Source organism: Actinoplanes sp. TBRC 11911 (assembly GCF_012933445.1).
Taxonomy (GTDB): Bacteria; Actinomycetota; Actinomycetes; order Mycobacteriales; family Micromonosporaceae; genus Actinoplanes.
Genome location: NZ_JABBNC010000036.1, coordinates 1 through 57,671 on the forward strand (window position 1 = coordinate 1; position 57,671 = coordinate 57,671).

Consider the following 57,671-nt stretch of genomic DNA (forward strand, 5'->3'; position numbering starts at 1 on the left):
GGTGCGGCGGTGTGGGCGGTGCGGCGGTGTGGGCGGTGCGGCGGTGTGGGCGGTGCGGCGGTGTGGGCAGTGCGGCGGTGTGGGCAGTGCGGCGGTGTGGGCAGTGCGGGTAGTGCAGGCGGTGCGGCGGTGTGGGTGGTGCGGGTGGTGCGGGCGGTCAAGCGGGTGCGGGCGGGTGCGGGGGCGGAGGAGTGTGGTTCTGTGCGGGATTGGGCAAGGGCCGGGAGCCGGGTATGGCCTGGTGTGGCGGTCAGAGTGGCCGTAAGACCTAGGGGACTCTTCGCTCGCCGTATCGGGGGAAGGGGTTAAGGGAGGTCGAAGAGCAGGCAGGTCGATGTTGCGTGGGCCGTCAGTTTGCCCTGGGCGTCGGTCAGGCGGGCCTCGGCCAGGGCGGTGCGCCGGCCCCGCTGCAAGACCGTGCCGGTGCAGGTCAGGTGGCCTGAGGAGAGGGTGACCGGGCGGAGGAACTTGACGTTCAGGTCGAGGCTTGTGTAGCCGGTGCCGGGTGGCAGGGTGCTGTGGACCGAGCAGGCGGCGGCGGTGTCCAGGAGGGTGGCGATCACGCCGCCGTGGACCGTGCCCAAGGGGTTGTAGTGGAACTCCTGGGGGTCCAGTTCGATGGTGACCGAGCCCTCCGACGCGGTCAGGGCGCCGGCGCCGAGCATGTTGATCACGGGAGGCGGGGGTACGTCGCCGCGGCTCATGGCCTGCAGGAGGTCCAGGCCGCTGAGGGTGCCGATCGCCGCGGCCTGTTGCGCCGGGTCCGTCCAGCTGAACGTGCGGGTGCGCTGGAGCGTCTCGTCGGCCCGCTGGAGCGTCGCCTCGGTGCGCTGGGCGGTCTCCTCGGCTGGCCCCTTGGTGCGCTGGGGCGCCTCGTCGGCTGGCGCTTTGGTGCGCTCGTCGGGCTGGGTCTGGGTCATAGAGGCAGGGTCCGGGTGGGTTGCTGCGTCTGTCAAGGAGACTTAGCCTCCTGTCATGGATTCCACAGCTGCCGCGCTGGAGTGGTCGATCGAGAACTGCACGATCGGGCGGGCCATGGAGATCCTGGGGGAGAAGTGGACCGTGGTGGTGCTGCGTGAGGTGTTCAACGGGGTGCGGCGCTTCGATGACATGCGGGTGCGGACCGGGATTCCGCGGCAGGTGCTGACGAATCGGCTGCACTCGCTGGTGGGGCATGGTGTGCTGCGACGCGTGCCGTATCAGCAGCCGGGCGCGCGGGTCCGGCACGAGTATCGGCTGACCGAGAAGGGGTTCGACCTGTATCCGGTGATGATCGCTGTCGCCGACTGGGGTAACCGGTATCTGGCCGACCCGGAAGGGCCGCCGCTGCAGTTCGTGCATCGTGACTGCGGCGCGGAGGTGCACGCGGGCCTGCGCTGCACGCACGGGCACGACGTCGGCGAATTCCGGCAGGTGCTGCCGCGGCCCGGACCGGGTACGCGGCGTCGATGAGCCCGCTGCGTAACCGGATCTTCCGTTCGTTGTGGATCGCGGTGCTGGCCAGCAACGTCGGCACCTGGATGCAGACGGTCGGGGCGCAGTGGCTGGTGGTGCGCGAGCCGGACGCGGCCACCTGGGTGAGCCTGGTGCAGGTGGCCACGATGACGCCGGTGCTGCTGCTCGCGCTGCCGTCGGGGGCGCTGGCCGACGAACTGGATCGGCGGTTGCTGCTGCTCGGCGTGCAGGTCGGGCTGTTCGCGACGGGGGCGGCGCTGGCGGTGCTGACCTGGCTGGATCTGATGCCGCCGGGGTTGCTGTTGTTCTTCACGTTCCTGCTGGGCGTCGGTCAGGCGTTGACCCTGCCGACGTGGCAGGCGGTGATCCCGGAGGTGGTGGCGCGCGACGAGTTGCCGGCGGCGTCGGCGCTGGGTGCGGTGAACACGAATCTGGCGCGTTCGGCCGGTCCGGCGGTGGCCGGGTTGATCGTGGCGCAGGTCGGTTCGGCGGCGGTGTTCGGTCTCAATGCCCTCTCGTACGCGGTGTTCGCCGTGGCCCTGCTGCGGTGGCGGCGGCCGCGAAAAACCGGCCCGTCACACCCGGAACGCTTCGGCCCGGCGGTGCACGCCGGTGAGCACTACGTGCGGTATTCGCCGGTGGTCACCCGCCTGCTCGCCCGGGTCGTGCTTTTCGTGCTGCCGGGCAGTGTGGTCTGGGGCCTGCTGCCGCTGGTCGCGCATCAGGAGCTGGGTCTGGGGGCGAGCGGATACGGCATTCTGCTGGCCGCCCTCGGTGTCGGCGCGATCATCGGGGCGTTGCTGATGCCGCGTATCCGCCGGGGTCTCTCGCCGGGCAAGTTGATCGTCATCGCGGGCCTGATCTACGGTGCCGCGTTGATCGTGGTCGCGGTGGTGTCGTCGACGGCCGCCGTGATCGTCGCGTTGGTCGCCGCGGGTCTGGCCTGGATGACGCTGGTGTCGCGGATGAACGCGACGCTGCAGCTGTTTTTGCCGAACTGGGTACGCGCCCGCGGCTTCGGCATCTATCAGGTGGTCTTCGCCGGGTCGCAGGCCGTGGGCGCGCTGATCTGGGGCCAGGTCACCGAGGCGACCAGTCTGCGCACGACGTTCCTGACGGCGGCGGCGCTGATGCTCGCCGGCACCGCGACGGTCCGGCTGTTACCGGTCTACGAGCAGGACGGCGCCGACCGCAGCCCGGCGATCTTCTGGGCCGAGCCGCACATCATGCTGCAGCCGCACCTGGACGAAGGCCCGGTGCTGGTCACTGCCGTCTACCGGGTCGACGAGCCGAATGTGGACGCGTTCGTCGCGGCGATGGAGACCGTGCGCGGCACGCGGCTGCGGACCGGGGCGAGCCGGTGGGGGCTGTTCCGCGACGGGGAGCAACCCGATAAATTCACCGAAATCTATCAAATCCCGACGTGGGAGGAGCACCTGCGGCAGCACCAGGGCCGGCTGACCGGCAGCGACGAGCAGGCCGAGGAGAAGGCGGTGGCGCTGGCGCGCGGACCGGCGGAGGTTACCCATCTACTCCCCGCCGAACCAGGCGATTAGCCGGATGTTTCGGTTTTATTCCGATTAGTCTTCACGATGAGTCATCCCGCCGGCCCCGGCGTCGACGCGCTCAACGGAGAGCTGTCGCATGAAGATCGAGTCTGTGCGCCGCCTGCGCGGTCCGAACGTGTACCTTTCCCGTCCGGCCGTGGTCTGCCGCGTGCGCCTCGAGGAACTGACCGGCCGGGAGACGTCCGACGTCACCGGCTTCGCCGAGCGGCTGCTGCGCACGGTGCCCGGCCTGGCCGAGCATCATTGCGCCGCGGGGGCGCCCGGGGGCTTCGTCAGCCGGCTGCGCGGCGGCACCTACTTCGGGCACGTCACCGAGCACGTCTGCCTGGAACTCTCCCAGCTCGTCGGGCGCGACGTCAGCTTCGGCCGGACCGTCTCGACCGGGGAGCCGGGCTGCTACGACCTCATCCTGGAATGCCCGGTGGACGAGCCCGCCGACTCGGCCGTGCCCGCCGAGCTGCTGCGGATGGCGGTAGCGCTGGTCACCGAGATCGAGTCCGGTGCCGTCCCGGCGGACCTCGGCGATCGGCTCAAAAGCCTGACCACGCTCGCCGAACGGGAGGCGACCGGGCCGAGCACCCAGGCGATCATCGCGGCCGCCCGACGGCGCGGCATCCCGGTCGAGCGGCTCGGCGATCTCAGCCTGGTACGCCTCGGCTGGGGCACCCGCCGGCGCCTGGCCTGGGCCGCGATGACCGACCGCACCAGCGGCCTCGGCATCGACGTGTCCTGCGACAAGGAGGTCACCCGGCGGCTGCTCGCCGACGCCGGGGTGCCGATCGCGGACGGCGGCGTGGCCCGCACGGTGCAGGCCGCGGTCGCGCTGCTGGCGTCGCTCGGCGGCCCGGTGGTCGTCAAGCCGCGCCGGGGCCGGCAGGGCGAGCACGTGCGGATGGAACTGCGTACAGCGGACGAGGTGGAGCGCGCGTTCCACGCGGCCGGCGGCGACGTCGTGGTGGAACGCCAGCTCGGCGGACGCGACTATCGGGTGCTGGTGGTCGCCGGCGAGGTGGTGGCGGCCGCCGAGCGGATCGCCGCGCACGTGGTCGGCGACGGGGAGGCCACGGTCGCCGAGCTGATCGAGCGCACCAACGCCGATCCGCGGCGCGGCACCGGGCATTCGCGGGTGCTGACCCGGATCACGCCGGACGAGCCGTTGCTGGCCGCGCAGGGCCGCACGCTGGACTGCGTGCCGGCCGCCGGAGACGAGGTCTGGCTCGCCCAAACCGCAAACCTTTCCACCGGCGGTACGGCGTACGACGTCACCGACCGCCTGCATCCGGACGTGACCCGGTTGTGCTTGCGGGTCGCGGACCTGCTCGGGCTCGACATCGCGGGCATCGACCTGCGGCTGCCGGACATCGCCGCGCCGGTACCGCCGCCGTCCGTGCTGCCGTCGGACGAGGACGTGCCGGGCGGCGTGATCGAGGTGAACGCGGTGCCGGGGCTGCGCATGCACCTGGCGCCGGTGCGGGGGCGCTCGCGCGACGTGGGCGACGCGATCGTGCGGGCGATGTTCCCGGGCGGCTCCGACGGGCGGATCCCGACGGCCGCGGTGACCGGCACGAACGGCAAGACCACGGTGGCTCGGTTGACCGCTCATCTGCTGTCCGGCGGCGGGCGGCGGGTCGGTCTCACCACCACCGACGACGTACGCATCGACGGCCGCACCGTGTTCCGCGCGGACGCGACCGGGCCGCTGTCGGCGCAGATGGTGCTCGGCGACCCGGCGGTGGAGGCGGCCGTGCTCGAGACGGCCCGGGGCGGGCTGGTGCGGCGGGGGCTGGGCTACGACTGGACCGACGTCGGCGTGATCACCAACATCACCGCGGATCACCTGGGGCAGGACGGGCTGGCCACCATCGACGATCTCGCGCACGTGAAGGCGCTGGTGGCCGAGCGGGTACGGGACGGCGGGACGCTCGTGCTGAACGCCGACGACCCGTGGGTGCGCAGTCTCGTCGAACGGCCCCGGGTGCGGGCCGACCGCAAGCGGGTGGTCTGGTTCGGGCTCGATCCGCGGCAGCCGGTGGTGGAGCGGCACCTGGCCGGGGGCGGGACAGCGTACGTGCTGGAGGACGGGTGGCTCACGCAGGCCACCGGGGCGCGGCGGACGCCGTTGGTGCGGTTGGCGGAGGTGCCCGGGGCGTACGGGGGAGCGGCACCCCATGTCGTGGCCGATGTGCTCGCCGCCTGTGCCGCCGCGCGTGCTCTCGGAGCCGGGCAGGAGACGGTCGTCCGACGTCTGTCCGAGTTCGACCCCGCCGTGGACAATCCTGGGCGGGGCACTCTGCTGCGCTTAAACGATATTTCGGTATTTGTCGACTACGCGCACAACCCGGCGGCGCTGGCGGCGACCCTACGGACCCTGCACCGGCTCTGGGGAGCGGGCCGGTGCGTGGCGGCGGTGACCCTGCCCGGCGACCGCCGCGACGATCAGCTGGCCGCGTGTGCCCAGGTGGTGGCCGACGGCGTCACCCGGGTCGTGCTGTACGAGGACGAGGACCCGCGCGGCCGGTCCCGCGGCGAGGTGTCCACTCTGGTGGAACGCGAGATGCGGGCCCGCCGGTCGCAGCTGCGCGCGGTCCGCGCGGACGGCTACCGGGACGCGGTGACCACGGCCGTGCGTCTGGCCCGGCCCGGTGACGTGGTGCTGGTGCTCTTCGAGAAGCTGGCGCCGATGATGTCGCTGCTCGCCTCGATGGGTGCCACGGCCGGCGAGATGCCGGTCGGTGCGCTGGCCAAGGCGCCCGGCGCGATCGCCGCCCCGGCCCGGGATCTGCTCAGCGGTACACCGTCCGTGCTCACCTGACACGCGGGCGCGAAAATTTGGCACATCGAATGAGATGATCAGCTATCGGCGTCGTCCGATCAGGTGGTATTGCACTGGTCAACACTTCAACAATTGCCATACGGCCAGTAATACTTCGGACATTGAAGATCGCCATTGGCAAACCCGTTCCGTCACGTCTTGGCAACGTCGGGTGTATCGGTCTTTACAGGACGATGAAAAGATCTCGCGTTGCCCCGCCTGGCCTAGTGGGCATTTAGGACTAATTCCGGCATTTGGTCGTGACGCTCAGTCGTGGATCCGACTTTCCGGTGCCTTGCGCGCGAGCCGCGAAAGTGCGTCCCGATGCCAACTGACCGTGACGAGTCCCAGGTAGACGGCCATGTGAGCGCGCTTGATACCAGCCGATCATCCGCTAACATCCCTGCCGTCGATGGGGCAAGCTCGGTCCACGTGGCGGGCCGGTCTCGCCCCGGCGTCGGGTGGCATGGCGGTGCGACCCGATGATTCTTCGAAGCGCGCATGTGGGGGCACATGAGCACGTCGGACCTCCCCGGTTCGAGTCTGCTGGCCGGCCGTTATCGGCTGGTCGAGCGGCTCGGCGCCGGCGGTATGTCAGTGGTGTGGCGAGGGTTCGACGAGGTCCTCGGACGCCAGGTCGCGGTCAAGGTGTTGCCGCCGTCGACCAGTGCCGACCCGTCGTTCCGGCGGCGGCTGAGGGCCGAGGCGCAGGCCGCGGCACGACTCAGCCATCCAAACATTACAAATGTGTACGACTATGGCGAGGCGACCACCGTCGACGGTGAGCCGGTTCCCTATGTCGTGATGGAGCTGATCGACGGCGAGTCGCTCGCCGCCGTTCTGGCCCGCGTGCGCAAGCTGCCGTGGCAGCACGCCGCGCGGATAACGGCCGACGTGGCCGCGGCGCTCGCCGCCGCGCACGCGCGCGGCATCGTGCACCGGGACGTCACCCCGGCGAACGTCATGCTCACCCAGACCGGCGCCAAGGTGGTCGACTTCGGCATCTCGGCCCTGATCGGCGAGAACGACATCGACCCCGACGGCAGCCTGCTCGGCACCCCGGCCTATCTGGCTCCCGAGCGCCTCGAGGGCGGCCAGGTCAGCCCGGCCACCGACGTGTACGCGGTGGGTCTGCTGATCTACCGCACGCTGATCGGCCAGCTGCCGTGGGACGTCGGCACCACCACCGCGTTGCTGCGCGCCCACCAGTACGTCGAGCCCGACCCGTTGCCGCAGGTCGACGGCCTGCCGCCGGCGATCTCCGCGCTGGTCGGCCGCTGTCTGGAGAAGCGTCCGGCGGACCGGCCGTCCAGCGCCGAGCTCGCGCACGTGCTGGCCGGCATCTCGGCCGGTGCGCCGCCGGTCGCCCGGGGATATGTCCCGGACTGGTCGGGCAGCGCCGAGGACACGCACATCCTGCCGGGCCCACGGTCCTATCCGGACGTGTGGGCCGCGCCGGGTTCGCCGTCGGTCGCGCCGCCGTTCTCGGGGCCACCGGTCTCGCCCGCGGCGCCGCCGATCGCACCGGCGGCAGCGGCGGCAGCAGCCGCGGCTGCCGCATCCGGTAGCGGCGCTGGTTCGGGCGGCGCACCCGGCTCGGGTGGCGCAGCCGGTTCGGGTGGCGCAGCCGGTTCGGGCGGCGGATCCGGATCGGGTAGCGGGCCCGGCTCGGGCGGCGGGAATGGCTCGGATGGCTCGGGCGAGTCCGCGGCCGCGTCCGAGGGGGCCGCGGCACCGGTGCGGAACAGCGGTTTCGCGGCGCTCAAGTCCGGGCCGGTCATGCCGCCGCCGCCGAGCAGTGCGCTGCGGCCGGCGATCGGCGGCCAGGCCCCGGCCTCGGGGCCGCCGTCGCGCGACGACGGCCCGGGATCCTCCCGGCCCGGGGGCCGCGGCGTGCACGGCAAGACCCGGCGGATCCTGGTCGTGGCGGGTGCGGTGGTGGCGCTGGCGCTCGGCATGTACGGGTGGAGCCTCGCCAGCGACACGGGCAACAACACACCGGCCGCCGCGGCCGGTCCGCAGCCGAGCGTGGTGCCGCCCACCGGTCATTGCGTGGTCAGCTACGCGGTCTGGTCGGACGACGGCGGCAAGTTCAAGGCCGAGGTCACCCTCGCCAACCGGGCGGACACGCCGGTCAAGGACTGGACGCTCTGGTTCATCATGCCCGGCGACCAGGTCGTCTCCGGCAACGGCAAGGTCGCCCTGAAGCAGGACAGCACCCAGGTCACGGTCTCCTCGGCCACCCCGCTGAACCCGCAGAAGGCGGTGACGCTGCCGCTTACCGGGCGCTATACGGCGAGCAACGCGGCACCGCTGGCCTTCTCGCTGAACCGGCAGACCTGCGAGACGTTCGTGTCGTCCAAGCCGGGCGAGCCGTCCCGCCAGGTCGAGCATTTGTCGGACGGAACGACGCGGCTGGGCCAGCCCCCGTCGGCGAACAACCCGCTCCCGGGGATCTCGGTCGGCCCAGACGGCGTGGTCGACATCAAGCCGACACCGACCACGGCCGGACCAACCCCGACCCTAACCGGCGGCCCATCGACCACGCCAACGACAAAGATTCCTCCGCCTCCTCCCCCGGACCAAGACTCCTCCGAGCCGACAACCCAACCGACTACGACCGAGCCGACCACCCCGGTTGAAACCCCGTCGTCCCCGAACGGCGGCGGCACGAGGTGTGACGTGGACGCCGGGGAATGCTCCGAGGAACCCGTCGACGGCTCCGAGCCAGGCGGCGACGACACGAATCCGGGCGGGGGCGGCGCTCCGCCGAATCTCAGTTCATCGAACTAACGGCTCCTGATCGGCCGCCCGGCAAAAAGCGCAAGCCGGGCGGCCGATCGCGGCGTTAGGGTGGAAGCGGTCATTCGCCCGGCTAATGCCGAACCCGCTCGGCGTGGCTGCCGGGTGACGGCCCCCACGCAGGGAAGATGTGGTGATGGGTCCCTACGCGGGGAACATTGAAGAGCAGGCATCGCTTGGCGGATTCGCGGGTCTGAAACACCGCTAAGCGGGCATTAGCTCCGGGAGCGTGCCAAGCAGTCGTACATCGGGGGAGTTCGACCATGATCAGCATCGTCCGGGACCTGGCGGCGGAGGCCCTGTTCGTCTCCGACGTCCAGCCATCCGAGAGCCCGACCCGGCAGCGCGTCGAGCAGGCGATCACCGCCACCATCCTGCGGCACGGCAGCGACGGGTGCGCGGCCGGCGTGGCGACCGAGTTCGGGGATCACCCGGACGTCGCGGTCCGCCGGATGCATTGGGTGCACGCGGAGCTCACCGGTGTGTTACAACCGCGCCGCGCCGCCGCCTTCCACTAAACCTGAGGTTTTCTCGCAAAAAGCTCCGCAAAAGCAACCGAGTTCGGCCGTCGCTGCACCTTTCGACGGCAAAAGTTCTCCTCGTCAGCCGGTTTCACCGAACCGGTCGTACGAGCGAGGAGGACCACGTGACCACCACGACCGAACTCCCCGCCACCATCGGCATCATCCACGACGCGCCGTCCGCGCGTGATATCGAGGACCTGGTCCGCGAACACATGCCGATGGTTGGCCATCTGGTCCGGGAACTGCTCAACCGAGTGCCCGGCCATGTCCATTCAGATGACCTCTCCTCGGCCGGGTTCGCCGCGCTGCTCGGCGCCGCGCGATCCTTCGACGTCACCCGAGGCATCCCCTTTCACCGCTTCGCCGCCGTCCGCATCCGGGGCGCCCTGCTCGACGAGTTGCGCGGGCAGGACTGGGCCAGCCGGTCGGTACGCGCCCGGGCCCGCCGCACCGCCGCCGCCCGCCAGGAACTGACCGCGGCCCTCGGCCGGACCCCCAGCGACGCCGAGGTGGCCGAACTGCTCGGGATCGGCATCGCGGAGCTCGCCACCGTCGAGGACGACGTGCAGAAGGCGGCGCTGCTGAGCCTGCAGGGCTTCCCGACCGGGGCGGCCGAGGAGATGGTTCCGGAGACCTCCGAGGGCCCCGAGGACCTGCTGCTCAAGCGCGAGCGGCTCGGCTACCTGCATCAGGCCATCCAGGCGCTGCCCGAGCGGCTGCGCATGGTGGTGATCGAGTCGTTCCTGCAGGAGCAGCCGCTCAGCGACGTGGCCGCCCGGCTGGGCGTCACCGAGTCGCGGATCTCGCAGCTGCGGACCGAGGCACTGCAGCTGCTGCGCGAGGGCCTGAACAGCTCGCTCGCCCCGGAACTGCTGCCCCCGGCCGCGGCCGGCGCCCGCACCCGCAACGGCTGCCTCCAGCGGCGCCGCTCGGAGTACTTCGCCCGCGTCGCCCAGCAGGGCAACCTGCACACCCGGCTGGCTCTCACCGACCCGCACGGCGTCCCCATCGCGGTAGCCGCCTGACCGCGGCAGGCATCGCCACCACCCACCGCGTCCCTTGATCCCCACACCTCGACCCGCCACTCGCGGTGTGGGGATCACGCACGCTCCGGGCGCCCTGGCTCCCCACACCTGCGGGCTGCGGCCGGTGGTGTGGGGGTTTCGAGCGTTGGGGGCGTCGTGCCTCCCCACACCTGCGGGCTGCGGCCGGTGGTGTGGGGGTTTCGAGCGTTGGGGGCGTCGTGCCTCCCCACACCTGCGGGCTACGGCTGGTGGTGTGGGGATCCCGCACGCTGGGGGTGTCGTAGGTCGTCACACCTCGGCGTGGCGTGTGCGGTGTGGGGACTCCGGACGCTCGGGGCGGCGCGGGTCCCCACACCGGGGAAGGGGACCCGTCAGGCGCCGGTGTAGAGGACCGCGTCCACCTCGATGTCGATGCCCTCCAGCGCGACCGGGAGCGTGGTGCGCACCGGCAGGTCGGGGCCCTTGATGTACTCCTGGTAGATCTCGTTCAGCTCGGCGAAGTCGGCCCAGTCGCGCAGGTACACGCCGACGCGTACGGCCTGGTCGAGGCTGGAGCCGGCGGCCGCGGCACAGGTGGCCAGGTTGGTGAAGGCCGCGTGGGCCTGTTCGGCGAAGCTGCCGGTGACGCGGGTGCCGTCCGGCCGCGCCGGCACGCAACCGGCCAGGTAGATGGTGTCGCCGGCGACGACCGCGTGCGAATACGGGCCGCCGCGCGGAGCTTGGTCGGTGACGATGGCGCGCTTGGGCATCAGGAACTCCTCGGAAACTGTTCGGCCAGGCCGTCCACGCCCACCAGGGGTGCGGACAGCAGGGTACGGAACTCATGATCCCGCTGCCGGAGGGCCGCGCGCTGCCCGGCGGTGAGCGGAATCCACGGCGGCGGCGGCGCCGGTAACCGAGCCGGCAGAAGCCGCCCCGCCACGTAGGTCGCCTCGTTGACCAGGCGCCGGGGTGAACGGCGCACGGCGAGATGGGCGTCGACCACGTCCAGGGGCTCGTCGCGTACCGAAAAAATCGCCAGGTCGGCCGGCGCGCCCACCGACAGCGACCCGCCCGGCAGGCCCAGCGCCCGCGCCGGATGCGTGGTCACCGCGGCCAGCACCTCGTCCAGCGGCACGCCCACCGCCAGCAGCTTCGCCATCGTGGTGGGCAGGTCGAAGACCGGGCCGAACACCGAGCGGGCGTGCAGATCGGTGGAGATCGTGTACGGGCGCAGGCCGGCGTCGAGCTGACGTTCGAGCACCTCGAAGGAGAACCCGCCGGCGCCGTGCCCCAGGTCGAACAGCACGCCCCGGCCGGCCGCCGCCAGCGCCGCGGGCCCCAGCGGCCGGGCCAGCCCGCTGGCGCAGTGCGTCACGATGTCGCCGGGACGCAGCAGCTCCAGCACCTCGTCGACGGCGGGCGGCGCGGCGCCGATGTGGACCATGACGGGCACCTCGCAGGCCGACGCCGCCGCGATCGCCCGCCGCAGCGGCTCCACCCCGTTGCCGCCGACCGCCTCGTGGTCGATGCGCACCTTGACCCCGAAGATCATCTCCCGGTACGCCTGGATCGTGTCGATCGCCAGCGCGACGTCGCAGTTCGCCAGGTCACGGTTCTCCCCGGTGCGGCCGGCCAGCCCGATCGCCGAGATGTTGAGCAGGGCGGGCACCCGGACCCGCGCGGCGGCCGCGACCCGGCGCAGACCCGCCACCGTGTACGCCCCGGCGGAGCCCGCGTCCACCCAGGTGGTGACCCCGGTGTGCCAGGCGATCGGGTCCGGTTCGATGCCCCAATACCCGGGCCCGACGTGCGTGTGCAGATCGATGAGCCCGGGCGTGATCAGCAACCCGGCGACGTCGACCACGGTGCGCGCGGAACGGGGGAGCGAGGGGCCGACCGCGGCGATCCGGCCACCGGTGACGGCCACGTCGGACGGAGAACCACCGGCGAACAGCAAGTCCCAAGTCATGCGGACATCATGAGTACTTTTTCCGGTGGGTGATCGGAATCGTTGACGATCCCGGGCACCTTTGATGGGCTTCGAACGGCGGCACGAGGAGGTCTGGTGGACGTACCGCAGACGCGGGTGGACTGGCGCAGCAAGGGATTCTGGCTGCCCGGCGAGGAAATGTCGGCCGGGGATTACGCGGCGGCGCGACCCAGCCTGTTCGACGGCGGGTTCACCTGGCCGCTGATGGTGCTGCGGCGCGACGCGGCCGAGAAGAACATCGCGACGATGGCGGAGTACACGCGCCGGCACGGGCTCGACTTCGCCCCGCACGCCAAGACGACGATGGCGCCGGGCCTGCTGGCCGCCCAGTTCGAGGCGGGCGCCTGGGGGATGACCGTGGCCACCCCGAACCAGGCGCTGGTGCTGCGCAGGCTGGGCGTCGAGCGGGTGCTGATCGCCAACGAGGTGCTCGACAGTACGGCGCTGCGGTGGCTGGCTCAGGAGGGTGAAGCCGGCTGGCAGGTGTGGTTCCAGGTCGACTCGATCGCCGGTGTGCAGGCGGCGTGGGCGTCCGGCGGTCCGGTGCGGGTGCTGGTCGAGCTCGGGCACGACAAGGGACGGACCGGGGTGCGCACCCTCGACGAGCTGGAGGCGGTGGCGCGAGCGGCCGAGGCGGCGCCCGGCGTACGGCTGGCGGGCGTCACCGCGTACGAGGGTCAATTGCAGACCCAGCAGGAGGTGGACGACTTCCTGGATCTGCTGGTGGCCGGGGTGAAGCGGCTGCAACGCAAGAATTTGCTCGGCGAGAGCCCGCTGGTCTCGGCGGGCGGCAGCGCATGGTTCGACCGGGTGGTGGACCGGCTGAAGGCGCTGCCCGAGGCGGCCCGGGTGGTGCTGCGCAGCGGCGCGTCGGTCACCCACGACGACGGCTACTACCGGGAGCGGACGCCGTTCCTGCGGGTGCCGGCCGAGGGTCCGCTCGCGGCGGCGCTGGAGGTGTGGGCGCAGGTGCAGTCGGTGCCCGAACCGGGCCTCGCGATCGCCGGGATGGGCAAGCGGGACGCCCCGGTCGACGAGGGCCTGCCGGTGGCGCTGACGATCCGCCGGGTGGACGGCTCGGAGTCGGCGGCCACCGGCGTCACAGTGACAAAGCTCAATGACCACCACACGTATCTGTCCACAGGTGACGTTATGCTCACTCCCGGCGATCTCGTGCGGTTCGGGATTTCCCATCCCTGTACGGCGTTCGACAAGTGGCGCGACATCCCGGTGGTCGACGAGGACCGCCGCGTGGTCGACATCCTGCACACGTACTTCTGATCGGAGCGGCGATGAGCATCGGCGACGGGCAGGGCGGATATCGGGTGCGATTCGACTGGGGGCCGCTCGGTGCCGACGCGGTGTCGCCCGGCGCGGCGTTCGTCGCCGTGGTGGACGTGCTGTCCTTCACCACCACGCTGACCGTCGCGATCGAGCAGGGGCTCAGCGTTCTGCCCTACCGCTGGCGCGACGACTCGGCGGTCGACTTCGCCCGCCGGCACGGGGCGGCGCTGGCGGTGTTCCGGTCCAAGACCGGCCCCGGGCAGATCACCCTGTCGCCGGCCAGCATCCGCGACTCCAACCTGCGCGACTCGAAGATCGACCGGCTGGTGCTGCCGTCGCCGAACGGGTCGGCCATCTCGGCGCGGCTGGCCGGTGACGGCATCACCGTGGTCGGCGTGTCCTTACGCAACGCCGCGGCGGCCGGGGCCTGGGTGCGCGAGCGGGCCGGGGACCGGCCGGTCGGCGTGGTCGCGGCCGGCGAGCACTGGCCGGACGGGACGCTACGGCCCGCGGTGGAGGACCTCTGGGGAGCGGGGGCGTTCCTGGACGCGCTCGGCGGGAGCGACCTGTCGCCGGAGGCGATGACCGCGCTGTCCGCGTACCGGGGGGTGGCACCCGAGGTGAAGGACGCGCTGGCCGCCTCGGTCAGCGGGCGCGAGCTGCGCAACATGGGCTTCGAGGGCGACGTGGCGGTGGCCGCCGAGGTGGGCGAGAGCAAGGTCGTACCGGTGCTCGCCGATGGCTGGTTCAGTGACGCGGGGCCGCTGTGACGGCGGATCCCGTCGCCGGCGGGGCACGCGCGGAGGATTGCACCACCGGAGAGTGACTCGGCTGGAAGATCAGGACCGCGGCGGCAACCCTGGTCACCATGCGTAAATGGTGGCCACTCGTGGCCGTGTGTCTCGGAACTTTCATGCTGCTGATCGACGTGACGATCGTGAACGTGGCGCTGCCGCGGATGGCCGAGGACCTGCACACCTCGTTCGGGTCGCTGCAGTGGGTCGTGGACGGGTACGCGCTGTCGCTCGGCGTGCTGCTGCTCGGCGCCGGCGCGGTCGCCGACACGGCCGGTCATCGGCGTCTGTACGCGGCCGGGTTGACCGTGTTCGCGCTGTCCTCGCTGGCCTGCGGGCTGGCCCCGGACGATCGGCTGCTGATCGCCGCGCGGGTGGTTCAGGGTGTCGGCGCCGCGGCCATGTTCACGACCACGTTCACGCTGCTCAATGCCGCGTATCGGGGGGCGGGAGCGGGGGATGGCGTACGGGATCTGGGGTGGGGTCTCGGGGGCCGCGGCGGCGATCGGGCCGGTGCTGGGTGGCGTGCTCACCGACGGTCTCGGCTGGCGCTGGATCTTCCTGGTGAATCTGCCGGTCAGCGTGGCCGCGCTGGTGCTGTGCAAGGTGGCGCTGCGGCCGGACGGGCCGCGCCGGAGCGGGCGGTTCGACATCGCGGGCACGGTGAGTTTCACGGTTGCGGCGGCGGCGCTGACCTGCGCGTTGATCCGGGCGAACGAGGTGGGCTGGTCGTCGCCGCGTACCTGGGGATTGTTGCTGCTCAGCGCGGTCGCGCTGGTGGCCTTCGGGCAAATCGAGAGGCGTTCCCCGTACGCGATGCTGGACCTCTCGTTGCTGCGCCGGCGCTCGTTCGCGGGGATTCTGATCGCCTCGCTGCTGGTGAACTTCGCCGCCTTCGCGGTGCTCGTCTACACCTCGATCTGGCTGCAGGCGCTGCTCGGGCTGACGCCGTTGCGGGCCGGGCTGACCGCGTTGCCGGTGGGGGTGATCGCGCTGGTCGCCTCGGCGGTTGCCGGTGGGCGGCTGCACGGGCGCTCGCCACGGGTGATCATCGGGACCGGGATGCTGTTGATCGGGGTGGGGTCGTTGCTCGGGGCGGTGCTGGTCGGTCCGGGGTCGGGATGGCCGGCGCTGGTGCCGGGTTACGCGGTCGTGGGGCTCGGGGTGGGGCTGGTGATGCCGATGCTGGCGTCGTCGGGGATGGCCGCGGTGCCGGCGGATCGGGGCGGGATGGCCGCCGGGACGCTGAACACCGCGCGGCAGCTGGGATTCGCGGTGGGGGTGGCCGTGCTGGGCACGGTTGTCGCGTCGCGGGCCGGCAGCGTCCTGGGGGATCAGGCGGCCGGGCGGGCGGTGGCGGCCGGGCAGGCGCACGGGCCGGCCTTCCTCGGGGCGGCGGCGGCCGGGCTGGATGCCGGGTTCCTGGTGGCCGGCGGTGTGGGGCTGATCGGGGCGGTGGCGGTGTTCGCGCTGGTGCGGCACGCCGGGCCGGACAAGAACACGACCGATGTGGGCCAGGACGCGGCCGGTGCCGACCAGCGCGCGGCCGGCGCGGACGCGGACTCGATCGATGCCGGCCCCACCGGGATTACGCCGGCTCGCGGACCAGGCCGTCCTCGACCAGGAACAGCGACTGTTTGACGCGGCGCAGCTGGGGGACCGTCTCCACACTGTGCACCCCCGGCACCTCCGCCACCTTTGTCGTCAAATATCGGTAAAAAGCTTCGGCGTCGCGGCACCGGGTCGACACCATCAGGTTCGCGCTCCCGGTGACCGCGGCGACGAACGCGACCTCCGAATGATCGGCCAGCCGGGCGCCCGCCGCGGCCAGATCGGACGGCGCCACGGTGAACCACAACGTGGTGACCGACCCCATCCCCACCGCGGCGTCCGCCACGTCCAGATGAAAGTAGATCGCGTCGGCCGCGACCAGCGCCGCCACCCGCTGCGCGACCTGACGCTGACTCCACCCGGTCGCCTCGGCCAGGGCCGCCCACCCGGCCCGCCCGTCGCGAGCCAGGGCGGCCATCAACGGCTCGTCGCCCGGCAACAGCGCCGCGTCCGTCTTGCCCCGCGAGACGGGAGTCAAGGCGGCTCGCTGATCATCCGACAGCTCGTCACCCGTCGCGATCCAGTCGGTCTCGCCACGCCCCGGAAAGCGGTGCAGCAGCTGGTGCGCGCTGAACGTGAGCACGTTGGACGCCCGGGGCAGCCGGTGCAGCAGGCCGGTGTGGTCGTCGTGCGGCACCATGACCTGGCAGATGATCTCGGCGCCGCCGGCCGCGATGCTGATCCACGACGTGTCCCCGCGGCGGGCCAGCGCGTCGGCCAGCGGGTCCGCGCCGCCCGGCCGGCAGCCGATCCGCAACGCCCAGTACGTGGAGCCGGGGGACCGGATCTGGTTCGGCCGGGCGAGGACCCGGAGCACCCCGAACGTGCGCAGTCGTTGATACCTGCGGGCGACGGTCTGCTCGGAGACGCCGAGGACGGTGGCGATCCGGGCGAACGCCGCCCGCGGGGCGATCTGCAGAGCGTGGAGGATCTGGCGGTCCACGCGGTCGAGGGTGCGGGATTCGGACGCCATCGACGAATCGTACGGCGGTATGCACCGTCCGGGGGTCGCCTTGGCGGGGGATGGGTCCGGATGATCGACGGAACCTACGGTCTGGGTTGCCCGGTTCGCCGCAGCCCTCGGAGCCGCCGTATGTCCGTGTTCCGGACCACGAACACCAATTCCACGCCGTCGCGCGACCAGTACCCGATCAACCGCCTCACCGAGATCGACGAGCCCACCGAACGCATCGACCCACCCCGCAAACGCAGCCGTACGCCGTTCGTGCTGGTCCTGCTCACCCTGTTCGCGCTCAACGTGGCCGGGGTCGCGATCTTCTTCGCGTGGCGGGCCGGTGAGCTGGCCCGGGCGGCGCTGGCGAAGCAGCCCGTCGCGCCGGGCGGTCCGGAGAGCTTCGACGTGGCGTACGCGCGGGAACCGTTGCGGGTGCAGGTGGGCTGCGCCGCGGTGATGAACCTCGACCTCGACGAACCTCGCGCCAATTCCATCGAGCCGGTCAGTGATCTGCGCTACGACAGCCGCTGCGGGGACCAGCCGCCGCGTCTGAGCCTGGGACCGGGCGCGACGGCGGGCGCGCAGGTGCCGGACTCCGATCTCGACGCGGCCGGCTGCGCGCGGGCGATCCGGACCAGCCCGCTCGGGCCGGGAGCTAGCGTGGAGGTGAGGAAAGGCGCCGTGCTCTGCGTGCAGACGACGACCCGCATGGTGCTCGTCGAGATCACCGAGGTGGGCCGGACCGGAACCGCCGGGATGCGGGCCACCTCCTGGAAAGTCGCGGGTTGACGGCTGACAGAATGTCGGAGCGCCCGTGACATCTGTGAGGAGACATTCCCGTGATCCGTACCCATGACGCCGGGAGCCTGCGCGCGAGCGACGCCGGCACGACGGTGACGCTCGCCGGGTGGGTGGCCCGCCGGCGCGACCACGGCGGTGTCATCTTCGTCGACCTGCGGGACGCCTCCGGCGTGGTGCAGGTGGTCTTCCGCGAGGAGGACGCGCACGCCCTGCGTAACGAGTTCTGCGTCCTGGTCAACGGCGAGGTGTCGACCCGGCCGGACGGCAACGAGAACCCGGAGCTGCCCACCGGGGCGATCGAGGTGGTCGCGGCCGAGCTGACCGTGCTGTCCGAGGCGGCCCCGCTGCCGCTGCCGATCGACGACACGATCACCGCGTCCGACGACCTCCGCCTCAAATACCGCTACCTGGACCTGCGCCGTTCCGGCCCGGCTCAGGCGCTGCGGCTGCGCAGCCGGGCCAACCAGATCGCCCGCGAGGTGCTGCACGCGCGCGACTTCAACGAGATCGAGACGCCGACGCTGACCCGGTCCACCCCGGAGGGCGCGCGCGACTTCCTGGTCCCGGTCCGCCTGCAGCCCGGCACGTGGTACGCGCTGCCGCAGTCCCCGCAGCTGTTCAAGCAGCTGCTGATGGTCGCCGGCATGGAGCGGTATTACCAGATCGCCCGCTGCTACCGCGACGAGGACTTCCGCGCCGACCGGCAGCCCGAGTTCACCCAGCTCGACATCGAGATGTCGTTCGTGACGCAGGACGACGTGATCGAGCTCGGCGAGGAGATCGTCTCCCGCCTGTGGGGCGAGCTGGCCGACTACGAGGTGCCGCGGCCGATCCCGCGGATCACGTGGACCGACGCGATGAACCGGTATGGATCCGACAAACCCGATTTGCGGTACGGGCTGGAACTGCGCGAGTTGACGGAGTATTTCCAGGGCACCGAGTTCCGTGTCTTCGCCGGCGCGATCGCCGCGGGTGGTTATGTCGGCGCCGTCGTCATGCCGGGCGGCGCGACGCAGACCCGCAAGGAGCTCGACGGCTGGCAGGACTGGGCTAAGGCTCGCGGCGCCCGGGGTCTCGCCTACGTGGTCCTGGACGCGGAGACCGGCGAAGCTCGGGGACCGGTCGCGAAAAATCTGTCATCGGGGCATTTGTCCGGATTGGCCGACGCGGTGGGCGCCAAGCCCGGCGACGCGATCTTCTTCGCCGCGGCTAACGAGCGACGCGAGGCTCAGGAGCTGCTCGGCGCCGCCCGCATCGAGATCGCCAAGCGTTCCGGCCTGATCGACGAGGACGCCTGGGCGTTCTGCTGGGTGGTCGACGCCCCGATGTTCGAGAAGACCGACGACGGCGGCTGGACGGCGGTGCACCACCCCTTCACCTCGCCGAACGCCGAGTGGCTCGACCGCTTCGAGGAGGCGCCGGACAAGGCCCTCGCGTACGCGTACGACATCGTCGTCAACGGCAACGAGATCGGCGGCGGCAGCGTCCGTATCCACCGCGCCGACGTGCAGAGCCGGGTGTTCGACCTGCTCGGCATCACGCCGGACGAGGCGCAGGACAAGTTCGGCTTCCTGCTCGAGGCGTTCAAGTACGGTCCGCCGCCGCACGCCGGCATCGCGCTCGGCTGGGACCGCACCTGCATGCTGCTCTCCGGCAACGACTCGATCCGCGAGGTCATCGCGTTCCCGAAGACGCGTGGCGGGTTCGACCCGCTGACCACCGCGCCGACCCCGATCACCGCGCAGCAGCGGTTGGAGGCAGGCGTGGACGCGAAGCCCAAGCCGGCCACCGGTGGCGTCGTGCCCGTGGAGCACTCCAACTGATGACCGTCCTGGTCGTCGGCGCCTCCGGTTACCTCGGTTCCGAGCTGGCCGCGCAGGCGTCGGCGGCCGGTCACCCGGTCACCGGCACCTCCACCACGGGCACCGGCGGGTGGTTACGCCTCGACGTCACCGACCGCTCGGCAACCCATCAACTGCTTGCTTCCGTACGCCCGCAGCTCGTGATCAACACGGCGTATCGGAACACGTCGTGGACCGTCTGCGCGGACGGCGCGGCGAACGTGGCACTGGCGGCCGCCGCGGTGGGCGCCCGGCTCGTGCACATCTCCAGCGACGCGCTGCACGCGGGCCGTCCCGCACCGTATCTCGACGACGACGAGCCGACCCCGGTCCACCGGTACGGGGCTGCCAAGGCGGCGGCCGAGACCGCGGTCGCCGCGATCATGCCGGCCGCCCCCATCGTGCGCACCTCGCTGATCATCGGGGATGAGCGCAGCAAGCAGATCCAGCTCGCCCTCGGCTTGCTGAACGGCAGCGTGACCGGCGCGCTGTTCTCCGACGAGTTCCGCCGCCCGGTCGCGGTGCACGATCTGGCCGCCGCGGTGCTGGAACTCGATGCGCTCGGGTATTCGGGGCTGATCAACGTGGCCGGGCCGGAGACGGTGAGCCGGGACGGGTTCGGGCGGATGGTCGCTCGGGCGTACGGGCAGGATCCGGGTTTGATTCCGGTCAGCACGATCGCCGAGGGCGGTCTCGGCCCGCGCCCGGCGAACGTGCTGCTCGACAGCTCCCGGGCGGCCGCCCTGCTGAAGACACGCCTGCGTCCCGCTTCGGAGTGCGTCGGACCGCCGGGTTTGTGAGACTGACCGCGTGCAGCCGACGATTGTGGAGCAGGCCGAGCAGCCGTACGTGGGCCGCCGCGAGACCATCTCGATGACCGACTTCGCCCGGGTCGCCGACCATTTGCCCGGGATGTTCGGCCGGCTCGCGGAAAACGGCGTCCCGGTCGCCGGAGCGCCGTTCTTCCGATACCGGGTGATCGACATGTCCGCCGAGCTCGTCGTCGAGGCCGGCATCCCGGTCGCCCGCCCGGTCCCGGTCAACCCGCCGTTGTTCGCCGACACGCTGCCCGCCGGCCGGTACGCGACGCTCACCCACAAGGGCCACCCCGACGAGCTGATGGCGGTGACCGCGCGGCTCCTCGACTGGGCCCGCGACCAGGGCCTGACCTGGGACATGCGGCCCACCCCGACCGGCGAGGTGTGGGGGTGCCGGCTCGAGGTGATGACGACCAATCCCGCCGAGGAGCCGGACATGCACAAATGGGAGACGGTCCTGCTGTTCAAGCTCGCGCGGTGACCGCCACCGATCCGGCCGAAGGCCCGGCCTGGCGGCGCCGCACCCAGGCCGAGCAGCGGTGGCCGGCGTCGATCACGATCGCCGTGCTGGCCGCGATCCAATGGTTTCTGCCGGACGAGCTGACCGTCGGCCCGCGCTGGCTGCTCCCGGTCATCGAGCTGGCCATCGGGGTGGTGCTGATCGCCGCGAACCCGGTGCGGATGCGCACGGCCAAGCCGGCCCTGCGCGCGCTGGCGCTGGCGCTGATCAGCGTGGTCGGCCTCGGCACCGCCTATTCGGTGGTCATGCTGATCTACAACATCCTGACCGGGTACCACACCGCGAACGCCGCCGACCTGCTCGGCGCCGGGGCCGGGATCTACGTCATGAACATCCTGACCTTCTCGGTGCTGTTCTGGGAGTTCGACCGGGGCGGGCCGATCGAGCGCGGGCTGGGCACCGATCCGTTCCCCGACTTCCTGTTCCCGCAGATGACGATGTCCGGCGACATGGTGAAGCGGGACTGGGAGCCCTACTTTTTGGACTACCTGTACGTGGCCTTCACCAATGCGACGGCGTTCAGCCCGACCGACACCATGCCGTTGTCGCGGTGGGCGAAGGCAGCGATGGCGCTGGAGTCGGCGATCGCCCTGGCCACGGCGGCTCTGGTCATCGCGAAGGCGGTCAACACCCTCGGGTAGTGGTCCACGGTGGAGTTTCGGGATCTCCGCTAACGGGGTATCAGCAGCGCAACCGCTCCCGTATCCCCCCGGAGGAATCTCATGCTCGCCATCGCCGCCGCGGTCGTCTTCGGCATCTGGCTCCTGCTCGACCTGCTCGACACCGACCTGGGCGCCCCGGACCTGTTCAACTTCCCCACCATGGCCTCGATCGGATTCTTGCTGATCGCGCTCTACCTGGCCGGCGTCGGCAGCGGGCCGCGCGCCGGGACGGGGTCGGGGCGTCGCTTCTACGGCCGTCGCCCGGGTCGCGGCTGATCGCCGCTCATGCCGCGCCGCGGGTTCCTTCCTCGCCGCGGCTTCCTTCCTCGCCGCGCCTGATCGTTGGCGGGCCCCGCCCCAGCTGCGCATTTCGGGCGCGGCGGGGCGGGCCGGTACTGTCGTCGGCGATGGAAACGGACGGTCTGTTCTCGCTGACTCCGCCCGGCGACGCGTCGGCCCTTACCGCGCCGTCGGCTTATACGGCGCCGTCCGCTTTCACGGCGCCGTCCGCCGATTCGCCGTTGCCGGTGCGGATGCGCCCGGCCAGCCTCGACGAGCTGGTCGGTCAGAAGCATCTGCTCGCGCCCGGTGCGCCGCTGCGTCAGCTGGTCACCGGCACCAGCCCGATGTCGGTGATCCTGTGGGGCCCGCCGGGCACCGGCAAGACCACCATCGCGCACCTGGTCGCCAGCGCCACCGACCGCAAGTTCGTCGCGATGTCGGCGCTGTCAGCCGGGGTCAAGGACGTCCGCGCGGTGATCGACACCGCTCGTCGCGAGCGCCGCCACGGTGGCCCGCCGACGGTGCTGTTCATCGACGAGGTGCACCGTTTCAGTAAGACCCAGCAGGATTCGCTGCTGGCCGCGGTCGAGGACCGGACCGTCACGCTGCTCGCCGCCACCACGGAAAACCCGTATTTTTCGGTTATTTCGCCTTTGCTCTCGCGCTGCGTGCTGCTCACGCTGCACCAGTTGACCGACGACGACGTACGCCTCCTGGTGCGCCGCGCCCTCACCGATCCCCGCGGCCTGGCCGGTGCCGTCACGCTCGCCACCGAGGCCGAGGACCATCTCGTACGCCTCGCGTCCGGCGACGTCCGCAAGGCACTGACCGCGCTGGAGGCCGCCGCGAGCTCGGCGCAGGCGCAGGGCGCGACCGAGATCGACCTGGCCACCGCGGAGAAGGCGGTCGACATAGCCGCGGTCCGCTACGACCGCGACGGCGACGCCCACTACGACGTGATCAGCGCCTTCATCAAAAGCATGCGCGGCAGCGACCCGGACGCGGCGCTGCACTGGCTGGCCCGCATGCTGGTGGCCGGCGAGGACCCGCGCTTCATCGCCCGCCGCATCGTCATCTTCGCCAGCGAGGACGTGGGCATGGCCGACCCGCAGGCGCTGCTGGTGGCGACGGCGGCCGCGCAGGCGGTGCAGAACGTCGGCCTGCCCGAGGCCCAGCTCAACCTGGCGCAGGCGGTCGTCCACCTGGCCACCGCCCCGAAGTCGAACAGCGTCACGACGGCCCTGGGCGCCGCGATGGCCGACGTCCGCGCCGGTCGCGGCGGCCCGGTGCCACCGCATCTGCGGGACGCGCACTACCCGGGTTCCAAGGGCTTGGGTCATGGTCGCGGCTACCGCTACCCGCACGACGACGCGCGCGGCGTGGTGACCCAGCAGTACGTGCCGGACGACCTGGTGGGCGCCGACTACTACCAGCCCGGGCCGCACGGCGCGGAGCGGGCGGTCCAAGAGAGGGTGCCCCGCCTGCGCAGGGTGGTTCGCGGTCTGAGCCGGCCGGTCGAGCCGGCGGGCCCCGGGCCGTCCCCGTCTGTCGTGGATGCGCCGGTCGAGCGGGAATCACCCGCCACGACCCCGCCGTTGCCCGGATCTGCCGTTGCGTCGCTTTCGCCCTCGACCGCTGCCTCGGTGGAGCCGGGTGGGCGGGAGGATCCACTTCCGTCACCCACCGACGCGACCGAGGGTGAGGAAGCGGATGCCCTGCGGGATGGGGGTGGCGTTTCGGCCGGTGGAGTTGACCGCGCGGCGGGTGGTGCCGCGGGCGCGGATGCGTCACAGTCTTCGGCGGACATCGTGGACGATGGTGAGCCGGCCCGGACGACGGGCGGCAAGAAGAAGGCCTCGAGCGGTCGGGGCCGGCGCAAGCCGGCCGCGGTGCCCGCGAAGGAGAATCCGGCGGACGACGGCGGCGAGACCGCCGGAGAGGAACGGTCGTGAACGCGCGCGGTGCCGACGTGCCCGACGACGAGCAGCAGGGCGGCGGGCGTAAGAGCCGGCGGTTCGGGCGCGGTCGCCAGCCGCAGGAGGCGCCGGAGCCGGAGGAGATCCCCGAGGAGGAGACCGGCTGGCTCGACGACCTGCGTTCGGCCAAGAAGTCGCGCAACGCGATCGGGCCGGGCACGCTCAACGGCGAGACCCGGTACAGCAAGTCCGGCCGCGTCGCCCCCACGCCGGAGGACAAGCCCGACGACGGCGCCGGCCTCCCCGGCTACGGACAGGCGGAGACGTCCGGGCCGGTTCCGCGGCAGCCGTCCGCGCCGGTCTCCCCAGGACGCACCCCGTCCGGATCCATTCCGCAGGACCAGACCCAGGTCGGTCCGATGCCGGGCGGCCCGGCCCAGAGTTCACCCGCGCGCACCCCGGGCGGCCCGGCGCAACGCGCGCCCGGGCGAGTGCCGCCGGGCCAGGTTCCGCCGGGCCAGGGGACCGGTCGTCCTGCTTCCGGGCAGGTCCCGCCGAGCCAGCAACCGGGGCGTGCCGCGCCCGGTGTTTACGGCGCCGGCCCCGGCGCGCCCGCCCAAGGACGCGGTCCGCAGGGTCGCGCCGTGCCCGGTCAGGCCGGGCCGTCCTCGGTTTCGCCGGCGCCCGGCGACGCACGTCGCGGTGCCACCGGGCCGGTCCCACCGGGACCGGGTCGTGGACGCGCTGACCAGGGCGGATACGGATCACCGGCCGGTGTCGTGCCGGCGTCCGGGGTGCCCGGCCGCCACAACGCTGACGCCGAGGCGGATGCCGGGACGCCGTTAGTTCCGCGTTCCGGGAACGCCCCGGACGTGCCTCTCTCCGGCAACGCTCCGGAGGTCCCCGCGCCGCGACCGATCTCGCCGGCCTCCCGCCCGACCTCGTCGGCCGGGCCGACGCGCGGACGCGACCGCTTCCGTCCCGACGCTCCGCCGCCCGGCCCCGGCGCTCCCGGCCGCGCCGCGGTGCCCGGACCGGGCGGCCAGACAGGTCCGGTTCCGCGTCCGGGTGGACCGGGCGGCCAGAGCGGCCCGGTCCCGCGTTCGGACGTCCCGGGGCCCGGTCAGGCGAGCGGGCGCCACGGAGCCCCCGAGGACGACGACGAGCCGACCGGCCGGCACGGGACGCGCGGCGGTCGCGGCACCTACGGCCAGGACGGCCCCGACTCGGACGCGCTGACCGGCCGATCCGGCAGCTATCGCACGACCGGCCGCGGCCCGGAGCAGGAAGACCGCCCGGGCAGGCATTCCGGCAGCTACCCCACGGTCGGGCGCAGCGCGGCCCCGGAAGATCCGAGCGAGCGCTCCGGCTCCTTCCGCGCGGCCGCCAGCCCACCACCGGCAGCCGGCACCGACCGCCCCGGCGTCTACCGCGCCGGCAGCGAGGGGCCTGCCGACCGCACTGGTGGTTTCCGCGCCGGCAGCGACGTGCCTGCCGACCGCACTGGTGGTTTCCGCGCCGGCGCCGACGTGCCTGCCGACCGCACTGGTGGTTTCCGCGCCGGCACCGACGTGCCTGCCGACCGGACCGGTGGGTTTCGCGCCGGAGCCGACGGCGAGCCGGACGACCAAGGCGGTGGCGACGAGCCCAGGACCCGCTCGGGACGGCGTCGCGGGCGCACCGGCGGCAGCTTCCGCACCGGGGAGCCGGGCACCAACGTGCCGCCCGCCCGGGACCCGGGTGCGGGTGCGCCCCCGGTGGTGCCCGGACCGCAGGGCGCCCGCAGCCCGGCCCTGCCCGGCCGCGCCGGTGCGATGGCCGACAACGCCTCCGGCCCGATTCCACGTCCCGGTGAGGGAACCGGTCGCGGCCGGGTGCCGCAGACGCCCGGCCCGAACCGGCCGGCCCGCGGCCAAGGCCGCCAGGGCCGCGGCGCGGCGGCGGCCGGCCAGGATCAAGCGATCCCCGGTCCGGCGACCGGCCCCGGAGGCCAGCCGCCGATCGGATCCGCGTCGGTAAGCCCGGCCGCGGCAGGCCCGCGCGGCGGCTCGGCCCCGGTTCGCCCGATGCCCGGCGATGATCCGGACACGAACTCGTTCGGCTCCGCCCCGGGCGTGAGCGGTTCGGCCTCCATTCCCGGCCCCGGCGCGACTGGTTCCGCCTCGGTCGGTGGCTCGGCCGCACCCGCGGCGGGTTCCGCTTCGGTCGGCGGCCCGGCCACCGGCGCCGCCTCGGTCGGTGGCCCTGCCGCACTCGCCGCCGGTTCCGCCTCGGTCGGGGGCGCCCCGATCGGCTCCGCCTCACCCGGCGGCGCCCCCATCGGTTCCGCCTCGGTCGGCGGCACCCCCATCGGTTCCGCTTCGGTCGGCGGCCCCGCAGCCGGTGCGGCCTCGGTCAACGGGCCGGCAGCCGGTGCCGCGTCGGTCGGCGCCGCCTCGGTGCCGGTGCCCGGCGCCCCCGGCGTTCGCCCTGGCGGCCCCCAAGCCCCGGGCCAGCGGCCAGCCGGCCCGAACGGTCCCACCGGCCCAGGCGGCCTGAACGGTCCCGGCGGCCTGAACGGTCCCGGCGGCCCGAACGGCCCCGGCAACCAACGCCCCGGCACCGGATCCCTCGACCGGGGGAACTCCGGCGCGCTGCGCACCTCGGCGGGGACCCCCACCGGCGTACCGCCAGAAGCTCCGATCGTCGGCGCCCGCGCCGGTGCCGCCCGCGCCGGGGGTGGCCTCACCGAGACCTCGACCCGGCTCGGCGGTGAGATCCGGGAGAAAATGCGCACCCGGCGGCGGCTGCGGCTGGTGACTTTGCTCTCCCTCGCCATCGTCGTGCTGGTCGTGCTGCCCGCCGTGTTCGGGCTGCGGTCCGCCTCGTCGGACCCGGTCTTCAGCTCGCTGAACTCGATGAACGTTCCGTCCTGGGCCGCTCAGAAGGTGACGGACCAGAGCAGCGGCAGCCGGTGGTGTTTCCTCAACTGCACGTTCCGGGAACGGACCGCGCAGTCGCAGAAGCCGTTCCAGGAGACCACCACCGCCTACTCCTCGGCCCTGACCGGCGCCGGCTGGCAGCCGTGGAAGGTCGCCGGGTGCCCGGAGCAGGCGAACGACGCCAAGACCAGCACCTACACCTGCTGGAAGCGCGACGAGTTCACTCTGGACCTCGCGGTGGGGCCGCCGGAGTGCGCCGTCGACCAGGTCGCCGCGCAGGATCCGGCGCTGGCCGGCAAGGCCGGGCCACCGCCGAAGAAGTGCGACGGGTCCACGGTGAGCATCAAGGTGCAGAACGCGATCGCCGACACCCGGGGCGAGCCGGCACCGAAGGAAAGCCCGCTCGTCGGGGTCACGCCGGACCCGGTGATCACGGACGATCCGCTCTTGGAGCCGACACCGGCAGCGTCCTGACGCGACTTGTGGTCACGGACGGTAGGGTCTGCTCGTTGACCCGCCACCGAAGAGGAGACCCGAGAAGATGGACGCCGGGGAAATCGCTGGCCTGATCGCTGCCGGCGCCTTTCTGATGCTGGTCATCGTGCTCGCCGTGCCGATCCTGAAACTGGGCCGCACGGTGGATGCCGCGACCCGTGCGATCAATGACATGAACGACCGGTCCGGACCGCTGCTGGCCGACGTGAACGACACGGTGAAGAACGTCAACGTCGCGCTCGGCCAGGTCCAGGTCTCATTGGACGGTGTGAACGTGCAGCTGGCCAAGGTTGACACGATCACCGAGCACGCCGCGCACGTCACCGCGAACGTGGCGAACCTGTCCACCGTGGTGGCCGCCGCGGCCGCGAACCCGCTGGTGAAGGTGGCCTCGTTCGGCTACGGCCTGCGCAAGACCATCGCGTCCCGCCGCCGGGCCGACGAGGAGCACGAGATCCGCCAGACGATGAAGCAGCGCCGCAAGGCCGCCCGCAGCAAATAGCTAAACGAAGGGATCATCCCGCCATGAAGCGGCTGCTCTGGCTGGGCGTCGGCCTGGCCGTCGGCGCCCTGGTCGTCCGCAAAATGACTCAGAAGGCGAACGAGTTCACCCCGTCCGGTATCGCCACCTCCCTGTCACAATCCGCTGGCGGCCTGGTCGAGTCGATGCGTAGCTTCGTTGATGACGTCCGCACGGCAGCGGCCGAGCGGGAAAACCAGATCAACCAGGCATTCGCCGAGGGTGAGCTGTACGACGACGGGCTTGACGCCCCGGAGGGGAACCGATGAAGACGGCGGAGATCAAGCGGCGCTTCCTGGCGCATTTCGAGGCCAACGGGCACACGGTCGTGCCGAGTGCCCCGCTGCCGGCTATCGACGACCCCAACCTGCTGTTCATCAACGCCGGCATGGTGCAGTTCGTGCCGTTCTTCCTGGGCCAGCGTTCCGCGCCGTACCAGCGGGCGGTCAGCGTGCAGAAATGCATCCGCACGCCGGACATCGACGAGGTCGGCAAAACGTCCCGGCACGCGACGTTCTTCCAGATGAACGGCAACTTCTCGTTCGGCGACTATTTCAAGGAAGGCGCGATCAAGCTCGCGTGGGAGCTGTCCACCAAGCCGCAGGATCAGGGCGGCTTCGGCTTGGACCCCGAGCGGATCTGGCCGACCGTGTATTTCGAGGACGACGAGGCGTACGAGATCTGGAAGAAGATCGGCGTGCCGGAGTCGCGGATCGTGCGCCGCGGCAAGAAGGACAACTACTGGTCGATGGGCATCCCGGGCCCGGCGGGTCCGTGTTCCGAGCTGTTCTACGACCGCGGCCCCGAGTACGGCCAGGAGGGCGGTCCGGAGGTCGACGAAGACCGGTACATGGAGTTCTGGAACCTGGTCTTCATGCAGTACGACATCACCGACGTGAAGTCGAAGGAAGACTTCCGGATCGTCAGCGAGCTGCCGAACAAGAACATCGACACCGGCATGGGCCTGGAGCGGATCGCGTCGATCCTGCAGGGGGTGGACAACCTCTACGAGATCGACGAGGTCCGCCCGATCCTGGCGCGGGCGGCGGAGATGACCGGCAAGCAGTACGGCGTGCACTCGGGCCACTCGGCGGGTGAGTCACACCCCGATGACGTACGGCTGCGGGTGATCGCGGACCACGTGCGTACGGCGCTGATGTTGATCGGTGATGGTGTCGTCCCGTCGAACGAGGGCCGTGGGTACGTGCTGCGCCGGATCATGCGCCGCGCGATCCGCTCGATCCGGCTGCTCGGCTGGCAGGGCCCGGCGCTGCCCGAGCTGCTGCCGGTGGCCCGGGACTGCATGTCCCCGTCGTACCCGGAGCTGGCCGAGGACTTCGAGCGCATCTCCACCTACGCTTACGCGGAGGAGGAGGCGTTCCTGTCCACGCTGCGGGCGGGCACGACGATCCTGGACACCGCGATCACCGACACCAAGAAGACCGGCGGTAACGAGCTGTCCGGGTCGCAGGCGTTCGCGCTGCACGACACGTACGGCTTCCCGATCGACCTGACCCTGGAGATCGCGGGCGAGCAGGGCCTGACGGTCGATGAGGACGGCTTCCGGCGGCTGATGGCCGACCAGCGGGCCCGCGCGAAGGCGGACGCGAAGGCGCGCAAGACCGGCCACGCGGATCTTTCGTCGTACCGTTCGGCGCTCGACAACGGCGGCGCGGTCGAGTTCACCGGGTACCAGGAGGTGTCCCGCGAGTCGCGGGTGCGCGCGCTGATCGGCGACGGCGGCCGGCTCGAGGTGGCCGGCGAGGGCGACTTCGTCGAGATCGTCCTGGACCACACCCCGTTCTACGCGGAGGGCGGCGGCCAGCAGGCCGACACCGGCCTGATCAAGGTGGGCGGTGGCCAGCTCGAGGTGGTCGACGTCCAGCAGCCGATCCCCGGCCTGATCGTGCACCGGGCGCGGGTGATCCGCGGCGAGATCCGCGAAGGCGAGTCCGGCTTCGCGGAGATCGACACGACGCGGCGCAAGGCGATCTCGCGCTCGCACACCGCGACCCACCTGATCCATCAGACGATGCGCGCGTTCCTCGGCGAGTCGGCGACCCAGGCGGGTTCGCTGAACGCGCCGGGCCGGCTGCGTTTCGACTTCAACACCCCCGGCGCGGTGTCGCCGAGCGTGCTGAACGACGTGGAGCAGCAGGTCAACGAGGTGCTTCTGCGAGACCTCGAGGTGCACGCGTTCATCACATCCCAGGAGGAGGCGCGCCGGCTCGGTGCGATGGCGCTCTTCGGGGAGAAGTACGGCGATGAGGTCCGTGTGGTTGAAGTCGGCGACTACGCACGTGAACTTTGTGGCGGCACGCATGTCGCGCGCTCCGGTCAGCTCGGGCTCGTGAAGATCCTCAACGAGTCGTCGATCGGTTCCGGGGTGCGCCGGGTCGAGGCGCTGGTCGGCATCGACGCGTTCGGCTTCCTGGCCAAGGAGCACCTGCTGGTGTCCCGGCTCGCCGAGATGTTCCGGGTGCCCGGCGACCAGGTCGCCGACCGGGTCGAGCAGACCGTCACCGCGCTGCGCGACGCGGAGAAAGAGCTGGAGAAGATGCGCGCGCAGATGGTGCTGGGCGGTGCGGGCACGCTCGCGGCCCAGGCCAAGGATGTGCGCGGCATCGCGTTCGTCGGGACCGAGGCACCCGAGGGAGCGGCGACCAACGACGTGCGTACCCTGGCTCAGGAAATTCGGGGCAAGATCGACACGGCGCGCCCGGCGGTGGTGTCGGTGGCGGCCCGTGCCAACGGCAAAGCGTCGCTTATCGTGGCGATCAACGCGGCGGCGAAATCTCGCGGGCTCTCCGCGGCCGATCTGGTCAAGGGCGCACTTTCCGGACGCGGGGGCGGTAACGCCGACCTCGCGCAGGGTGGTGGGCTTCCGGCCGACCAGGTTCCGGCGCTGCTCGCGGCCGTGGAGAAGGCGGTGACCGAAAGCTGACTACGGAGGGTGGCCATTTGAGCGCGCTGTCGCGGGGTAGGCGACTGGGCGTGGATGTCGGTAAGGTGCGCGTCGGGGTCGCCCTCAGCGACCCTGACGGGATACTGGCCACCCCCCTGGTCACGTTGCCCCGTGACATGGGTGCGGCACCCGATACCGTGCCGCGCGACATAGCCGAGCTTGTCCGCCTGGTGGGGGAACACGAGGCGGTGCAGATCGTGGTGGGCCTTCCGGTGCGCCTGAACGGTGCGGAAGGCCCCGCAGCTATCGACATTCGTGCGTACGCTGGTCGATTGGCGGAGGCGGCCGGTGCGGTGCCGGTCGTTCTGGCGGACGAGAGGATGTCGACCGTGGTAGCCACCCGGAGGCTCGCCGAACGCGGGGTACGGGGCAAGCGCCAGCGGGCGGTCGTCGATCAGGCGGCCGCGGTGGAGATCCTGCAAGGCTGGCTGGACGCGCAGCGGAGGCAGAAATGATCGACGAGCTGGACCTGGCGTTCGACGAGCACGCCGACCGGGGCGGCATCCGTAGTCATCGACGCGGTGGCAGCACCGGCGGCAAGAAACGCCGGGGGAAGACCGGCGTCGCGTTCTTAATGGCGTTCGTGCTGCTGGCGGTGCTCGGCGGCGGGGTGTTCCTCGGCTACAACAAGGTCAAGAACTACTTCACCGCGGCCGACTACGACGGCTCCGGCTCGGACCCGGTGCAGGTGGCGATCGAGCAGAACGCCACCCTCACCGACATCGGCAACACCCTCGTCGACTCGGATGTGGTGAAGAGCACAAAAGCCTTCATTCAGGTCGCGGAGAAGAACCCGCGGAGCAAGAACATCCAGTCCGGCACGTACAACATGAAGAAGCAGATGTCCGCCGAGAACGCCGTGACGCTGCTGCTCGACCCGAAGTCACGCGTCAGCAAGGGCGTGACGATCACCGAGGGTCAGACCGCCCTGCAGACCTACGCGCTGCTGTCCAAGGCCACGAAGATCCCCGAGAAGGACTTCCAGGCCGCTGCCAAGGACCCGATCGCGCTCGGCGTGCCGGACTGGTGGTTCAAGCGCACCGACGGCAAGCCGGTGGCCAAGACCATCGAGGGCTTCCTCTACCCGGACACGTACGAGTTCGACCCGTCGATGGACGCCACCGACATCCTCAAGACGATGGTCGACCGGTTCAACACCGTGGTCGGGGACATGGGCTTCGCCGACACCGTGCAGCACGACCTGACCGTGTCGCCGTTCGAGGGCCTGATCGTCGCCTCGCTCACCCAGGCCGAGTCGGGCATCGCCTCAGACGACCCCAAGATCGCGCGAGTGGCGTACAACCGGGCGTACAAGAAGGACATGCCGCTGCAGTTCGACACCACCACGAACTACTACCTCGAGCTCAAGGGCGGCAAGGCGAAGCACTCCGGCCAGCTCACCCAGTCCGAGCTCAGTGATCCGAAGAACCCGTACAACACGGCCACCAAGAAGGGTCTGCCGGTCGGACCGATCGACAGCCCCGGCAAGGTCGCGTTGCAGGCGGCGATGAAGCCGGCCACCGGCGACTACGTCTTCTTCGTGGCGATCGACAAGGAGGGCCACTCGGCCTTCGCGAGCACCAACGACCAGCACTGCGCCAACATCAAGAAGGCGATCGCGAACGGCATCCCGCTGTCGCCCTGCTGAGCCCGGTGGCGCGACGCTCACCGTACAGTTGCCTCGTGCAAACCGTGCGTCGCGCCGCCGTGTGCGGCAAACCGATCGCCCACTCGCTGTCCCCGGTGATCCACCGGGCCGGGTTCGCGGCGGCCGGGCTCACCGGCTGGGAGTACACGGCGTTCGAGTGCGCCGAGACGGAGCTGGCCACGCTCGTCGAGGGTCTCGGCCCGGAGTGGGCGGGCCTGTCGCTCACCATGCCGCTCAAGGAGGTGGCGCTCGGCCTGGCTGCCGAGGCGTCACCCACGGCGACGGCGACCGGTGCGGCCAACACTCTCGTACGCCGTGACGACGGCTCCTGGTACGCGGACAACACGGACGTCCCCGGCATGGTCCGGGTGCTGAACGACGCGGGCCTGCCGCCGCAGCCGTCGATCACCGTGCTCGGCGGCGGCGGCACCGCACGCGCCGCCCTGGCCGCCGCGGCTCGGTTGGGCGCCCGCGAGGTGACCGTGGTAACCCGCCGGCCGCAAGCGCGCGCTTCATTGAAACCGGCCGCGGACGCGCTCGGTGTCCGGATCGCCGGCGCCGGCTGGGCCGACGCGGCCGCGACCCTGGACGCCGACGCGGTCATCGCCACGGTCCCCAAGGGCGCCGCCGACCAGCTCGCCGCCGAGGCGAAGTGGCGAGCGGGAACGATCTTGTTCGATGCGCTCTACGATCCGTGGCCGACCCCGCTGGCGGCCTCCGCGCAGGCGCAGGGGCTCGCCGTGGCGTCCGGGCTCGACCTGCTCCTGGCCCAGGCGCTGAGCCAGTTCGAACAGTTCACCGGCGTCCCGGCGGCCCCGGAGGCGGCGATGCGCGAGGCATTGCTGGCAGCCGCCGCGGCGCGTGCCAGACTATGACCCGTGTTGCGCTGGCTTACCGCAGGTGAATCCCATGGTCCCGCACTGGTCGCGATGCTCGAGGGCGTCCCGGCCGGGGTCGAGTTGACCACCGAGCAGATCGGGCGTGATCTCGCCCGGCGCCGCCTCGGTTACGGCCGCGGCGCGCGCATGAAGTTCGAGCAGGACGCGGTCGAGGTCATCGGCGGCCTCCGGCACGGCAAGACGCTGGGCAGCCCGGTCGCGATCCGGGTCGGCAACAGCGAGTGGCCCAAGTGGGAGACGGTGATGGCGGCCGACCCGGTCGACGAGGCGGAGCTGGCCGAGCAGGCCCGCAACGCCCCGCTCACCCGGCCCCGGCCCGGCCACGCCGACCTGGCCGGCATGCAGAAGTACGGGCACACCGACGCCCGGCCGATCCTGGAACGCGCGTCGGCCCGCGAGACGGCCGCCCGGGTCGCCATCGGCGTGGTCGCGAAGGCGCTGCTCAAGCAGGCCCTGGGCATCGAGATCGTCTCGCACGTGATCGAGCTCGGCTCGGTGACCGCGAAGGCCGGGCTGGTCCCGACGCCCGAGGACGCCGACCGCATCGACGCCGACCCGCTGCGCTGCCTCGACCCGGAGGCGAGCGCGCGGATGGTCGCCGAGGTGGACGCGGCGAAGAAGGACGCGGACACGCTGGGCGGCATCGTCGAGGTGCTGGCGTACGGCGTACCACCGGGTCTGGGGTCGCATGTGCAATGGGACCGCAAGCTGGACGCCCGGCTCGCCGCCGCCCTGATGTCCATCCAGTCGGTCAAGGGGGTGGAGATCGGTGACGGGTTCACCCAGGCCCGCTCGCGCGGCTCGGTGGCGCACGACGAGATCATCCCGACCCCGGACGGCGTCCGGCGGGTCACCGACCGGGCCGGCGGGCTGGAAGGCGGCATCACCAACGGCGAACCGTTGCGGGTGCGCGCCGCGCTCAAGCCGATCTCCTCGCTGAACCGGGCGCTGCAGACCGTCGACGTCGTCACCGGCGAGGCGGCCACCGCGATCAACCAGCGCTCCGACGTGGCCGCGGTGCCGGCCGGCGCGGTCGTCGCCGAGGCGATGGTGGCGCTGGTCCTGGCCGAGGCCGCGGTGGAGAAATTCGGCGGTGACTCGGTCGCCGAGATCCGCCGCAACCTGGCCGGCTATCTGGAAAGTCTGGTGATCCGCTGATGGCCCCCCTCGCGGTAATCGTGGGCGCGCCCGGCGCCGGCAAGACCACCATCGGCGCCGCGGTCGCCGAACTGCTCGGCGTCCCGTTCCTGGACGCCGACGCGATCATCGAGGAGCGGGCCGGCAAGCCGATCCCGGAGATCTTCTTCGACGACGGTGAGGACGCGTTCCGGGCGATGGAACGCGAGGCGATCGCGGAGGCGCTCGGCAGCTTCGACGGCGTGCTCGCGCTGGGCGGCGGCGCGATCATGAACGAGCAGACCCGGGACCTGCTGCGCGAGCCCACCGTGGTGTTCCTGTCGGTGGAGCTGTCCGACGCGGTCAAGCGGGTCGGGCTCGGCGCGGGCCGGCCGATGCTGTCGATCAACCCGAGGGCCACGCTCAAACACCTGCTCGACCAGCGACGACCCCTCTACGCCTCGGTCGCCACGCACACGGTCGCCACGGACGGGCGTACACCGGAGGACATCGCGGCGGAAGTGGCCGGGCTGCTCAAATCGCAGTGATTCACGGAACTCTGTTTGCGCAGGCCAATGCGGGTAAGACTGTCCTCATGTCACGAGCGGTTCGATTCGAGAAGTACGGCGACGTGGACGTCCTGAAGGTCGAGGACGTCGAGGCGCCGCAGCCGGCCGCCGACCAGATCCTGGTCGAGGTCGTTGCGGCGGGCATCAACCCCGGAGAGATTTCGGTACGCGTCGGCGCCTACCACGACATGTGGCCGGCGACCTTCCCGTCCGGCCAGGGCAGCGACTTCGCCGGCCGGGTCGTCGAGGTCGGCCCGTCGGTCACCGAGTTCGCGGTCGGCGACGAGGTGGTGGGCTGGTCCGACTGGCGGTCGTCGCAGGCCGAATACGTGGTGGTCCCGGCCGACCACCTGACCAAGAAGCCCGCGGCCCTGGACTGGATGCGGGCCGGCAGCCTGTTCGTGGCCGGCGTCACCGCGTACGTGGCGGTCCGCGCGGTCCAGCCCGCGGAGGGCGAGACGGTCGTGGTCAGCGGCGCGGCCGGCGGTGTCGGCGTGACCGCGGCACAGCTCGCCCGCAACACCGGCGCCAAGGTCCTGGGCATCGCCTCCGAGCGCAACGCGGCCTGGCTCCGGTCGGTCGGGGTCACCCCGATCGCGTACGGGGACGGGCTGGAGGACCGGATCCGCAAGGCCGCCCCCGACGGGGTCGACGCGTTCGTCGACACCTACGGGAACGGCTACGTCGACCTGGCCCTGGCGCTGAACGTGGACAAGGCCCGGATCAACACGATCGCGGACTTCGCGGCCGTCCAGAAGTACGGCGTGAAGAGCGACGGCAGCTCGGTCGGCAGCGACAACGAGATCCTCGCGATCGTCGCCAACGAGATCGCGTGGGGCCGCGTGTCGATGCCGATCGCGGCGATCTACCCGCTGGAGGCGGTCCGCGAGGCGTACACCGAGCTCGGCGAGCGCCACACCCGCGGCAAGATCGTGCTGTCCATGGAACTGCCGCCGGACGCCGGCCGGCAGGGCGCCGCCTAATCGGGTTCGAAGCGGTGCGGGCCGGGCTCGCACCGCTTCGACCATGCCGTGTCGCAGGTCGGTTAATGTTTCCCCGTGCGACAGATATCCGTGGGCGGCGACCGTCCGTACGACGTCCTGGTCGGCCGTGACCTGGACGGATCGCTGCCGGCCCTGCTCGGCGACGCGGCTCAGGTCGCGGTGCTGTACGCGCCGCCGCTTCGTTCGCGGGCGGCCGAGATCGCCGCGGCGGCGGGGGCGAAACCGCTGCTCATCGAGGTGCCGGACGCCGAGGCCGGCAAGACCGTCGACGTGGCGGCCGGCTGCTGGGACCGGCTCGGTGAGGCCGGCTTCACCCGTACGGACGTGGTCGTGGGTGTCGGCGGGGGAGCCGTCACCGACCTGGCCGGTTACGTCGCGGCGAGCTGGCTGCGCGGCGTGCGCTGGGTGCCGGTGTCCACCTCGCTGCTCGGCATGGTGGACGCGTCGGTCGGCGGCAAGACCGGGGTGAACATCGCGGCCGGCAAGAACCTGGTCGGCGCGTTCCACCCGCCGGCCGGGGTGCTGTGCGATCTGGACGCGCTGGACACGCTGCCCGCCGACGATCTCCTCGCCGGGATGGCCGAGGTGGTCAAGTGCGGGTTCATCGCCGACCCGGCGATCCTCTCGCTCGTCGAAGCGGACCCGGTCGCCGCGCTGAACCCGCGCGGCGACGTACTGCCGGAACTGGTCGAGCGAGCGGTGCGGGTGAAGGCCGAGGTGGTCAGCGTGGACCTCAAGGAGTCCGGGCCGCGCGAGTTCCTCAACTACGGGCACACGCTCGGGCACGCGATCGAGAAGCGCGAGAAGTACACGTGGAAGCACGGGCACGCGATCTCGGTGGGGCTCGTCTTCGCCGCCGCGCTGGGCGAGTTGTCCGGCCGGCTCGACGCCCCGACCGCCCGCCGGCATCGGGAGATCCTCGACTTGCTGGGGCTCCCCACGGCGTACCGGGAAGACGCCTGGAACGACCTGCTGGCCGCGATGCGCGTCGACAAGAAGGCGCGGGCAGCCACCTTGCGGTTTGTCGTTCTTGACGGATTGGCGAAACCCGGCATCCTGAGCGGGCCGGATCCGGCCCTGCTCGAGCGGGCGTACGCGGAGGTGGCGCGATGATCTACGTGCTGAACGGGCCGAATCTCGGCCGGCTGGGGACGCGCGAGCCGGATATCTACGGCAAAACGTCGTATGCCGACCTGGTCGATCTCTGCCGGACGACGGCATCGACGCTCGGTCTCACCGTCGACGTGCGGCAGACCGACGCCGAACACGAGATGATCGGCTGGCTGCACGCGGCCGCCGACGAGAGCGCCGACGTCGTGCTCAACGCCGGGGCCTGGACGCATTACAACATCGCGGTCCGCGACGCCTGCTCAATGCTGCGCGGCCGACTCGTCGAGGTGCACATCTCGAACATCCACACCCGCGAGGAATTCCGCCATCATTCGCTCATCTCGGGCGTAGCGACCGGGGTGATCGTGGGCCTCGGAATCGACGGGTATCGGCTGGCGTTGCACCACCTGGCCCGATTCGCGGGTGACGAGTGACCGCCGGTAAAATCGGCCTTTGTTCTTTAACAACCTCTACATCTCAAGGCAGGACATGGCTACCACGAACGACCTGAAAAACGGCCTGGTGCTCAACCTCGACGGCGACCTCTGGGCCGTCGTGGAGTTCCAGCACGTCAAGCCGGGTAAGGGTGGGGCGTTCGTGCGCACCACACTGAAGAACGTGCTCTCCGGCAAGGTCGTGGACCGCACCTTCAACGCCGGGACGAAGGTCGAGACCGCGACCGTCGACAAGCGCACCATGCAATACCTCTACCAGGACGGCGAGGACTTCGTCTTCATGGACCTGGACACCTTCGACCAGATCACGGTCGCCGGCGGCACCGTCGGGGAGAACGCGAACTACCTGCTGCCCGAGGCGGAGGCGACGGTCGCGACCCACGAGGGCGTCCCGCTCTACATCGAGCTGCCGACCAGCGTGTTCCTCGAGGTCACCTACACCGAGCCCGGCCTGCAGGGCGACCGCTCGACCGGCGGCACCAAGCCGGCCACCGTCGAGACCGGCGCGACCGTGAACGTCCCGCTGTTCATCACGACCGGCGAGAAGATCAAGGTCGACACCCGCGACGGCCGCTACCTCGGTCGTTCCTGACCATGGCAGAGGGCCCCAAGACACAGATGCCCGCGCGCCGGAAGGCGCGTAAACGGGCGCTCGAGGTCCTCTACGAGGCCGACCTGCGCAACCTGCCGCCGCGCGAGGTCCTGGCGACGTACCTCGACCGCATCGAAAAGCCCCACCCCGACCACCTGCCCTACGCGGTCAGCCTGGTCGAGGGCGTGGCGAGGCACCTGGACCGCATCGACGAGCTGATCGCCAGCTACGCCGAGGGCTGGACCATCGACCGCATGCCCGTCGTCGACCGCAACCTGGCGCGCATCGCCATCTACGAGCTGCTGTACGTGGCCGAGATCGACGACCCGGTCGCGATCTCCGAGGCCGTGGAGCTGGCGAAGACGATGTCCACGGACGACAGTCCGCGCTTCCTGAACGGCATCCTCGACCGCATAGCCGAGTTCGCCACCAGATAGGTTTCCCTACGGCCCGGAGGCCAGCTTCCGGGCCGTAAGTCGTTTTGACGGTACGGCGAGCGGAGAGCCCCCTAGGTTTTACGGCTGCTCAACCGGCCCCGCACGGCCGTCCCCGGCCATCCGGCCGAAGACTCCCGCCACCGCACAACCGCGCCGCACTCGGCCAGCCGTGCCCGCCAGCTTTCGTGTCAGCAGCGGAGTCCGGCACTCGTGTCCGGCAGCGATCGCCCCTGCAACGTGCCTGGTCACCGGGCATGCGGCTCCTGCGCTGCGTGAGCGGGCGCGCTTGGCGGCCATGCCCGGCGACGCGTCCCGTCACCCTATCTGCCGCCGGCCGCCGTGCCAGAGTGACGTCACCGTCGAGCCGATCCGCCGCCGAGCGGGTCGGCCGTCGGGCGGGTCCGTCGCCGGGCGGGTCCGTCGCCGGGCGGGTCCGTCGCCGGGCGGGTCCGTCGCCGGGCGGGTCCGTCGCCGGGCGGGTCCGTCGCCGGGCGGGTCCGTCGCCGGGCGGGTCCGTCGCCGAGCCGATCCGTCGCCGAGCGGATCGCCACCGGCAGCGTTTTCGTCGCCTTTGACCACTTTCCGTGCGCCGGTTCGGGTGCCTGCGGCCGGATTTTCGAGACCTTGGAGAGTTAGGGCTCCTATGTGGGCGTAACTCTCCAAGGTCTCGAAACCAGGCGGTGCGCGGCGGTCACAAAAGCTGCCGGATACGGATAAAACGACCGTCCATTTCGGATGATCGTCCACTATGCAGGCGTTCATGTCCAAATGATGAGACCGCTGCCCTCGGTGTCGCCCGCGGCCGACGGGGCGACGTGTCGCGCGGCCGGTTGGGTCGTGACCGGAAATGAACGGGGATGCGGAGCGCCTTCGGGCGTTCACTCACTGTGCGAAAAACGGCAGTGAGGAACGATGACGCGATGGGCGCGCTGCGGGCTTTAGTGGCAGATGGCCGCGGGTGGCAGCGGCGGAGCCGGGTGCGGCGAAGGCTGCGTTTGGGGGAGCCGGCGAGGCGTATCGGGCAAGAGGCGATGCCTACCGGGAAGCGCAAGAGGAGGTGGTTTGAGCGGCTGGAAGTCGACGCGCGGGTTGGGAGGTGGCGCGCGGTTGGGAGGTGGCGCGGCGGCTGGAGGTCGGCGCGCGCGGCTGGGGTCGCGTGCGGTTGGGGGATGGCGTACTGGGCGGGAGAGGGGGCTCTAGGCCCGCGGGGGTCGGGGGACCGGGCCGCGGGCCTGGAGCGGACGTGGCGGTGGAGGGTCAGCTGGCGAAGAACGCGCGGGGGTCGGCGACGAGGACACCCTGCTCGGTCAGGCGCTCGATGAGGCCGGACGGCGAGATGTCGTACACGATGGCCAGCGCGCGCAGGTCGTCGGCGCGGATGGACAGGACGCGGCCGTTGTAGTCGCCGCGCTGCTGCTGGATCGCCCGGGCATAGCGTGCGACGTAGGCGAGGTCCTCGCCCGTGGTGTCGTACAGCTTTTCCAGGTCCAGCACGATCTTGTTGGTGGCCTCGAGGCGGACACCGCTGCCGTCGGGCAGCAGCTCCGAGACGGGCACGCGGTAGAAGTCGGCAAGCTCGGCGAGGCGCGAGACGGTGACCGCGCGGTCACCTCGCTCGTACGAGCCCACGACGACGGCCTTCCACCGGCCGTTCGACTTCTCTTCGACGCCCTGCAGGGACAGGCCCTGCTGCTGACGAATCGAGCGCAGGCGGGCGCCCAACGACTTGGCGTACTCAGACGGCATTCGGAACACTCCCACTGTGCAAGGCCCGGAGGGTTCTTCCTCCGCGATCGCTACGCAGCGTGACGGTACGGAGTTTGCGACCGCCGGTCAAGTGTCGGTTACCGATGAGTCGCAGCGCACCCGGGAGACTTGCCGGATTCGTCCGCCTGATTCTCGGGTCGGGCACGTCACCGTGATCATCGCCGCGTCCACTGGTAACGTAGCGTCAGCCATCGGGGCACCCGAAGTCGGGGTTGTCCCGGACGTCCTTTAAAGACCCGTCCAGTGAGGCGGGGAAGGAGGTCAGACGTGGCACAGCCACGTGCCGACACGGTCAGCAAAGTCATTTTGAGCGGCTCCGACCTGCAGCGGGTCGTCGATCGCATCGCTCATCAGATCCTGGAGAAGACGTCCGGTGCCACCGGCACTGTCCTTCTAGGGATCCCCACTCGCGGAGTTCCGCTGGCCAGACGGCTTGCGACCCGCATACACGCATTCGAAGGCATCGATGTGCCGGTGGGTGCGCTGGACATCACTCTCTACCGCGACGATCTCCGGCTGCATGCCACGCGGGCCCTCGGCAAGACCGAGATCCCGGCCGGCGGGATCGACGGGCGGAAGGTCATTCTGGTCGATGACGTGCTGTTTTCCGGCCGTACGGTGCGCGCCGCGCTGGACGCGCTGAACGATCAGGGCCGGCCCAGTTCGGTGCAGCTCGCCGTGCTTGTCGATCGTGGGCACCGGCAGCTGCCGATCCGCGCCGATTATGTGGGCAAGAACATTCCGACCGCGTTGTCCGAGAGCGTTCGTGTCTCACTGACCGAGACGGATGGCCTGGACGAGGTCAAGCTGACGGGAGGCGTCCGGTGATCAAGCATCTGCGCTCGGCCGCCGACCTGGACGCGGCCACCGCCACGTTGATCCTGGACACCGCGGGAGAGATGGCCAGCCTGGCCGGACGCGAGGTTAAGAAGCTGCCGACGCTGCGCGGCCGGACCGTGGTCAACCTCTTCTACGAGGATTCGACGCGGACCCGGATCTCGTTCGAGGCCGCCGCGAAACGACTGTCCGCCGACGTGATCAATTTCTCGGCCAAGGGCTCCAGCGTGTCGAAGGGCGAAAGCCTCAAGGACACCGCGCTGACATTGCAGGCCATGGGCGCCGACGCGGTCGTGATTAGGCATCAAGCAAGCGGGGCGCCGCACCGGCTCGCCGCCTGGGTGGACGGCTCGGTGATCAACGCGGGCGACGGCACGCACGAGCATCCGACGCAGGCGCTGCTGGACGCGTACACGATGCGGTCGCGGCTGGGCCGGCTCGACGGGCTGCGGGTCGCGATCGTCGGGGACGTCCTGCACAGCCGCGTCGCACGCTCCAATGTGCTCCTTCTCACAACGCTGGGGGCGTCGGTCACGCTGGTCGGCCCGCCCACCCTGATCCCGCTGGACGTGGCCGCTCTTTCGAGATCAACAAAAGTGTCGTACGACCTCGATAGCGTCCTGCCCGACATGGATGTGGTGATGATGTTGAGGGTGCAGACCGAGCGCATGCAGGACTCGTTCTTCCCGTCCGCCCGGGAGTACAGCCGGCGCTACGGTCTCGATCTCGCGCGCATGCGCAGGCTGCCCGAGCACGCGATCGTCATGCATCCCGGCCCGATGAACCGGGGGATGGAGATCGCGCCCGAGGTCGCCGACTCGTCCCGATCCACCATCGTCGAACAGGTCGCCAACGGGGTCTCGGCCCGCATGGCGGTCCTCTACCTGCTTCTGGGGGGCAAGGCGTGATCGACTGCACCGGAGTCAGCGAAGCGTTCGCAGGGCCAGGAGAGCACGCCAACGGAGGCACAGCATGACCGCGTACGTCTTGAAGGGTGTTTCCGTTCTCGGCGCCTCGCCCGTTGATCTGGTTGTCCGTGATGGAGTGATTTCCTCGGATAAATCGGGTGTTTCGGAAGTTGTCGACGCGGACGGCCTGGTCGCCCTCCCGGGCCTCGTCGACCTGCACACGCACCTGCGCGAGCCGGGCCGCGAAGACGCCGAAACCGTCGAGACCGGCTCCCGCGCCGCCGCCCTGGGCGGTTACACGGCGGTCTTCGCGATGGCCAACACGTCTCCGGTCGCCGATACGGCCGGCGTCGTCGAGCAGGTCTGGCGGCTCGGTCGCGAGGCCGGGCTGGTCGACGTGCAGCCGATCGGCGCGGTCACGGTCGGGCTGGCCGGCAAGCAGATGGCCGAGCTCGGCGCGATGGCCAGCTCGGCGGCCGGCGTGCGGATCTTCTCGGACGACGGGCACTGCGTCGCCGACCCGCGCCTGATGCGCCGCGCCCTCGAGTACGTGAAGGCGTTCGACGGCATCATCGCCCAGCACGCCGAGGAGCCGCGGCTGACCGAGGGCGCGCAGATGCACGAGGGCGAGGTCAGCACGCGTCTCGGCCTCACCGGCTGGCCCGCGGTCGCGGAGGAGGCGATCATCGCGCGCGACGTGCTGCTGGCCGAGCACGTCGGCAGCCGGCTGCACGTCTGTCACGTGTCCACGGCGGGTTCGGTCGAGGTGCTGCGCCAGGCCAAGGCGCGCGGCGTCCGCGTGACGGCCGAGGTCACCCCGCACCACCTGCTGCTCACCGACGAGCTGGCGGCGTCCTACGACCCGGTTTTCAAGGTCAATCCCCCCTTGCGTACGGCGTCCGACGTGGCTGCCCTTCGCGAGGCGCTGATCGAGGGCGTGATCGACATCGTCGCCACCGACCACGCGCCGCACGCCGTTCAGGACAAGGAGTGCGAGTGGGCGTACGCCCGGCCCGGCATGGTCGGGCTGGAGACGGCGCTCTCGGTCGTACTGAGCGTCCTGGGCGAGCGGTGGGATCTGATCGCCGAGCGCATGTCCCGGGCGCCCGCGCGCATCGCGGGCCTCGCCGGGCACGGCACCGACCTCGCGCCGGGCTCCCCGGCCAACCTCACGCTGGTGGATCCGTCGGCGCACCGGGTGGTCGACCCCGGCGAGCTGGCCAGCCGCAGCCGCAACACACCGTACGCGGGCACCACCCTGCCGGGTCGCATCGTCGCGACCTTCCTCCGGGGAGAGCCGACAGTCCTGGACGGGAAGGCAGTCAAGTGAGCAAAGCAGTATTGGTTCTGGAGGACGGGCGGACGTTCTACGGCACCGCGTACGGCGCGGTGGGCGAGACGTTCGGCGAGGCCGTCTTCACGACCGGCATGACCGGTTATCAGGAGACGCTGACCGACCCTTCCTACCACCGGCAGGTCGTGGTGCAGACGGCTCCGCAGATCGGTAACACCGGGGTCAACGCCGAAGACGACGAGTCCGACAAAATATGGGTCGCCGGATATGTCGTACGGGATCCGGCTCGTCGCCCGTCGAACTGGCGCGCCACCGGCGATCTCGGGGAGCGGCTGGCGGCCGAAGGCGTCGTCGGGATCAGCGGGATCGACACCCGGGCGTTGACGCGGCACCTGCGCTCACGCGGTGCGATGCGGGTCGGCGTGTCCTCAGTGGATCTCGACCCGGCATCCGTTTTGTCCCGGGTGGTGCAGTCACCCGCGATGATGGGCGCCGATTTGTCCGCTTCGGTGACGACGCCGTCGCGCTACACGGTCGACGCCCTCGGCGAGCACCGCTATACGGTCGCGGCCCTCGACCTGGGCATCAAGCGCAACGTCTCGCGCCGCCTGGCCGCGCGCGGTGTCACCACGCACATCTTCCCGGCCTCGGCCTCCATCGACGATCTGCTCGCGGTCAGTCCCGACGCGGTCTTCTTCTCGCCCGGCCCGGGCGACCCGGCCACCGCCGACGGGCCGGTCGCGCTGGCCCGCGAGGTGATGCGCCGGCGCGTGCCGCTGTTCGGCATCTGCTTCGGCAGTCAGATCCTCGGCCGGGCGCTCGGCTTCGGTACGTTCAAGCTGGGCTACGGCCACCGCGGCATCAACCAGCCGGTGCTCGACAAGACCACCGGCAAGGTCGAGGTCACGTCGCACAACCACGGCTTCGCGGTCGACGCGCCGCTCGACACGGCGATCGACACGGACTTCGGTGGCGTCGAGGTCTCGCACGTCTGCCTCAACGACAACGTGGTCGAAGGGCTACGGGGGCTGGACGTCCCCGCCTTCACCGTGCAGTACCACCCCGAGGCGGCAGCGGGGCCGCACGACGCCGACTACTTGTTCGACCGGTTCGTCTCGCTGGTCGATCCTTCCGGTAAGAAGGGCTGATCACATGCCGAAGCGCTCCGATCTGAAGCACGTCATGGTGATCGGCTCCGGCCCGATCGTCATCGGCCAGGCCTGCGAATTCGACTACTCCGGCACCCAGGCGTGCCGGGTGCTGCGCGCCGAGGGGATCCGCGTCTCGCTGGTCAACTCCAACCCGGCGACGATCATGACGGACCCGGAGTTCGCCGACGCCACGTACGTCGAGCCGATCACCCCGGAGTTCGTCGAGCTGGTCATCGCCAAGGAACGCCCGGACGCGATCCTGGCCACGCTGGGCGGGCAGACCGCGCTGAACACGGCGGTCGCGCTGCACGAGAACGGCGTCCTGGAAAAGTACGGCGTCGAGCTGATCGGCGCGAACATCGACGCGATCCGCCGCGGCGAGGACCGGCAGCTGTTCAAGGAGATCGTGGCCCGGGCGGGCGGCGACACCCCCCGCTCCCGGGTGTGCCACTCGATGGACGAGGTGCGCGAGACCGTCGCCGACCTGGGCCTGCCGGTGGTCATCCGGCCCTCGTTCACGATGGGTGGCCTCGGCTCGGGCATGGCGCATTCGTCCGAGGATCTCGAGCGCATCGCGGGTGACGGCCTCGCCGCGTCCCCGGTGCACGAGGTGCTGATCGAGGAGAGCGTGCTCGGCTGGAAGGAGTACGAGCTCGAGCTGATGCGCGACAAGCACGACAACGTCGTGGTCGTCTGCTCGATCGAGAACATCGACCCGATGGGCGTGCACACCGGCGACAGCGTGACCGTCGCGCCCGCGATGACGCTGACCGACCGCGAATACCAGGACCTGCGCGACCTGGGCATCGCGGTGCTGCGCGAGGTCGGCGTCGACACCGGCGGCTGCAACATCCAGTTCGCGGTCAACCCGGACGACGGGCGCCTGGTCGTGATCGAGATGAACCCGCGGGTGTCCCGCTCGTCGGCGCTGGCGTCGAAGGCGACCGGCTTCCCGATCGCGAAGATCGCCGCGAAGCTCGCCATCGGCTACACGCTCGACGAGATCCCGAACGACATCACGCTGCGGACGCCGGCCGCGTTCGAGCCGGCCCTCGACTACGTGGTGGTGAAGATCCCGCGGTTCGCGTTCGAGAAGTTCCCGGCCGCCGACCAGGAGCTCACCACCACGATGAAGTCGGTCGGCGAGGCGATGAGCCTGGGCCGGAACTTCGCCGAGGCCTTGAACAAGGCGATGCGGTCGTTGGAGACGACGGCGGCGGGTTTCTGGACGACAGCCGACCCGACTTCTTCGTTGGACGAGGTTTTGTCCGCTTTGCGCACGCCACATGATGGCCGGCTCTACACCGTCGAGCGGGCGCTTCGTCTGGGCGCGACCGTTGCGCAGGTGCACGAGGCGAGCGGCGGTATCGATCCGTGGTTCCTCGACGAGATCAAGGCGCTGGTCGACCTGCGTTCGGACATTTCGGACGCCGCGGTGCTCGACGAGGAGCTGCTGCGGCGGGCCAAGCGGGCCGGGCTCTCCGACAAGCAGCTCGCCGCCCTGCGCCCGGAACTGGCCGGCGAGGACGGCGTGCGGACGCTGCGGCACCGGCTGGGCGTCCGGCCGATCTACAAGACCGTGGACACGTGCGCGGCGGAGTTCGAGGCGAACACCCCGTACCACTACTCGTCCTACGACGAGGAGACCGAGGTCGAGCCGTCCGACCGGCCCAAGGTGATCATCCTGGGGTCCGGCCCGAACCGGATCGGCCAGGGCATCGAGTTCGACTACTCGTGCGTGCACGCGGTCATGGCCCTGCGCGCCGCTCCTGACTCGGGTTTTGCCGGCGAAGCCGGCCTTGGCAGCTCTGGCTATGAGACCGTCATGGTCAACTGCAACCCGGAGACCGTGTCGACCGACTACGACACCGCCGACCGGCTCTACTTCGAACCGCTCACCTTCGAGGACGTGCTCGAGGTCTTCCACGCCGAGGACACCTCCGGCAAGGCGGCCGGCGGCCCTGGCGTGGTCGGCGTGATCGTGCAGCTCGGCGGCCAGACCCCGCTCGGCCTGGCGCAGCGGCTCAAGGACGCGGGCATCCCGATCGTCGGCACCTCACCCGAGTCGATCGACCTGGCCGAGGACCGCGGCCTGTTCGGCGCGGTGCTCGCCAAGGCCGGCCTGAACTCGCCCGACCACGGCACCGCGACCAGCTTCGAGGAGGCCAAGGCGATCGCCGACGAGATCGGCTACCCGGTGCTGGTCCGCCCGTCGTACGTGCTCGGCGGCCGCGGCATGGAGATCGTCTACGACGAGCCGACGCTGGCCGACTACATCTCCCGCGCCACCGCGATCTCGCCGGACCACCCGGTGCTCGTCGACCGCTTCCTGGACGACGCCATCGAGATCGACGTGGACGCGCTCTGCGACGCCGACGGCGAGGTCTACATCGGCGGCGTCATGGAGCACATCGAGGAGGCGGGCATCCACTCCGGCGATTCCTCCTGCTCGCTGCCGCCGGTCACCCTCGCGGGCTCCCATCTTGCCGAGGTACGCCGGTACACCGAGGCCATCGCGCGCGGCGTCGGCGTGCGAGGACTGCTGAACGTCCAGTACGCGCTGAAGGACGACACGCTGTACGTGCTGGAGGCGAACCCGCGCGCGTCGCGGACCGTGCCGTTCGTGTCGAAGGCGACAGCGGTGCCGCTGGCCAAGGCGGCCGCCCGGATCATGCTGGGGGCCTCGGTGGCTTCCCTGCGCGCGGAGGGCCTGCTGCTCGCCGACAGCGACGGCGGTTCCACGCCGCCCGCCGCGCCGATCGCGATCAAGGAGGCGGTGCTGCCGTTCAAGCGGTTCCGCACGCCGGCCGGCAAGGGCGTGGACAGCCTGCTCGGCCCCGAGATGAAGTCGACCGGCGAGGTGATGGGCATCGACACCGGCTTCGGTCAGGCGTTCGCGAAGTCGCAGACCGCCGCGTACGGTTCACTGCCCACCGGCGGGAAGATCTTCGTCTCGGTGGCCAATCGCGACAAGCGGTCCATGATCTTCCCGATCAAGCGGCTCGCCGACCTCGGCTTCACGATCGTGACCACGGCCGGCACCGGCGAGGTGCTGCGCCGGCACGGGATCGACTGCGAGATCGTGCCGAAGCACTACGAGAGCCCCGGCAAGAACGCGGTGGAGCTCATCCTGGCCGGCGAGATCGCGATGATCATCAACACGCCGCAGGGTTCCGGCGCGAGCGCCCGCTCCGACGGGTACGAGATCCGCAGCGCCGCGGTGACCGTGGACATCCCCAGCATCACGACGACGCAGGGCGCGGCGGCCGCGGTGATGGGCATCGAGGCGCTGATGCGGGGCGACATGACCGTGCGCCCGCTGCAGGAGCTGCACGCGGCCCTGCGGGGCACTGAATGACCGCTTGTAGCGCCGGTCGGGCGCCGGCCGGCCGGGGCGAACTGAGCGTTCGTCCCGGGGGCGGGGTGCTGGCGTGAGCGCGTTCGAGCGCACCGTGCGGCCCGTGCTGTTTCGCATCGGTAAGGGGGACGCGGAGACGGCGCACGAGTTCACGCTCCGGCGGCTGAGCAAGCTCGGGGCGCCGGCTCGGGCCGTGCTCCGGGCGCGGTATGCGACCGACGCGCCGGTCGAGGTCTTCGGGGTGCGGTTCCCGAACCGGGTGGGGCTCGCGGCCGGGATGGACAAGAACGGCGTGGCGCTGCCCGCGTGGCCCTCGCTCGGCTTCGGGTTCGTCGAGGTGGGCACGGTGACCGCGAAGGCGCAACCCGGCAACGAGAAGCCGCGCGTGTTCCGGCTGCGCGGCAGCGAGGCGATCATCAACCGGATGGGCTTCAACAACGCCGGGGCGGCCGCGCTGGCCGCCCGGCTGCGGGCGTCGGGTCCGGTCGGTGTGCCGCTGGGCATCTCGCTGGGCAAGTCGAAGGTGACGCCGCTGGAGGCTGCCGTCGACGACTATCTGACGTCCTACCGGTTGCTCGCGCCGCACGCCGACTACATCGCCGTCAACGTCTCGTCGCCCAATACGCCCGGCCTGCGCAGCCTGCAGGACAAATCGTCTATTTCGGATTTGCTCCGGACGTTGCGGGGGGAGACGCCGATCCTCGTGAAGATCGCACCCGATCTTGCCGAGCCGGCGATCGCCGAACTGCTCGAGGTGTGCCTGGCCGAGGGTGCGGCCGGCGTGATCGCCACGAACACCACCCTGGCCCGCGACGGCCTGGCCCCGGCCGATCAGCCGCGGGCGACCGAGGCGGGTGGTCTCTCGGGTCGCCCGCTGACCGAGAAGGCCCGCAAGGTGATCCACTTCGTGCACACCGAGACGGCCGGCCGACTCCCGATCATCGGCGTGGGCGGCGTGATGTGCGCCGACGACGCATCCCGCCTGTTCGACGCCGGCGCCAGCTTGATCCAGCTCTACAGCGGCTTCATCTACCACGGCCCGGCCCTGGTCCGCGCCGCCGCCCGCTCCGCCCCGCGATGACCCGCCCCGCCCACCGTGCGCCGATGGCAACCCCGCCAGCACGCGGCTTCCCGGCGGCCGACCGGGTGTGGGGAGCGGCGTCCTCGTGGGCGTCCGGCGTCCCCACGCCTTGATCTGGCTGGGTGCGGTGTGGGGAGTTTCGTCGCTGTGGGCGTTGCGGGTGCCCACACCGTGGGCTGGCTGGGTGCGGTGTGGGGAGTTTCGTCGCTGTGGGCGTTGCGGGTGCCCACACCTTCGGGGCGGCGGGTGGCGTGTGGGGAGCGGCGTCGTCGTGGGCGTTGCGGGTGCCCACACCTCGGTCGTGTGGCTGGGCGGGGTGTAGGAGGAGCCGGGGCGGCGTGGTGGGTATCACGGGTGATGGCTGACACGCGCGGCGGGGTGGGCTGGATTACCGCGTACGGGTGATCGAAAGCGGACTTTTTAGACGGTCAACCGAGTGTTACGGGTGGAATGCAATACCGCGACGGGCTCGGTGGCGGTGGCAGGAAACCGACACGGGAGAGGAATGGGCAGGCATGGAGAGCTTTGGCCAACGGCTTCGGGACGCGATGGACAAAAGGGGGCCGCTGTGTGTCGGCATCGATCCGCACGGGGCGCTGCTGACCCGTTGGGGCCTTACCGACGACATCGCCGGCCTGGAACGCTTCGCCTTTACGGTCGTCGAAGCCCTGGCCGATCGGGTGGCCGTAGTGAAGCCTCAATCGGCTTTTTTTGAGAGATTCGGGTCACAGGGCATCGGAATTCTTGAGTCAACTATCCGACAGTCTAGGGAAGCCGGCGCGCTCGTCCTTCTGGATGTGAAGCGAGGCGATATCGGTTCGACCATGTCCGCGTACGCAAGCGCTTACCTCGATTCGCAGAGCACGCTTCGTGCCGATGCGATTACTGTCAGTCCTTACCTCGGAGTCGGGTCGTTGCAGCCTGCAATCGATTTGGCGACCGCGAATGGCGCCGGCGTTTTCGTCCTGGCGCTCACGTCCAATCCGGAGGGACGCGCCGTCCAGCACGCGGTCACTGCGGACGGGCGTACCGTCGCGCAGCTCGTAATCGACGAGATTTCCCAGGTAAACCGGGGTTTTGAGCCAATGGGGAGCCTCGGTCTGGTGGTCGGCGCGACGATCGGGAAGACCGGTCACGACCTGTCCGAAGTGAACGGGCCACTGCTCGCACCGGGCCTCGGAGCGCAGGGTGCGACCCCCTCCGACCTGCGCGCGGTCTTCGGTGAAAACCTGCGCAACGTGCTCCCGTCGTACTCACGGGAAGTTTTGACAGCGGGACCAAGCGTGTCCGCCCTGAGGGCCGCCGCAGTGCGCGCCGTCGATGATTGCCGCGCCGCTCTCGGGTGAAACCGCCTGCTTAGCAGGCAGCGGGTGACCCGAAGCGGGGGTACCCCCACGTTGCCGAAACCGCCGTTGACCGCTAGTTTTCCCGGCGCCGGGAACCACATGCCCCTTTGGTTCCCTGGCACACCACGTTTCACAGAAGCGCCGGTATTGGACTACCGCCGCGATAGGGACCTGAGGAGAACTGGTGCCGCTCCCGTCACTAAGCCCTGAACAGCGCGCAGCTGCGCTGGAGAAGGCCGCGGAAGTTCGCAAGGCTCGGGCTGAGCTCAAGGAACAGCTCAAGTCCGGCAAAACCACCCTCGCCGCCGTGCTTGACCGCGCGGAGGAAGACGAGGTCGTCGGGAAGCTGAAGGTTCTTGCCGTGCTCCAGGCAATGCCGGGCATTGGCAAGATCCGCGCGACCCAGATCATGGAGAAGCTGAGGATCGCGGACAGCCGCCGGCTGCGCGGCCTCGGCGAGCAGCAGCGAAAGGCCCTCCTGGGGGAGTTCGCTGCGAACTGACTCACGGGCTCGTGTTGAATTGAGCTTGTGAGCATGGATGACGACGCGCGCCCGGCAGCCCGCCTCACGGTTCTGTCCGGTCCCTCCGGGGTCGGGAAGGACAGTGTGATCGAGCTGATCCGGGCGCGCTCGCCTTGGATCAAGCTGTCGGTGTCGGTGACGACGCGAAAGAAGCGCGACTACGAGACGGATGGCGAGCATTACCACTTCGTCACCCGTCAGGAATTCCAACGGCTGATCGATGGCGGTCAGCTACTCGAATGGGCGGAATTCGCCGGCAACCTGTACGGCACGCCGAGAGCCCAGGTCGAGGGCTGGATCAGTCAGGGCCGCCCGGTCCTACTGAAGATCGACTTGCAGGGCGCCCGCCAGGTCCGGGCCGCGATGCCCGACGCTCAGCTGGTGTTCCTGGCCCCGCCGAGTGTCGAGGAGCTCAAGCGGCGGCTGATCGGCCGGGGTACCGACGACGAGGAGACGATCCGTCGCCGCCTCGCCCACGCCGACCAGGAACTGGCAGCCGAGAAAGAGTTCGACCGCACGGTCATCAACGACTTCGTCGAGCGTGCAGCGGATGAGCTGGTAGGATTGCTCGGTTCATCGTTTCTGACGCCCGCACATTCCAAAGATCATTAGTGATCATTAAGGACTTTCCAAAAGTGGGAACCATCGCGAATCCGGAAGGCATCACCAACCCGCCGATCGACGAGCTGCTCGACAAGACGTCGTCGAAGTACTCGCTGGTGATCTTCGCGGCCAAGCGCGCGCGCCAGGTCAACGCGTACTACAGCCAGCTCGGTGAGGGCCTCCTGGAATATGTGGGACCCCTGGTCGAGACCACTCCGCAGGAGAAGCCGCTCTCGATCGCGATGCGCGAGATCAACGCGGGCCTGCTCACCGCCGAGGCCACCGACCAGCCGTAAGACGCGAAGTGCTTGAGTGCCCCCTGCTCGCGGAACACGCGGGCCGGGGGCACTTCGCGTGTCGGCCGCGCCGAGGCGTTTTCCACAGCGGCGGGTTGTCCACAGGCACGCCGCATGATCAAGCCAAATTCCGCCACAATGCCGAGCGGGGGCTCCCCCTGGGAGGGCGGGCCGTGGTGACGGGGTGGGTCGGGGGATCATCGGTTCATGACTGAAGTCGTCCTGGGGGTCTGCGGGGGGATCGCCGCGTACAAGGCGGCCGAGCTTCTCCGCCTCTTCACCGAGTCGGGGCACAGCGTCCGCGTCGTGCCGACCGCCTCGGCGCTGAAGTTCGTCGGGGCGCCCACCTGGGAGGCGCTGTCCGGCAAGCCCGTCGCCACCGAGGTGTGGGACGACGCGTACGAGGTCCCGCACGTCCGGATCGGGCGCTCCGCCGAGCTCGTCGTGGTCGCCCCGGCCACCGCCGACATGTTGGCCAAGGCCGCCCACGGCATCGCCGACGACCTGCTGACCAACACGCTGCTGACGGCTACCTGCCCGATCGTGTACGCCCCGGCGATGCACACGGAGATGTGGGAGAACCCGGCCACCCGCGCCAACGTCGCGACTCTCCGAGACCGCGGTGCGATCGTCATCGAGCCCGCCGTCGGGCGTCTGACCGGCAAGGACACCGGCAAGGGGCGCCTTCCCGAGCCGTCGGCGATCTTCGAGCTGGCTCGGCGCGTACTCCGCAGGGGCCGGGAATCTGATCTCGCCGGACGGCACGTGGTGGTGTCGGCCGGCGGGACGCGCGAACCGCTCGATCCGGTGCGTTTCCTCGGGAATCGGTCGTCCGGCAAGCAGGGGTACGCGATCGCCAAGGCGGCCGCCGCGCGGGGAGCCCGGGTCACGCTGGTCGCGGCGAACGTCGCGCTCGACGACCCGGCCGGCATCGAAATCACCCGGGTGGGTACTACCGAGGAGTTGCGCGCGGCGGTGCTCAAGGCGGCCGAGGACGCGGACGCGGTCGTGATGGCCGCCGCGCCCGCCGATTTCCGCCCGGCCACGGTCGCCACCCAGAAGATCAAGAAAACCGCGGACGGTACGCCCGAGCCACTGCTTCTCACCACGAACCCGGACATCGCGGCGGAAGTGGGCGCGTCGAAGCGTACGGGGCAAATTCTTGTCGCATTTGCCGCCGAGACGCATGACGCCCTGGAGAACGCGCGAGCTAAGTTGACCAGGAAACGTGCCGACCTGATCGTCATCAACGAGGTCGGGGTGGACCGTGTCTTCGGTGCCGATCAGAATGAGGTCACGCTGCTCGGGGCCGACGGGAGCACGGAGAGCTTCGCCGAACTCCCCAAAGACGATGTGGCAGATATGATTTTGGATCGCGTCGCCGCCATGCTGGAACGGCAGGTGGGTGACGGTGAGAAGGCGTAGCACCCGTGCGAACGGGGTCCGGCGCGGTGGCTACACTCTCGCGTTAATTTGTTTTCGACAAACCTGAGGAGCACCGTGGCACGCCGCCTGTTCACCTCCGAGTCGGTCACGGAAGGCCACCCGGACAAGATCGCTGACCAGATCAGCGATGGGATTCTCGACGCTCTGCTGCGGCAGGACCCGCGCAGCCGCGTCGCGGTGGAGACGCTGATCACGACCGGCCAGGTGCACGTGGCGGGCGAGGTCACCACCCAGGCGTATGCCGACATTCCGTCGATCGTGCGCGAGACGATTCTCAACATCGGGTACGACTCGTCGAAGAAGGGCTTCGACGGCGCCTCCTGTGGCGTGAGCGTGTCGATCGGCTCGCAGTCGCCGGACATCGCGCAGGGCGTGGACAGCGCCATCGAGCTGCGCACCGGCGACTCGGAGCACGTGCTGGACTCGCAGGGCGCGGGCGACCAGGGCATGATGTTCGGCTTCGCCTGCTCGGAGACCCCCGAGCTGATGCCGCTGCCGATCGCGCTGGCGCACCGGCTGGCCCGCCGGCTGTCGGCGGCCCGCAAGGACGGCACCATCCCGTACCTTCGCCCCGACGGCAAGACCCAGGTCACCATCGAATACGACGGCCTTCGCCCGGTACGCCTCGACACCGTCGTCGTCTCGTCGCAGCACGCGGCCGACATCTCGCTCGAGTCGCTGCTGACGCCGGACATCCGCGAGCACGTGATCGCGCCCGAGCTCGAGGGCCTCGGCCTGGACACCGACGACTACCGCCTGCTGGTGAACCCGACCGGCCGCTTCGAGATCGGCGGCCCGATGGGCGACGCCGGTCTGACCGGCCGCAAGATCATCGTGGACACGTACGGCGGGTACGCCCGGCACGGCGGCGGCGCGTTCTCCGGCAAGGACCCGTCGAAGGTGGACCGTTCCGCCGCGTACGCGATGCGCTGGGTGGCGAAGAACGTGGTGGCCGCCGGCCTGGCCGAGCGGTGCGAGACCCAGGTCGCGTACGCGATCGGCAAGGCCAAGCCGGTGTCGCTGTTCGTGGAGACCTTCGGCACCGAGAACGTGCCGGTGGAGCGCATCGAGCGGGCGATCAACGAGGTGTTCGACCTCCGCCCCGCCGCGATCATCCGCGACCTCGACCTGCTGCGCCCGATCTACCAGCAGACCGCCGCGTACGGCCACTTCGGCCGCGAGATCCCCGAGCTGCTCTGGGAGAACACGGACCGCGCACAGGACCTGAAGAACGCCGCCGCCTGAGAATTTCCCCGTACGCCCCCGGAACGTCGACGACGTCCCGGGGGCGACTGGTTTCCGGGGCGCGTTTTCGGGGGGCGACCGGTTTCCGGGGCGCGTTTTCGGGGGGCGACTGGTTTCCGGGGCGCGTTTCGCGGAGCCGACCGGTTTCCGGGGCGCGTTTTCGCGAGGGCGATCGGTTTCCGGGGCGCGTTTTCGGCCTGCGCTTCGTGCGGGCGGCGCTTTTGCGGGCAATCACGGCCGGGACGCCCGTTGAGGGCTTTGAACTCGCTTCCGTGGCGTGATGCGCAACCTTTCGTGGCATTTGACAGCATTCGGGGCGGCGCTTTCAGTCGCCCGCAGCCCGATTTTGGAGACCTTGGAGAGTTATGGCTCGTATGTGGGCGTAACTCTCCAAGGTCTCGAAATCAGGCGGCCAGCGACGTCCCCAAAGGCCGCAAAACTGGGCGAAGCCACTGTCCCTTTCGGACGGTCGTCCACGATGCGGCTATCTCCGACCGAATGGTGAGACCGTCGCCGCCGGAGTCTGCGCCGCCTCGATCGGAACCGGCCTAGGTCAAGGATCGCGAGCCGGCCGCCGGTCCAGCCGGCCGAGCGCGCATGCAGGCTGATCGACGCACTCGCGCGGGACGGCCGATCGCAAGCGCGCATGCTGGCTGGTCGGCGCGCTCGCGCCGGAATAAATGCGCTTTATGGCGATTTAATCGGCCACCGCGTGGTCGCGTCGACCGGCGAACAGGCCCCAACCACGCAGCCGCACGCACCTCGCCTACCCGGTCCACGCACGTGGACCGCCGACGACGACGGCGGCAGCAGGGTAGCGGCAGCACCGGCGGCAGTGGCGGCAGCGGCAGTGGCGGCAGCGGCAGTGGCAGTGGTGGTGGCGACGGCGGCAGTGGCGGCAGTGCCGGCGGTGGCAGTGGTGGTGGCGACGGCGGCAGTGGCGGCAGTGCCGGCGGTGGCAGTGGCGGTGGCGACGGCGGCAGTGGCGGCAGTGCCGGCGGTGGCAGTGGTGGTGGCGACGGCGGCGGTGGCGGCAGTGCCGGCGGTGGCAGTGGTGGTGGCGACGGCGGCGGTGGCGGCAGTGCCGGCGGTGGCAGTGGTGGTGGCGACGGCGGCCGCGGCGGCTGCGGCGGCTGCGGCAATGGCGGTGGCGGCGGCAGCGGCAGTGGCAGCGGCAGCGGCAGCGGCAGCGGCAGCGGAGATCATCGCCGACAAGCCGGCGCGACCACGCCAACGCCGAGGCTGACCGTGTGCGCGCGGGGCTCGTTGGTCGCGGCTGGTGGTTAGAACAGGGCTGTGGGGTCTACCTCGACGCGGGCTGCGGCTGTTGACTTTCGGGCGCTGCGTACGGCGGAGGCCTCGTGTAAAGCGTGCGCCATCGCTGCCGCGCGGGACCGGGGGACGCGGATCAACATGCGCTCCTGGTCGTCCTGGGCCGGGACCGGGCCGAGCAACTCGGCGTCGGCGGGCAGCCGCGCGGCGTCCAGCAGCTCCGACACCGCGGCCGTCGTGCCGGTGACGGAGGCGAAGCGGGCCGCCGGGGGGAAGCCCAGCTCGCGCCGTTCGGCCAGTTCCCGAGCCGCGAACCAGCCCGGATCCCACCGCAGCAGCGCCTGCACCGAGGCCAGGCCACCGTCGGCGACCACCACCACCCGGCCACCCTCGCGCGAGGGCCGGGCCAGGGCGGCCGCGTTCAGCCAGCGGCGCATCGTCTCCTCGGCGGCGCGCAGGTCGGCGCGGGTCAGCAGCGCCCACGTGTCCAGCAGCAGCACCGCGCCGTAGCCGCCGATCGCGACCGGCTCGGCGCCCGGCGTGGCGACCACGACGGCGGCCTCGTCCGGCACGGTCTCCAGGATCTCGTCGCGGCCGGACGTGCGCACGGTAGCGCCCGGGAAAGCACGACCCAATTCCTCCGCCGTACGCCTCGCCCCCGTCACCGACGCCCGCAGACGCCGGTTTCCGCAGGCGGGGCACGCGTAGTCGGCGGCCGCGCGGCCACACCAGTGGCAGGTCGGCACGGCCCGCGCCCCGGCCAGCCCTAGCGGTCCCGAGCAATGCGGGCATCGGGCGGGCGTCCGGCACTCGGCGCACGCCACCGACGGCAGATAGCCCCGCCGCGGCACCTGGACCAGCACCGGCGCCCCGGCCTGTAGCGCCTGCCGCGCGGTCTGCCACGCCAGGCTGGGCAGCCGGGCGGTCGCGGCGCCGGGGTCGCGGGCGAGCTGCGGGTCGTCGCCGGTCGGGGCGATGGCGGGCATCCGAGCGCGCAGGACGTCCCGGGCGGCGGCGATCTCCTTGGCCCAGCCGGTTTCCAGCAAGAGCTGGCCTTCCCCGGTACGCGCATACCCCGCAACGAGCGCCGCCGCGTCGGCCAGCTGGGCCCGTGTCAGCAGGACCTCGCGGGCGTGCGGATACGGTGACCGCGGCTCGCCGTGCAGGTCGTCGCCGTCGTCCCAGATGACCACGAGGCCGAGCTTGGCGACGGGCGCCCACATGGCGGCACGGGTCCCGGCCACCACGGGCACGCGATGCCGGCTGGCGGCGAGGAAACGCCGATACCGCTCGGCGGGCCCGAGAGCCGCGTTGAGCGCGACATGCTGCCCCGGCCCGAGCACGGCGGCCAGCGCGCGGTCGACGCGGTCCAGGTCACGAGCGTCCGCGACCACGATGACCACGCCCCGCCCGGCCCGCACGGTCGCGGCGGCCGCCTCGGCGATCCGCGTCGCCCACTCCTCACCCGGCAGCGCGGCCCAGACAGCCCGCGCGGGCCGCCCCTCGGACAGCGCACGCAGGTAGGCCCCGCCCGAGCGGTAGCGCGCCCACCCGGAGAAATCCAGCGACGCCTCAGAGTCCACTTCGGACCCGGGGGCCGCCGCGGTCGGGTGTTCGCCGGGCACGGGGGCGTGTGCGTCTCTCGCGGTGAGCGAGTTGGCGACGACTGCGGGCCTGGCGGGATCCGGGGCAGTGAGCTGGTCGCGGCCGTCGACCGCAGGCGTGTGCAGGTCAGTTGACGCGAGTGCTTCGCGGGTGGTGGCCCCGCGGGTGCGGCGGTCCGTGGCGGTGTGCGTGTGCGCGGCGGCGGCCAGGTCTGTCGGCGCGGGCGTGTCGCGGGTGGTGGCTGCGGGGGCGTGGAGCTGGTCGGGGGTGCCGACCGCGGGCGTCCGCGGGTCTGTGGTCGCGAGCGCGTCGCGGGTGGTGGCTGCGGGGGCGTGGAGCTGGTCGGGGGTGCCGACCGCGGGCGTCCGCGGGTCTGTGGGCGCGGGCGTGTCGCGGGTGGTGGCTGCGGGGGCGTGGAGCTGGTCGGGGGTGCCGACCGCGGGCGTCCGCGGGTCTGTGGGCGCGGGCGTGCCGGGGGTGGTGGCTGCGGGGGTGTGGGAATCGGTGGGCGGGGGCGTGTCGGGGGCGGCGACCGCGAGCGTGTGCGGGTCTGTGGAGGGGAACGT

Annotated in this window: 49 protein-coding genes and 1 pseudogene (1 of these 50 running past the window's edge); 44 read left to right on the forward strand and 6 right to left on the reverse strand. The window is 71.0% G+C overall.

Going from position 1 to position 57,671, the window contains the following annotated elements; all coding sequences use genetic code 11:
• Positions 1–305: 305 nt before the first annotated feature.
• Positions 306–920, reverse strand: coding sequence for a PaaI family thioesterase (locus HH310_RS34485; RefSeq protein ID WP_169179928.1), 615 nt, complete (start codon positions 918–920; stop codon positions 306–308).
• Between the two features lie 55 nt (positions 921–975).
• Between HH310_RS34485 and HH310_RS34490 the strand changes: the two genes are divergently transcribed.
• From HH310_RS34490 to HH310_RS34515, 6 genes are all read left to right on the forward strand, one after another.
• Entirely contained in the window at positions 976–1,452 is a 477-nt protein-coding gene (locus HH310_RS34490; protein WP_169179929.1) for a helix-turn-helix domain-containing protein, read from the forward strand.
• Positions 1,449–3,011: an MFS transporter gene (locus tag HH310_RS34495; protein WP_169179930.1), complete on the forward strand. Its 1,563-nt coding sequence runs from the start codon at positions 1,449–1,451 to the stop codon at positions 3,009–3,011. The genes HH310_RS34490 and HH310_RS34495 overlap by 4 nt, the downstream gene beginning before the upstream one ends.
• Before the next feature lie 88 nt (positions 3,012–3,099).
• Entirely contained in the window at positions 3,100–5,835 is a 2,736-nt protein-coding gene (cphA, locus tag HH310_RS34500; RefSeq protein WP_169179931.1) for a cyanophycin synthetase, read from the forward strand.
• 513 nt (positions 5,836–6,348) lie between these two features.
• Positions 6,349–8,628: a serine/threonine-protein kinase gene (locus HH310_RS45925; protein ID WP_169179932.1), complete on the forward strand. Its 2,280-nt coding sequence runs from the start codon at positions 6,349–6,351 to the stop codon at positions 8,626–8,628.
• Between the two features lie 272 nt (positions 8,629–8,900).
• The gene (locus HH310_RS34510) at positions 8,901–9,155 is read left to right on the forward strand and encodes a hypothetical protein (protein WP_169179933.1); all 255 of its coding nucleotides are present in this window, start codon (positions 8,901–8,903) and stop codon (positions 9,153–9,155) included.
• A gap of 128 nt (positions 9,156–9,283) precedes the next feature.
• Positions 9,284–10,186 carry a sigma-70 family RNA polymerase sigma factor gene (locus HH310_RS34515; RefSeq protein ID WP_169179934.1) on the forward strand — a complete coding sequence of 301 codons (903 nt, stop codon included), beginning with the start codon at positions 9,284–9,286 and terminating at the stop codon, positions 10,184–10,186.
• Positions 10,187–10,557: 371 nt separating this feature from the next.
• Here the strand turns inward: HH310_RS34515 and HH310_RS34520 are convergent, their stop codons facing one another.
• Together HH310_RS34520 and HH310_RS34525 are read right to left on the reverse strand one after the other, a co-directional pair.
• On the reverse strand, positions 10,558–10,935 hold the full coding sequence (locus tag HH310_RS34520; protein ID WP_169179935.1) for a RidA family protein: 378 nt from the start codon (positions 10,933–10,935) through the stop codon (positions 10,558–10,560).
• Positions 10,935–12,137: an amidohydrolase/deacetylase family metallohydrolase gene (locus HH310_RS34525; protein ID WP_169179936.1), complete on the reverse strand. Its 1,203-nt coding sequence runs from the start codon at positions 12,135–12,137 to the stop codon at positions 10,935–10,937. The genes HH310_RS34520 and HH310_RS34525 overlap by 1 nt, the downstream gene beginning before the upstream one ends.
• A gap of 96 nt (positions 12,138–12,233) precedes the next feature.
• Here HH310_RS34525 and HH310_RS34530 point away from each other — a divergent pair, with 96 nt between their 5' ends.
• The 4 genes and pseudogenes from HH310_RS34530 (at position 12,234) to HH310_RS34540 (ending at position 15,877) form a co-directional block, all read left to right on the forward strand.
• Entirely contained in the window at positions 12,234–13,439 is a 1,206-nt protein-coding gene (locus tag HH310_RS34530) for an alanine racemase (RefSeq protein ID WP_312034519.1), read from the forward strand.
• Between the two features lie 11 nt (positions 13,440–13,450).
• The gene (locus tag HH310_RS34535; RefSeq protein WP_169179937.1) at positions 13,451–14,212 is read left to right on the forward strand and encodes a 2-phosphosulfolactate phosphatase; all 762 of its coding nucleotides are present in this window, start codon (positions 13,451–13,453) and stop codon (positions 14,210–14,212) included.
• A 143-nt stretch (positions 14,213–14,355) separates the two neighbouring features.
• Positions 14,356–14,613: pseudogene (locus HH310_RS45055) on the forward strand (MFS transporter); the annotation flags it as partial.
• A gap of 82 nt (positions 14,614–14,695) precedes the next feature.
• On the forward strand, positions 14,696–15,877 hold the full coding sequence (locus tag HH310_RS34540) for an MFS transporter (protein ID WP_282438610.1): 1,182 nt from the start codon (positions 14,696–14,698) through the stop codon (positions 15,875–15,877).
• Here HH310_RS34540 and HH310_RS34545 read toward each other — a convergent pair.
• Complete coding sequence (locus HH310_RS34545; protein ID WP_169179938.1) at positions 15,825–16,820, reverse strand: Lrp/AsnC family transcriptional regulator; 996 nt, start codon at positions 16,818–16,820, stop codon at positions 15,825–15,827. The two genes, HH310_RS34540 and HH310_RS34545, sit on opposite strands and share 53 nt — an antisense overlap.
• 120 nt (positions 16,821–16,940) lie before the next feature.
• On the opposite strand from HH310_RS34545, the gene HH310_RS34550 reads away from it, so the two are divergent.
• The 21 genes from HH310_RS34550 (at position 16,941) to nusB (ending at position 38,373) form a co-directional block, all read left to right on the forward strand.
• Positions 16,941–17,591, forward strand: a complete 651-nt coding sequence (locus tag HH310_RS34550) for a hypothetical protein (RefSeq protein ID WP_169179939.1) — start codon at positions 16,941–16,943, stop codon at positions 17,589–17,591.
• Positions 17,592–17,641: 50 nt separating this feature from the next.
• Entirely contained in the window at positions 17,642–19,426 is a 1,785-nt protein-coding gene (aspS, locus tag HH310_RS34555) for an aspartate--tRNA ligase (protein WP_169179940.1), read from the forward strand.
• Entirely contained in the window at positions 19,426–20,244 is an 819-nt protein-coding gene (locus HH310_RS34560; protein WP_169179941.1) for a sugar nucleotide-binding protein, read from the forward strand. The genes aspS and HH310_RS34560 overlap by 1 nt, the downstream gene beginning before the upstream one ends.
• A gap of 10 nt (positions 20,245–20,254) precedes the next feature.
• On the forward strand, positions 20,255–20,743 hold the full coding sequence (locus tag HH310_RS34565; RefSeq protein WP_169179942.1) for a GyrI-like domain-containing protein: 489 nt from the start codon (positions 20,255–20,257) through the stop codon (positions 20,741–20,743).
• Positions 20,740–21,423 carry a hypothetical protein gene (locus HH310_RS34570; protein WP_169179943.1) on the forward strand — a complete coding sequence of 228 codons (684 nt, stop codon included), beginning with the start codon at positions 20,740–20,742 and terminating at the stop codon, positions 21,421–21,423. Before HH310_RS34565 ends, HH310_RS34570 begins: the two co-directional genes overlap by 4 nt.
• Before the next feature lie 81 nt (positions 21,424–21,504).
• Positions 21,505–21,720, forward strand: a complete 216-nt coding sequence (locus HH310_RS34575; protein WP_169179944.1) for a hypothetical protein — start codon at positions 21,505–21,507, stop codon at positions 21,718–21,720.
• A 131-nt stretch (positions 21,721–21,851) separates the two neighbouring features.
• A complete protein-coding gene (locus HH310_RS34580) occupies positions 21,852–23,678 on the forward strand; it encodes a replication-associated recombination protein A (RefSeq protein WP_169179945.1) in 1,827 nt (608 codons plus the stop codon).
• Positions 23,675–27,037, forward strand: a complete 3,363-nt coding sequence (locus HH310_RS44420; protein ID WP_248294718.1) for a hypothetical protein — start codon at positions 23,675–23,677, stop codon at positions 27,035–27,037. The genes HH310_RS34580 and HH310_RS44420 overlap by 4 nt, the downstream gene beginning before the upstream one ends.
• 67 nt (positions 27,038–27,104) lie before the next feature.
• The gene (locus tag HH310_RS34590) at positions 27,105–27,560 is read left to right on the forward strand and encodes a DUF948 domain-containing protein (protein ID WP_169179946.1); all 456 of its coding nucleotides are present in this window, start codon (positions 27,105–27,107) and stop codon (positions 27,558–27,560) included.
• A gap of 23 nt (positions 27,561–27,583) precedes the next feature.
• The gene (locus HH310_RS34595; protein WP_169179947.1) at positions 27,584–27,847 is read left to right on the forward strand and encodes a hypothetical protein; all 264 of its coding nucleotides are present in this window, start codon (positions 27,584–27,586) and stop codon (positions 27,845–27,847) included.
• Entirely contained in the window at positions 27,844–30,522 is a 2,679-nt protein-coding gene (alaS, locus tag HH310_RS34600) for an alanine--tRNA ligase (RefSeq protein WP_169179948.1), read from the forward strand. Before HH310_RS34595 ends, alaS begins: the two co-directional genes overlap by 4 nt.
• A gap of 17 nt (positions 30,523–30,539) precedes the next feature.
• A complete protein-coding gene (ruvX, locus tag HH310_RS34605; RefSeq protein ID WP_169179949.1) occupies positions 30,540–30,998 on the forward strand; it encodes a Holliday junction resolvase RuvX in 459 nt (152 codons plus the stop codon).
• A complete protein-coding gene (gene mltG / locus HH310_RS34610; RefSeq protein ID WP_169179950.1) occupies positions 30,995–32,191 on the forward strand; it encodes an endolytic transglycosylase MltG in 1,197 nt (398 codons plus the stop codon). Before ruvX ends, mltG begins: the two co-directional genes overlap by 4 nt.
• A gap of 35 nt (positions 32,192–32,226) precedes the next feature.
• Positions 32,227–33,066: a shikimate dehydrogenase gene (locus HH310_RS34615; protein WP_169179951.1), complete on the forward strand. Its 840-nt coding sequence runs from the start codon at positions 32,227–32,229 to the stop codon at positions 33,064–33,066.
• Positions 33,067–33,069: 3 nt separating this feature from the next.
• A complete protein-coding gene (aroC, locus tag HH310_RS34620) occupies positions 33,070–34,248 on the forward strand; it encodes a chorismate synthase (protein ID WP_169179952.1) in 1,179 nt (392 codons plus the stop codon).
• Positions 34,248–34,754, forward strand: coding sequence for a shikimate kinase (locus HH310_RS34625; RefSeq protein WP_169179953.1), 507 nt, complete (start codon positions 34,248–34,250; stop codon positions 34,752–34,754). The genes aroC and HH310_RS34625 overlap by 1 nt, the downstream gene beginning before the upstream one ends.
• Positions 34,755–34,801: 47 nt before the next feature.
• Positions 34,802–35,758: an NADP-dependent oxidoreductase gene (locus HH310_RS34630; RefSeq protein WP_169179954.1), complete on the forward strand. Its 957-nt coding sequence runs from the start codon at positions 34,802–34,804 to the stop codon at positions 35,756–35,758.
• A gap of 75 nt (positions 35,759–35,833) precedes the next feature.
• The gene (gene aroB, locus HH310_RS34635) at positions 35,834–36,892 is read left to right on the forward strand and encodes a 3-dehydroquinate synthase (protein ID WP_169179955.1); all 1,059 of its coding nucleotides are present in this window, start codon (positions 35,834–35,836) and stop codon (positions 36,890–36,892) included.
• Positions 36,889–37,323 carry a type II 3-dehydroquinate dehydratase gene (gene aroQ / locus HH310_RS34640; RefSeq protein ID WP_169179956.1) on the forward strand — a complete coding sequence of 145 codons (435 nt, stop codon included), beginning with the start codon at positions 36,889–36,891 and terminating at the stop codon, positions 37,321–37,323. The genes aroB and aroQ overlap by 4 nt, the downstream gene beginning before the upstream one ends.
• A 55-nt stretch (positions 37,324–37,378) precedes the next feature.
• Positions 37,379–37,936, forward strand: coding sequence for an elongation factor P (gene efp / locus HH310_RS34645; protein ID WP_169179957.1), 558 nt, complete (start codon positions 37,379–37,381; stop codon positions 37,934–37,936).
• A 26-nt stretch (positions 37,937–37,962) separates the two neighbouring features.
• A complete protein-coding gene (nusB, locus tag HH310_RS34650; RefSeq protein ID WP_211192990.1) occupies positions 37,963–38,373 on the forward strand; it encodes a transcription antitermination factor NusB in 411 nt (136 codons plus the stop codon).
• A 1,257-nt stretch (positions 38,374–39,630) separates the two neighbouring features.
• On the opposite strand, the gene HH310_RS34655 is transcribed toward nusB, so the two are convergent.
• Positions 39,631–40,119: a transcriptional regulator gene (locus tag HH310_RS34655; RefSeq protein ID WP_020517563.1), complete on the reverse strand. Its 489-nt coding sequence runs from the start codon at positions 40,117–40,119 to the stop codon at positions 39,631–39,633.
• A gap of 288 nt (positions 40,120–40,407) precedes the next feature.
• Here HH310_RS34655 and pyrR point away from each other — a divergent pair, with 288 nt between their 5' ends.
• From pyrR to HH310_RS34720, 13 genes are all read left to right on the forward strand, one after another.
• On the forward strand, positions 40,408–40,968 hold the full coding sequence (gene pyrR / locus HH310_RS34660; protein ID WP_169179959.1) for a bifunctional pyr operon transcriptional regulator/uracil phosphoribosyltransferase PyrR: 561 nt from the start codon (positions 40,408–40,410) through the stop codon (positions 40,966–40,968).
• On the forward strand, positions 40,965–41,885 hold the full coding sequence (locus tag HH310_RS34665; protein WP_169179960.1) for an aspartate carbamoyltransferase catalytic subunit: 921 nt from the start codon (positions 40,965–40,967) through the stop codon (positions 41,883–41,885). Before pyrR ends, HH310_RS34665 begins: the two co-directional genes overlap by 4 nt.
• A 64-nt stretch (positions 41,886–41,949) precedes the next feature.
• Positions 41,950–43,215, forward strand: a complete 1,266-nt coding sequence (locus tag HH310_RS34670; protein ID WP_169179961.1) for a dihydroorotase — start codon at positions 41,950–41,952, stop codon at positions 43,213–43,215.
• Positions 43,212–44,327, forward strand: coding sequence for a glutamine-hydrolyzing carbamoyl-phosphate synthase small subunit (carA, locus tag HH310_RS34675; protein ID WP_169179962.1), 1,116 nt, complete (start codon positions 43,212–43,214; stop codon positions 44,325–44,327). The genes HH310_RS34670 and carA overlap by 4 nt, the downstream gene beginning before the upstream one ends.
• 4 nt (positions 44,328–44,331) lie before the next feature.
• Entirely contained in the window at positions 44,332–47,688 is a 3,357-nt protein-coding gene (gene carB / locus HH310_RS34680; protein ID WP_169179963.1) for a carbamoyl-phosphate synthase large subunit, read from the forward strand.
• Between the two features lie 73 nt (positions 47,689–47,761).
• Positions 47,762–48,769: a quinone-dependent dihydroorotate dehydrogenase gene (locus HH310_RS34685; RefSeq protein ID WP_169179964.1), complete on the forward strand. Its 1,008-nt coding sequence runs from the start codon at positions 47,762–47,764 to the stop codon at positions 48,767–48,769.
• 515 nt (positions 48,770–49,284) lie between these two features.
• Positions 49,285–50,115: an orotidine-5'-phosphate decarboxylase gene (pyrF, locus tag HH310_RS34690; protein WP_169179965.1), complete on the forward strand. Its 831-nt coding sequence runs from the start codon at positions 49,285–49,287 to the stop codon at positions 50,113–50,115.
• Positions 50,116–50,299: 184 nt separating this feature from the next.
• A complete protein-coding gene (gene mihF / locus HH310_RS34695; RefSeq protein WP_169179966.1) occupies positions 50,300–50,617 on the forward strand; it encodes an integration host factor, actinobacterial type in 318 nt (105 codons plus the stop codon).
• Between the two features lie 33 nt (positions 50,618–50,650).
• The gene (gene gmk / locus HH310_RS34700; protein ID WP_169179967.1) at positions 50,651–51,250 is read left to right on the forward strand and encodes a guanylate kinase; all 600 of its coding nucleotides are present in this window, start codon (positions 50,651–50,653) and stop codon (positions 51,248–51,250) included.
• Positions 51,251–51,273: 23 nt separating this feature from the next.
• Positions 51,274–51,537 carry a DNA-directed RNA polymerase subunit omega gene (rpoZ, locus tag HH310_RS34705; RefSeq protein WP_071807772.1) on the forward strand — a complete coding sequence of 88 codons (264 nt, stop codon included), beginning with the start codon at positions 51,274–51,276 and terminating at the stop codon, positions 51,535–51,537.
• Positions 51,538–51,744: 207 nt separating this feature from the next.
• Positions 51,745–52,962, forward strand: coding sequence for a bifunctional phosphopantothenoylcysteine decarboxylase/phosphopantothenate--cysteine ligase CoaBC (gene coaBC / locus HH310_RS34710; RefSeq protein WP_169179968.1), 1,218 nt, complete (start codon positions 51,745–51,747; stop codon positions 52,960–52,962).
• A gap of 75 nt (positions 52,963–53,037) precedes the next feature.
• Positions 53,038–54,228, forward strand: coding sequence for a methionine adenosyltransferase (metK, locus tag HH310_RS34715; RefSeq protein ID WP_169179969.1), 1,191 nt, complete (start codon positions 53,038–53,040; stop codon positions 54,226–54,228).
• 865 nt (positions 54,229–55,093) lie between these two features.
• Positions 55,094–55,474 (forward strand): hypothetical protein, encoded by a 381-nt coding sequence (locus HH310_RS34720; protein WP_169179970.1) that lies wholly within the window; start codon positions 55,094–55,096, stop codon positions 55,472–55,474.
• A 37-nt stretch (positions 55,475–55,511) separates the two neighbouring features.
• Here HH310_RS34720 and HH310_RS44425 read toward each other — a convergent pair whose 3' ends face one another.
• Positions 55,512–57,671, reverse strand: the 3' portion of a protein-coding gene (locus HH310_RS44425; RefSeq protein WP_248294719.1) for a hypothetical protein. The gene runs 795 nt beyond the window's last position; 2,160 of the gene's 2,955 nt are visible here — the last part of the coding sequence; its start codon lies off the right edge, out of view — the gene reads right to left on this strand; the stop codon is at positions 55,512–55,514.

Bases quoted from the DNA above. Each gene is read 5' to 3' on its own strand.
- HH310_RS34485 (WP_169179928.1), bottom strand. From the start codon at position 920: ATGACCCAGACCCAGCCCGACGAGCGCACCAAAGCGCCAGCCGACGAG.
- HH310_RS34490 (WP_169179929.1), top strand. From the start codon at position 976: ATGGATTCCACAGCTGCCGCGCTGGAGTGGTCGATCGAGAACTGCACG.
- HH310_RS34495 (WP_169179930.1), top strand. From the start codon at position 1,449: ATGAGCCCGCTGCGTAACCGGATCTTCCGTTCGTTGTGGATCGCGGTG.
- cphA (WP_169179931.1), top strand. From the start codon at position 3,100: ATGAAGATCGAGTCTGTGCGCCGCCTGCGCGGTCCGAACGTGTACCTT.
- HH310_RS45925 (WP_169179932.1), top strand. From the start codon at position 6,349: ATGAGCACGTCGGACCTCCCCGGTTCGAGTCTGCTGGCCGGCCGTTAT.
- HH310_RS34510 (WP_169179933.1), top strand. From the start codon at position 8,901: ATGATCAGCATCGTCCGGGACCTGGCGGCGGAGGCCCTGTTCGTCTCC.
- HH310_RS34520 (WP_169179935.1), bottom strand. From the start codon at position 10,935: ATGCCCAAGCGCGCCATCGTCACCGACCAAGCTCCGCGCGGCGGCCCG.
- HH310_RS34525 (WP_169179936.1), bottom strand. From the start codon at position 12,137: ATGACTTGGGACTTGCTGTTCGCCGGTGGTTCTCCGTCCGACGTGGCC.
- HH310_RS34535 (WP_169179937.1), top strand. From the start codon at position 13,451: ATGAGCATCGGCGACGGGCAGGGCGGATATCGGGTGCGATTCGACTGG.
- HH310_RS34540 (WP_282438610.1), top strand. From the start codon at position 14,696: ATGGCGTACGGGATCTGGGGTGGGGTCTCGGGGGCCGCGGCGGCGATC.
- HH310_RS34545 (WP_169179938.1), bottom strand. From the start codon at position 16,820: ATGGCGTCCGAATCCCGCACCCTCGACCGCGTGGACCGCCAGATCCTC.
- HH310_RS34550 (WP_169179939.1), top strand. From the start codon at position 16,941: ATGTCCGTGTTCCGGACCACGAACACCAATTCCACGCCGTCGCGCGAC.
- HH310_RS34560 (WP_169179941.1), top strand. From the start codon at position 19,426: ATGACCGTCCTGGTCGTCGGCGCCTCCGGTTACCTCGGTTCCGAGCTG.
- HH310_RS34575 (WP_169179944.1), top strand. From the start codon at position 21,505: ATGCTCGCCATCGCCGCCGCGGTCGTCTTCGGCATCTGGCTCCTGCTC.
- HH310_RS34580 (WP_169179945.1), top strand. From the start codon at position 21,852: ATGGAAACGGACGGTCTGTTCTCGCTGACTCCGCCCGGCGACGCGTCG.
- HH310_RS34590 (WP_169179946.1), top strand. From the start codon at position 27,105: ATGGACGCCGGGGAAATCGCTGGCCTGATCGCTGCCGGCGCCTTTCTG.
- HH310_RS34595 (WP_169179947.1), top strand. From the start codon at position 27,584: ATGAAGCGGCTGCTCTGGCTGGGCGTCGGCCTGGCCGTCGGCGCCCTG.
- alaS (WP_169179948.1), top strand. From the start codon at position 27,844: ATGAAGACGGCGGAGATCAAGCGGCGCTTCCTGGCGCATTTCGAGGCC.
- mltG (WP_169179950.1), top strand. From the start codon at position 30,995: ATGATCGACGAGCTGGACCTGGCGTTCGACGAGCACGCCGACCGGGGC.
- HH310_RS34625 (WP_169179953.1), top strand. From the start codon at position 34,248: ATGGCCCCCCTCGCGGTAATCGTGGGCGCGCCCGGCGCCGGCAAGACC.
- HH310_RS34630 (WP_169179954.1), top strand. From the start codon at position 34,802: ATGTCACGAGCGGTTCGATTCGAGAAGTACGGCGACGTGGACGTCCTG.
- aroQ (WP_169179956.1), top strand. From the start codon at position 36,889: ATGATCTACGTGCTGAACGGGCCGAATCTCGGCCGGCTGGGGACGCGC.
- efp (WP_169179957.1), top strand. From the start codon at position 37,379: ATGGCTACCACGAACGACCTGAAAAACGGCCTGGTGCTCAACCTCGAC.
- nusB (WP_211192990.1), top strand. From the start codon at position 37,963: ATGCCCGCGCGCCGGAAGGCGCGTAAACGGGCGCTCGAGGTCCTCTAC.
- HH310_RS34655 (WP_020517563.1), bottom strand. From the start codon at position 40,119: ATGCCGTCTGAGTACGCCAAGTCGTTGGGCGCCCGCCTGCGCTCGATT.
- HH310_RS34670 (WP_169179961.1), top strand. From the start codon at position 41,950: ATGACCGCGTACGTCTTGAAGGGTGTTTCCGTTCTCGGCGCCTCGCCC.
- carB (WP_169179963.1), top strand. From the start codon at position 44,332: ATGCCGAAGCGCTCCGATCTGAAGCACGTCATGGTGATCGGCTCCGGC.
- pyrF (WP_169179965.1), top strand. From the start codon at position 49,285: ATGGAGAGCTTTGGCCAACGGCTTCGGGACGCGATGGACAAAAGGGGG.
- gmk (WP_169179967.1), top strand. From the start codon at position 50,651: ATGGATGACGACGCGCGCCCGGCAGCCCGCCTCACGGTTCTGTCCGGT.
- coaBC (WP_169179968.1), top strand. From the start codon at position 51,745: ATGACTGAAGTCGTCCTGGGGGTCTGCGGGGGGATCGCCGCGTACAAG.